The sequence below is a fragment of the Aeromicrobium sp. EU05-FHT14F07 genome (assembly GCF_058790455.1).
The window spans coordinates 1-52953 of record NZ_JBYTCR010000018.1; the positions used below are offsets into that span (position 1 = coordinate 1).

Genomic DNA, 52953 nt, shown 5'->3' on the forward strand with positions numbered 1-52953 from the left:
GCTCTTCAGGTGGCAGATCCACCGCCGGCACGCGCAAACGCAGAATCTTGCGTCCACCACGGGAGCCGCGGCCCGAGTACCCAGCCCAGCTCCTGCCCAGCCGCCCGGTCGAGGCCCTTTCGGAGACCACCCCCAGCGCCAGCCGAGCCAGCGCACCAGCACGACGAGACCCCCTACGGCAGCGCACCAGCAAGGACAGACCCCCTACGGCAGCGCACCAGCAAGGACAGACCCCCTACGGCAGCGCACCAGCAACCACAGACCCCCTACGGCAGCGCACCAGCAGGACGAGACCCCCTGCGGCAGCGCACCAGCAACCACAGACTCCCCGCGGCAGCGCACCAGCAACCCCACACCCCCAAAGCCAGCGCACCACCGAGCCCACGACTCCCGCAGCCAGCGGGCCGCTCCGTCGCACCCGCCCCCTAGGATCGGCCTCATGCAGCCGCGCTACACCGACTCGGGCGTCTTCGTCGCGCTGGAGGGCGGTGAGGGGGGCGGGAAGTCGACGCAGGCGCGGCTCCTGGCCGAGTGGTTGGGCGCGGCCGGTCACGAGGTGCTGCTCACGCGGGAGCCTGGCGGCACCGACGTCGGCGCGCGTCTGCGCAGCATCCTCCTCGACCCGGCCACCGGTGCACTGTCGCCGCGCACGGAGGCGCTGGTCTACGCCGCCGACAAGGCGGAGCACGTCGACGCCGTCGTGCTGCCGGCGCTCGCGCGCGGCGAGGTGGTCGTCACCGACCGCTACGTCGACTCCACGCTGGCCTACCAGGGCGCCGGACGCGCGCTCGACGCCGCCGAGCTGGAGCACGTGGCGCGGTGGGCGACCGCCGACCTGCGCCCGCACGTGACCGTCGTGCTCGATCTCGACCCCGTCGTCGGGCTGGCGCGGGCGGGTGAGCCCGACCGCATCGAGGCCGAGCCGCTCGACTTCCACCAGCGGGTCAGGGCGCACTTCCTGGCGCTGGCCGACGCCGACCCGGCGCACTACCTCGTCGTCGACGCCGACCAGCCGCCCGACGTCGTCCACGCGGCCGTCCGGGCGGCGGTCGAGCCGTGGCTGGGGCAGGCGCGGTGACCAGCGTCTGGGACGAGCTCGTCGGGCAGGCGCCCGTCGTCGACACGCTGTCGGCCGCGGTCCGCTCGGCCGGTGGCGACGGTCGCTCCATGACGCACGCGTGGCTGTTCACGGGTCCTCCCGGGTCCGGACGGTCCAACGCGGCGAAGGCGTTCGCCACGGCGCTGCAGTGTGAGCGCGGCGGCTGCGGGGAGTGTCGCTCCTGCACCACGGCGGCGGCCGGCAGCCACCCCGACATCACCGTGATCCGCACCGACGGGCTCTCGATCGGCACCGACGTCGCCCGCGAGTACGTCCGCAAGTCCGCGCTCAGCCCGGCCCTCGGCCGCTGGCAGGTGCTGGTCGTCGAGGACGCCGACCGGCTCACCGAGCAGGCCGCCAACGCGCTCCTCAAGGCGGTGGAGGAGCCGTCGCCGTTCACCGTCTGGATGCTGTGCGCCCCGGCCACCGAGGACGTCATCGTCACGATCCGCTCCCGGTGCCGGCCGGTGCTGCTGCGCACGCCGCCGGTCGACGCCATCGCGCGGCTGCTCGTCGAGCGCGACGGGGTGGAGCCCCAGCTGGCGCACGAGGTGGCGGCGGCTTCGCAGGGCCACATCGGACGCGCCCGCGGCCTCGCGCGCGACCCGCAGGCCCGCGAGCGGCGCCGGGAGATCCTGTCGCTGCCGACGTCGCTGCGCTCCCTCGGCGACTGCCTGGTGGCGGCGCAGCGGATCAACGACGAGGCCACCGCGCGCGCCTCCGCGGTCGCCGACGTCGCCGACGAGCGCGAGAGCGCCGACCTGAAGCAGTCGTGGGGAGTCGAGGACCGCGGCCGTCGCCCCGCCGGCTACGCCGGAGCGGTCTCGTCGCTGGAGAAGGACCAGAAGCGACGTCGCACCCGGCTGGCGCGCGACTCCATCGACGGCGTGCTGCTCGACCTGCTGTCGTTCTGCCGCGACGTGGTCGCCGTCCAGACCGCCCCGGGCGCGCCGCTCGTCAACGCCGACGTCGCCGACGCGGTGCGCGAGGCGGCCCGTCTGTGGACGCCTGAGTCGACGCTCAGCCGGATCGGTGCGATCGTCGAGGCGCGCGAGGCGCTCACCGCGAACGCAGCACCGCTGCTCACCCTCGAACGCATGATGATGGGATTCCGGACCCGATGAAACGACCTCTGATCGTCCTGATCGCCCTGGCCGCTGTGGCCGCCGTCGTCGCCGGCGTCCTCCTCGTGGTCCGCGACGACGACGGCGGGTCCGACGACTCGCCGGCCGCGCAGTCGATCCGGCCCACCGGCGAGCAGGCTCCCGACGGCCTGCAGCGCTTCTACGACCAGAAGCTGAGCTGGAAGGGCTGCGGCGGCGACTCCGAGTGCGCCACGATCACGGTCCCCATCGACTACGACGAGCCCGACGGAGCCACCACGAAGCTCAAGGCCGCGCGCTACCTGAGCACCGGCGACGGCACGCGCGTGCTGTTCGTCAACCCCGGCGGACCGGGCGGGTCGGCGATCGACTTCGCCGCGAGCCTCGCCGGCAGCATGGCGCCGACGGTGCGCGACGCCTTCACGATCGTCGGCATCGACCCCCGCGGCGTCGGCGAGAGCTCGCCCCTGAAGTGCCTGCCCGACGCCCAGTTCGACGCCTACGCGGCCAGCGACCCCGACCCGAGCACGTCGGCCGAGGTCCGCGAGCTGCGCGCGGGCGTGCGGCAGCTCGGCGAGGCCTGCGCGAAGAACTCCGGCGAGCTCGCCGGACACGTGTCCACGGAGGAGGCCGCCCGCGACATGGACGTCGCGCGCGCCGTCATGGGGCAGCAGAAGCTCGACTGGTTCGGCGCCTCCTACGGGACGCAGCTCGGGGCCACGTACGCGACCCTGTTCCCGCAGAAGGTGGGCGCGATGGTGCTCGACGGTGCCGTCGACCCCGCGCAGGACGTGTTCGGGTCCGCCTTCGGGCAGGCCACCGGCTTCCAGCGTGCGCTCGACGCCTACCTCGACGCGTGCGCGAAGCTCGAGTCGTGCCCGCTCGGCAACGACCCCAACGCCGCCAACCGGGCGCTGGCCACGTTCATGTCCCGGCTCGAGGACCGGCCGCTGCCCACCGGCACCGACCGCGAGCTGACGAAGGGGCGCGCGTTCTACGGCGTGGCCGTCACCCTCTACGACAAGGCGGCCTGGCCGGTCCTGTCCCAGGCGCTCACGGCGGCGGTGCGCGGCGACGGGTCGCTGCTGCTGCGCCTCAACGACCTCTACTTCTCCCGGCAGAGCGACGGCAGCTACGACGGGAACATCGGCTGGGCGAACATCGCGGTCAACTGCCTCGACAACCGCGAGCGGCCGAGCGTCGCCGAGGTGGAGGCCGAGCTGCCGCGCTTCGAGAAGGTGTCCCCGGTGTTCGGCGCCGCCCTGGGCTGGGGCACCCTCGGCTGCACCGACTGGCCAGAGCCCGCCGAGCGACCGCAGGTGGAGATCGACGCCGAGGGGGCGTCGCCGATCGTCGTCATCGGCACCACCCGCGACCCGGCGACGCCGTACGAGAACGCCAAGGCGCTGGCCGACCAGCTGGGCGACCGCGAGGGCGTGCTGCTCACCCGCGAGGGCGACGGCCACACGGCCTACGGGTCGGGCAACCGGTGCATCGTCCAGGCGGTCGACGCCTACCTCGTCGACGGCACCGTCCCGCGGGACGGCGCGACCTGTCCCGACGAGTCCTGACGTCGCACCGCGGGCGGTGCCGACGGCTCGGCCCGGGGCGGGTCAGGCCGAGCGGATCGCCTCGTGGTGGCGGATGACCTCGTCGATGATGAAGGTCAGGAACTTCTCCGCGAACGCGGGGTCGAGGTCGGACTCGACGGCCAGCGACCGGAGCCGCTCGATCTGGCGTGCCTCACGGTCCGGGTCGGACGCCGGCAGGTCGTGCGCGGCCTTCAGCCGGCCCACCCGCTGGGTGCACTTGAACCGCTCCGCGAGCAGGTGCACCAGGGCGGCGTCGATGTTGTCGATGCTGGAGCGCATGTCGTCCAGCTCGGCCCGCACGTCCTCTGTCCCGGTCACGGGTCGAGTGTAGGGGGGCCTGTGCGTCGTCCTGGAGGGGCAGGGGTAGGCTGTACGAGGTTCTGCGGGCGATCCTCGCGGGACCTTCGCCGCCTTAGCTCAGTCGGTAGAGCGTTTCACTCGTAATGAAAAGGTCGTCGGTTCGATTCCGACAGGCGGCTCCACCAGGCCCTCTCCTGACCCGGTCCCACCTCGTGGGCCGGGCCTCGTGCTGGATGCGCCTCTTCGTCAGCCCGCCGTGCGCTCGCGCCGGGCGAGCGTCGACGTGGCCGCCCCCACGGCGCACCAGACGCCGAGCACGGCCCACGGACGCCAGGGCGCGCCGGCCGCACCGCCGGTGAGCTGCTGCAGGATCTGGATGCCGGCCGCGTGCGGCAGCAGCGTCGTGACCTCGCGCCACACGACGGGCTGCATCCAGGTGCCCGTGCCGGCGAGGTCGGGGAGCGCCGTGAGCACGAGGAGCGTGACGGCGAGACCCCAGCCCCACGCGTCCATCAAGTGCTCGAGCGCCTGCGACACGAGCGCGCCGGTGAGCACCAGGAGGGAGAGCGCGGGCCACCACAGGAGCACCGGGCCCGACGAGAGCAGCGCGCCGACCACGCCGCCGGCGCCACCGACCAGCACCGCCACCGCGCCGATCACGCGCAGCCGGCGCAGGGCGCCCGGCCACGTGCGAGGCAGTCGGCCGGAGTGGACCGTGAGCACGCCCGACGTGAGGATGCCGGCGCCCACCGCCAGCACCGGGAGCCACGTGACGGCGGCGCGTCCGCCCGTCGACAGCGACGGGCCGACCAGCTCGACCTGCACGCCCCGTCCCAGCCGCGCCGACGTGACCCGGACGGCCGCCTCCACCGCCGCCCGCTGCTCCGGCGAGGCCCGTCGCGGCAGGAGCAGGACGTCGTCGGAGCGGGCGAGGTCGACGACCGCCGCGCCGACCAGCGTGCCGTCGTCGACGAGCTCACGAGCAGCCGTGGCCGACCGGGGTCGCACGACCGTGAACGGGCCGGCGGGATCGGCGGCAGCGCGGTCGGCGAGCGTCTGGCCGACGACGGCGGGCGCGACCACACCGAGCGGTGCCTCGTGCAGGTCGTCACCCGCGACCCAGGCGAAGACGGCGACCACACCGGCCAGCTGCACGGCGACGACGACCACCAGCGGCACCCAGACGCGACCCCTCACGCGCCGACTCTAGGTCACGCCGGGGGCTGCTCCGCCGTCGTGACATCGTGGGGTCGTGGGAGTGCAGCGCGTGCCGTGGCGGATCCGGGTGGCGGCCGTCACCGGGCCGGCGCTGCTGCTCATGCTGTCCCTCGTCGCCTTCTCGGGCCGGGCCGACCCGCCGTCGGCGCCGACGGTGCCCGAGGCGAGCGAGACCCGCTGCCTGCCGATCGAGCCGATCCGCTCCGTGCCCGACCTCAACCGGCTCGTCACGCAGGTCCGCGGCTCGGGGGCGTTCCAGGGTGCCGACGTCGGCGCCGACGTGACCCTCCAGGACGGCCGCCGACTCTGGCTCTTCGGTGACACGCTGCGGTCCGCGGACTTCGACGGCCAGCGCTTCGTGCGCAACTCGATGCTCGTCTTCGAGCCCGGCTGCGCCCAGGTCGTGCTGCCCGCCGACCACGGCGCGCTGATCCCCGACCGGCCGGACGGCGTCGGCTACTGGCCGATGTCGGTGGCGAAGATCGAACGACCGGGCTACGACCTGGTCGGCGTGTCGGCGCAGCGGGTCAAGGGCGCCGACGCCCCCGACGGGCCGCTCGCGTTCGACAACCTCGGACCCGCTGTGGCCCTGTTCGTCGTGGAGCGGGGGCGGACGCCGCAGCTGCTCGGGGTGACGGACGTCGGCCCGGACGACGACGACCCGCGACGTCCGACCTGGGGTGCCGCCACGGCCGTCTCGGACGGCTGGGTCTACCTCTACGGGACCGCGCGCCCGGGCCGCGGCCTGGTGTTCGGGTTCAGCCTGCACGTGGCGCGGGTGCGTCCCGACGACGTCCTGCGCCCCGACCGCTACCGCTACTGGAACGGTCGCGCGTGGACCCGCGACGCCTCCGACCTGGCCACCCTGATCCCCGCCGAGGGCGGGGTCTCGCAGACGCTCAGCGTCTTCGAGCGAGCCGGGCGCTGGTACGCGGTGAGCAAGCGCGACGAGTTCCTCGGCACGGACCTCGTCGTGTGGTCGGCGTCGCGGCCGACCGGGCCGTTCACGCCGAGCGCTCCGGTCGCCCAGATCCCCAGCGAGCCGGACGGACGGCTGCGGTACATGCCGCTCGCCCACCCGGACCTGCTGCCCGAGCGTGGGTCCGTCGTCGTCTCCTACAGCCAGAACGACACCGACCTCGCCGAGGTCGCACGCGACCCGTTCGTCTACCGCCCGAGGTTCCTGCGGATCCCGCTCCCGGACTGACGCGGCGCGCATGACGCCCGCCCGCAGGGGTACGTCGGACCCGTGCCGACGTCGGGTCGGCCCCCGCCGTCCTCAGGAGGATCCGTGCCGCTCACCGCCCTCGCGCTCAACTGCACGCTCAAGCCGGGCGACGCGCCGTCGAGCAGCGCCCTGATGGCGCAGCAGTACCTCGACGCGCTCGCCGAGCACGACGTCGTCGGCACCGCCGTGCGGGTCGTCGACCTCGACGTCAGGCCAGGGGTCGAGACCGACATGGGCGACGGTGACGAGTGGCCGGCGATCCGCCGGCAGGTGCTCGACGCCGACGTCCTCGTCGTGGTGACGCCGACGTGGGTGGGGCAGATGTCGAGCGTCGCGCACCGGGTGCTGGAGCGCCTGGACGCGGAGCTGTCCGAGACGCGCGAGGACGGGAACCCGATCCTCTACGGCAAGGTCGCGCTGGTCGGCGTCGTCGGCAACGAGGACGGCGCGCACAAGATCACCGCCGACCTGTACCAGGCGCTCGACGACTGCGGCCTGACCATCCCCGCGCAGGGCGGCACCTACTGGAACGGCGAGGCCATGCACACGGTCGACTACCACGACCTCGACCAAGCCCCCGAGGCCACGCTCAGCACGCTGCGCACCGCGGCCGCGAACGCCGTGCACCTCGCCCGGCTGCTCTCCCGCGAGCCCTACCCCGCCTGACTCCGGCGCCCCTCGGCGCCGGGTCAGCGCCGCGCGGTCGCGAGCCGGTCGATCCGCACGAGCGCCGCGGCCAGCACGGGGAGGTACGCCGGCGCCCACAGCGGGGCACCCATCGACAGCCGGCAGCCGTCGTGCTCCGGCCGGACGGCGTGGGTCGTCGCGGGCACCCCGGCCACGCTCCAGGCCCAGGCGCGCCCCGGCTCGAACGACGTGACCGTGAACGGGAGCGAGACCCCGACCGACGTGCGGACGCGGCCCGTGCTGCCGAGGCCGAGCGGGGCCTCGTCGTCGAGGGTCGCCTGCTGCACGGACGGACCCCAGCGCGGCCACGCGTCCAGGTCGACGAGCAGCGACCAGACGACGTCGGGCTCGGCGTCGACGTGGCGGTGCACGGTCAGCTGTCTCACGCGTCGCCCGCCTGGTCCTCGTCGAGCGGCTCGGCCAGGTGCGGGTCGCCGCGGGTCACGTCGCTGACGTGCACGTGGTGCGCGACCGCGTCGGCACCGGGCGCGGGTCCCGCGCCGAGCGTCTCGGCCAGGACGCGTCGGGTCACGACGTGCGCGGCCTCGGCGGACCGGGGGACCGACGTGCCGTAGCGCGCCACGAGCTCCACGTGCACGGCGTGCAGGCGGCCGCGGTCACGGACGTCGAGCCGGATCCGTCGCACCGCCGCATCGGCCACCTCCGCGGCGAGCGTCGAGCGCAGCAGGGCCACGAGCGCGACGGAGGAGACCTGCAGCAGCGGGTCGGACGTCTCGATCGTGGTCGCCCGCCGGGGCGCCGCGAGGGCCCTGGCGAGGACGCGGCCTGCCGCCTCTGCGGCGTGCGGGCTCTGCGGCTGGTCGCGGAGCTGGTCCCTCGCCAGCTCGAGGGCGCGCTCGCCCACCGACCGGTCCAGGTCGTCGGGCAGGTCGGGGTTCGTCATCGCCACTGCTCCATCCGGATCGCGAGGCTTCGTCGGGCGCGGTGCAGTTGCCCGCGCACCACGGTCGGCGTCGTGTCGAGCACCTGGGCGATCTCCGCGTAGGAGAAGCCCTCCAGCTCGCGCAGTGTCCAGGCCGCGCGCTGGGTCCACGGTAGCTCTCCGAGCGCCAGGTTCAGCGTGCGCCAGAGGTCGTCGAGCTCGGCCTCCTGCTCGGGGTCGACCCGACGCGCGGCGCCGAGCCGGTCGGCGTCGTCGCGGCCGAGGGGCTCGAGGATGCGGTCGTCCACGGCGAGGGGACGGGTCCGGCGCCGGCGCCGGTACACCTCCCGCTGCACGATGGTGAACAGCCACGTCTGCACCTTCGAGCGGCCCTCGAAGTCGGGCAGCGCGCGCCACGCCGTGATCCACGCGTCCTGCACCGCGTCCTCGGCGGAGCGCTCGTCGCCGTCGAGCAGCCGCGTCGCGTACCGCAGGGTCGCGGGGAACAGCCGCGCGAACAGGTCCTCGAACGCGGCCCGGTCGCCCAGGCCCGCCCGTCGGGCGAGCGCGTTGTCGGACGGACGAGCGGTCCCGTCGTCGGTGCCCGGCACCTGCTCGTCGTGCGTCCCCCTGGTCATCGCTCCGACCGTCCCACCCGGTGCGCCGGTGCGCACCTCGAGTGCGATCACACGGTGACGTCGGTCACACGACCGTGACGTTCGGCGTGCGGCCGGACTCTCACGGATGTTCGATCGATTCACCCCACCACACAGAACAGGACTGATGACGTGAGCGAGAAGGCCGTCGCCAAGACCACCACCTCCAGCGACCTGGACAGCACGCAGGGTCGCACCTCCATCGCCGACACCGTCGTGTCGAAGATCGCCGGCATCGCGACCCGCGAGGTCTCCGGCGTGTACGCGCTCGGCGGCAACACCGCCCGCGCCGTCGGCGCCCTCCGCGAGCGCATCCCGGGCTCCTCCACCAACCACTCGCAGGGCATCTCCGTCGAGGTGGGCGAGAAGGAGGCTGCCATCGACATCCAGCTCGTCGCGGAGTACGGCGTCTCCATCGCCGACCTCGCCCACGGCATCCGCACCAACGTCATCAACGCGGTGGAGCGCATGGTCGGCCTCAACGTCGTCGAGGTGAACATCGAGGTGCAGGACATCCACATCGAGTCCGACGAGGCCGCCGACGACACCGCCGGCGAGCCGCGCGTCCAGTGACCACCCCCGCCGACACGCCCGACGCCGCCGACCCCGGTTCGACGGTGGCCGAGCGGGTGGCTGCCGCGACCCTGGGCGTCCCCGGGGTCGCGGGGCTGCACGCCGGCTCGTTCGGCGAGGTGGCGACGTACCTGCCGGGCCGTCGCGTCACGGGAGTCCGGCTGCGCGACGACGACACCGAGGTGCACGTCGTCGCCGTGATGGGCACCCGCCTCCGTGACCTCGCCGACGCCGTCCGCTCGGCCGTGTCGCCGCTCGTGGACACGCCGGTCCGGGTCGTCGTCGAGGACGTCGTCCCGGACGGCACGGCACCGTCGTGAGCGTCGGCGCCGGGGCGCGACCGACCGGACACCCCTACCCGGGCCCGGCCGACGCGGCGCTGCGCGAGCAGTGGCGTCGCGAACGTCGCGCCCTGGTGCGTCGCCACCACCCCGACGCCGGCGGCGAGGCCGACCAGCTGCAGGCCCACCTGGCCGCCCTCGACCGGCGCTACTCGTCCATCGAGCGGTCGGGCGTCGGGCGGTCGGGGCGCAGGTCGCCGCCCGCGACCCTGCCCCGACGCCTCCATCCGCTCTGGGCGGCCCTGCGCCGCCCGGCGCGGCGGCTGCGCCGCCGTCGCTACATCGACCTCTGACCCACGCACGACCCCCATCCCGGCACCAAGGAGACACCCCATGACCACGTCCACCGTCGGCCTCATCGCCGGCCTCCTGCTCGCCATCGCCATCGCGACCGGCGGCTTCCTCGGCTTCCTGCTCGCCCTCGTCCTGGGCGGGGCGGGCTACCTCGTCGGCGGCCACGTCGACGGGGAGGTCGACCTCTCGGGCCTGCTCGGACGGCGCGACCGTGGCTGACACGGCGACCCTCCCACCCGTGGCGCAGGAGCGGGCTCCGCTGCCCGCCCCCGAGGACCGCGGCCGCACCACCATCGCGGACGGCGTCGTCAGCCGCGTCGCGTCGATCGCGGCGTCGGAGATCGAGGCCGTCGTCGACACCCGCAAGGGCTGGACGAAGCTCGTCCGCAAGGGGCTGCCGCACGCCGAGGCCACCGTCGCCGGCGAGACGTCGTCGATCACGGTCGAGGTCGCCGCGACGTGGCCGACGCCGCTCGCCCCGCTCGTCGAGCGGGTCCGCGCCCATGTCAGCGAGCGCGTCGACACGCTCGTCGGCGTCACCGTGAGCCGTGTCGACGTCACCGTCGCCGACGTCGTGCACCTCGACACGCCGCCCCGTCGCGTCGTCTGACCACCCCACCCGACCGAAGGACCCCCGCATGACCTCCGAGACCTCCTCCTCGACGAGCGGCACGCGCCCGCTCGCGGCGGCGAAGTCGCCCGCCGGCACGGGCGCCTCACCTCTCGTCGCGCAGCTGATCGCCCTCGCGCTCGTCGGCCTGGCCGTCGTCGCGGTGCAGCACCTCCTCGTGCAGCTCGGCTCGGTGTCGGGCAGCTCGTGGCTGCTGACGGTCGTCGATGCTGCCGACGGCATCGACGGACGTACGCCCGCCGTGCTCGCCGCCGCCGTCGTCGCGCTGGTCGTCGCGGTGCTGCTGCTCCCGGTGGCGCTCAAGCCCCGTCCGCGCCGCACCCTGGCGCTGCGCGCCAGCAGCGGCGTGCACCTGCGTCGCCAGGACCTGGTGCGGGTCGTCCGCGCCGCGATCGACGGCACCGACGGCGTCACCGACGCCGACGTGTCGGTCGGCCGCCGCCGCGTGAAGGTGGTGGCCCGCTCCGTCGCCACGAGCGAGCGCGAGAGCGAGCTCGAGGACGCCGTCCGTGCCCGCGCGGAGCGGGTCTGCTCCGCCGTCGACCCCACCCCGCGGGTCGACGTCACCATCCGACCCGAGAAGGGCTGAGCACCATGGTCAGTCGCACCACGCTCCTCGTCGACCGTCTCGCCACCCTCGTGCTCGTCGCGCTGCTGGCCGCCGCCGGTCTCGCCGGCCTGTGGTGGTGGTCCGGCCGCGAGGTCTCCGGCCGCACCCTCCCCGGGACGAGCCGCACCACGCGCGTCGCCGACGCGCTCGGGAACACCGGGCTGGCCTGGGGGATCGCTGCGGTCGCGGTCGTCGTCGCGCTGGTGGCGCTGCGGTGGATCCTCGCCCACCTGACGCGCCCGACGGTGTCGCGCCTGCGTCTGGAGGGCAGCGGCGACGCCGGGCGCAGCGAGGCCCTGGCCGGCAAGGTGCTCTCCGCGGCCGCCGACGCGTTCGCCGCGACGGAGGGAGTGCGTTCCGCGCGCGGCTCCGTCGTGCGCGACCGCGGGGAGCTCGTGGCGCGCATCGACGCCACGATCGAGCCGGAGGCCGACCTCACGCACGTGGCGCAGCGGGCCGACGAGGTGTCGGCGCAGCTGCACGACGTGCTCGGCCGCGACGACCTGCGCGCTGCCGTCCGGCTCCGCGTCGCGGCTCGCGGACGAGTACTCTCCCGCGTCCACTGACGGACCCGACCCGATCCGAACCGACCCGACCCCGGTGCTCGGCGGGGCACTCGGCCGGCCGCGCCGGGCGGCTCAGGTCGCGGCGAGCGGCGACGCCGAGCGTGCTCGGCGCAGGTCGTGCGCGACGCCGACCGGGGTGCGTCCCTCGGTCCGCGCCGAGGTGAGCACCGGCTCGGCGACGGTGCGGACGACGCGGCCCGTCGCGGCGTCCAGGCGTGTGACGAGGCCGAGGTCCTCGTGGGCCGGCACGGCCGCGAAGCCGCCCACCTGCAGGTAGAGGCTGCCGCGCACCGCCAGGTTGGCGCCGTGCACGTGTCCGTGCGGCACCCGTTGCAGCCCGCCGCGGTAGTGCTGCCACCACGCCGCGTGACGGTCGGTCTCGTGGTCGGCCAGCCGGATCGTGCCGACCACCGCGTCCGCGCCCGCCGCTGCCAGGTCCAGCTGGTGGGCCAGCCAGCCCGGCGGCACGACCGAGTCGGCGTCGGTGGTCGCCAGCCAGGTGCGGGCCGCGGCACGCCCGCGCAGCAGCCGTGCGGCGCCGGCCGCGCGGGCGGCGCCCACGCCCGGGAGCGCGAGCTCGACGACGGTCGCCCCGCCGGCCCGCGCGACCTCGGCGCTGCGGTCGCGCGTCGCGTTCACGGCCACCACCACGTCCACCGGGACCCCGACGGCGCGAGCCGCGCGGCCCAGCGCGGCCAGGCACCCGGCCAGCGACCCCTCCTCGTCCCGGGCGGGGACGACGACGCCGATGCGGTCGATCCTGGCATCAGGCACGTTCGAGCACCTCGAGCCGGACGTCGTCGTCGAGGTAGCCCGACACCGGGCGCAGGTCCGCGGTATGAAGGTCCACGTGCGCCTCGTCGGGCGTCGACGCGGCCTCGGCGAAGGAGTGGCGCCAGTGGACGGCCACGACGTGGCCCCCGGGACGCAGGGCCGCGACCGTGAGGTCCGCGCAGCGGGCGCGCTGCTCCGGGGTGAGGAAGTACAGCACCTCCGAGAGCACCACGAGGTCGAAGGTCCCCTCCGGCCAGTCGTCCGGCACCGTGCCACGTCGCACGCTCACCCCCGGGAGAGCGCGCTCGCGCACCCGCTCCAGGGCGGCCTCGACGGGGTCGAGCGCCACCACCTCGTCGCACCGCTCGGCGAGCAGTGCGGTGATCCGGCCACGGGCGCACGCCGGTTCGAAGGCGCGGGCGTAGCGGGGGCGAGGCAGGCTCCCGAGCGTCAGGGCACGCTTGCGCTCCTCGTAGGGGGCCGTGTCGAGCCGCCAGGGGTCCGGGTCGGTCCGGTAGAGGTCCTCGAAGTAGGCGGGGTCGGTCACGTCAGCACCACCTCCGGGGCCGTGAGTGCGTGCTCGAGCAGCGCCGGGGTGACGACGACCTGGTCGGCGGGATGGTCCGACCACGGCTCGAGCTGCGACCGGAAGGCGCGCAGGGCGGCGGCCTTCCGGCGCGCCCCGTCGGCGGGCCGGGGCAGCAGCGCGGCGCCCCGCAGCCACTCCGCACCGGTGTCGGGCGTGCTGCGCGTCCACCGCCAGACCGGGTAGCGCCAGAACGTCGTCCGCTCGGGAAGGACCTCGCGGGCCACCGCTCCCAGCACGTCGTGGTCGCCGTGGCCGTCGTGCTCGTACGGTGCGAGCACGACCGTCGCGTCCTGCAGCAGGGGCCCGAGGAGACGGGCGAGCGGCTCGCGGTCGTCGGGCAGGGCGGCGTCGCGCAGCCCGAGGTGGGTCGTGCGCGCCTGCGGGTGCCCGAGGATCGAGAGCGCCTCGGCCAGCTCCCGCCGGCGCACGGTCCGCAGCTGGTCCGGCGTGACGGTCGGGCTGCCGGGGTGCGACTGCTCGCCGTCGGTCGCGACGACCAGGTGCAGGGGGCGGCCGACCTGTCCGGCGAGCCACGCCCCGACGCCGAGGACCTCGTCGTCCGGGTGCGCCGAGAGGACGACGACGGTCCCGCCCGGGTCGTCGACCGTCGGCAGTCCCGCCGCGCGCAGGGCGGCGTCCCACCGCGGCGGCGACGCGGGGGCGCTCATCGTGCGCCGAGGGAGCCGAGCCGGGCGAGGTCGCGCTCGGCGTGGTGCTGGCGCACGAAGACCTGCAGGTCCGCCACGTGCTGGGCGTGCGCCGCGTCGAAGGCGAGGGGGCCCGGTCCGGTCGCGCGCCCGACGTGCGCGACGACGTCGTCGGCCGCCCGCGCCGCCGCGGCGCGCACCACCAGGGCGCGACGCTCGTCGCGACGTCCGGGCTGGGCGTCGAACGCCGACGCCGCCTCGCGCAGGAGGGCGTCGACGCTGGCGAGCGCCACCCGGGCGTGGCCCCGGTGGGCCAGCCCGTGGTCGTCGAGCCGGGCCGAGTGTTCCAGCGTGCTGGCGACCCGGTCGGCTCCACCGGCCCAGACCGCGGCGACCCCGACGGCCCCGTGCCAGAAGCCCGGGCGGTCGACGTAGGCCCCCGGCCCCCCGACCGGCTCGGCCTCGACGTCGTCGAGCCGCAGCGTCACAGTGCGGGCTGCCGCCATGCCCGGACCCACCCAGGCGGGGCCGTCCGGGTCGGGGGAGAGGCCCGGCTGGTCGAGAGCCACGGCGAACAGCCTCTGACTCCCGTCGTCGTCCGCGGTCACGAGCGCGTGCGTCACGAGGTCGGCGCCGGAGCAGAAGGCCTTGCGACCCTGCAGCCGCCAGCGCCCGCCGCTCGCGACGGCTCGCACCTGCGCGAACGGTGGTTCGGCGGCCCAGACCGCCCACACGCCGTCGGGGTCCGCGGCGTGGCCGAGCTCCGCGGTGATCGCGAGCGCGTCGTGGTGCGGCTCGACGACCTTGGCCAGCGCGAGGTCCTCGCAGCCCAGCTCCCGGAGGGCGCGGAAGCGCTCCTGCGTCCGGCCGGACCCGGGCAGCGGCAGGGCCGGTCGGGTCCGCTCGCGCAGCACGTCGGCCGTGAGGTGCATCGCCGTCCTCGGGTCGGGCGTCGCGACCAGGCGGTCGCGAGTCCTCCGTACCCCGATGGGAGCCGGTCAAACGTGCGCCCGTGCGGGGTGGACGTCGGGTCGCGTCAGGTTCCGGGGACGACGCGTCCGCGCACCTCGCCGAGCGGCACCCGACGGCCGTCCGGGCCGGGGGCCGTCGCGCTGACCGTCACCTCGTCGCCGTCGTGCAGGAACGCCCGCGTGGAGCCGTCGCGCAGCACGACGGGCTCGGCGCCGTTCCAGGTGAGCTCGATGAGGGCACCGCTCTGCTCGCGTGCGGGACCGCTCACCGTGCCCGAGGCGAACAGGTCACCCGGGCGCACCGACGCCCCGTTGACGCAGAGGTGCGCGAGCATCTGCGCCGGCGTCCAGTACATCTCCCGGTAGGGCGGGCGCGACACGACCTCGTCGCCGATCCGCACCTCCAGCGCGAGGTCGAGCGCGCCCGCCGGCGCCGACGCGTCGTCGAGGTAGGGCAGCAGCGGGACGTCGCGCGGTGGCGGTGCGGTCCGGGCGTGGCGCAGCGCCTCCATCGGGACGACCCAGGCCGAGACCGAGGTCGCGAACGACTTGCCGAGGAACGGGCCGAGCGGCACGTACTCCCAGGCCTGCAGGTCGCGCGCCGACCAGTCGTTCACCAGCACCACCCCGAACAGCCGGTCCTCCGCCTCGGCCAGCGTGAGCGGGCCCCGGCAGGGCGGACCACCGACGACGAACCCGACCTCGGCCTCCAGGTCGAGCCGCGTCGAGGGGCCGAAGACGACCTCGCCGTCGGGCTCGCGCCGCTGGCCGCTCGGTCGGCGGACCTCGGTGCCCGAGACGACGACCGTGCCCGCACGGCCGTGGTACCCGATCGGCAGGTGCTTCCAGGCCGACGGCAGCGGGTCGGTGCCGGGACGGAAGAGGCGACCGACCGTGGCGGCGTGGTGCTCCGAGGCGTAGAAGTCGACGTAGTCGCGCACCGTCCAGGGCAGGTGCAGGGTCACGTCGTCCGCCGGCACGAGGGGCAGGTCGTCGGTCCGCGAGCCCACCAGGTCGGTGACCGCCCGACGGACCTCCGCGCGGCGGTCCGGGCCGTGCGTCAGCAGCGCGTCGAGCGTCCCGTCGGCCACCTCGTCGGCGAGCCGGGGCAGCGCCGCGCCGACGTCGAGCACCGAGCGGCCCACGCCGACGCCGACACGGCGAGGACCGTCGGCGACGCTGAACGAGCACCAGGGCAGCGTCGTCGTGCCCCAGTCCGGCGCTGACGACGTCATCGCGACCAGGAGCGGTGGTAGACGCCGTCGTCGACCGCGCGCCCGCCCTCGCCCAGCTCGAGCGGACGGAAGGTGTCGACCATGACGGCGAGCTCGTCGAAGGACTCCGCGCCGAGGCTCGCCTCGATCGCCGCAGGGACCGGCCCGTGCGAGTGCCCGCCGGGATGGACGCTGACCGAGCCCCTGCCGATGCCCGAGCCCTTGCGCGCCTCGTAGTCGCCGTCCACGTAGAACATGATCTCGTCGCTGTCGACGTTCGCGTGGTAGTACGGCACGGGGATCGCGAGCGGGTGGTAGTCGACCTTGCGGGGCACGAAGTTGCAGACGACGAAGCCGTTCCCCTCGAAGACCTGGTGCACCGGCGGCGGCTGGTGGATGCGTCCCGTGATCGGCTCGAAGTCGTGCACGCTGAGCGCGTAGGGGTAGAGGCAGCCGTCCCAGCCGACGACGTCGAAGGGGTGCTCGGGCACCACGTGCACGGTGCCGGCCAGTCCGCCGGGCCCGCTGCCGCGGTGCTTGACGAGCACCTCGACCTCCGTCTCCTCCCGGACCTCGGGCTCGCCGGGACCGCGCAGGTCGCGCTCGCAGTAGGGCGCGTGCTCGAGCAGCTGGCCGTAGCGCGACAGGTACCGCCTGGGCGGCGCGACGTGGCCGTTCGCCTCGATGCAGTAGGCGCGGGTCGTGGTCTGCACCCTGTACCGGTGCGTCGTCGCGCGGGGCACGACCAGGTAGTCGCCCGGTCCGTACGGCAGGTGGCCGAAGACGGTCTCGAGCACGCCCGTGCCGGCCTCGACGAACACGATCTCGTCGCCCGTGGTGTTGCGGTACAGCGGCGACGACGCCTCGGCGACGACGTAGGAGATCCGGACGTCGCCGTTGGCGAGCACCAGGCGTCGGTGCTCGACCGGGTTGGAGTCCTTCGAGGCCGCGTCGGTGAACAGGTCGTGCAGCTTCAGGTGGCGGGGGAGCAGCGGCTCGTTGGGCGTCGTCGACTGGTCGGGCAGCTCCCACCGGCGCGCCTCGAGCACCGCCGACGGCACGCCCACGTGGTAGAGCAGCGAGGAGTCGGAGCTGAAGCCCTCCTCGCCCATCAGCTCCTCGCGGTAGAGCCGGCCGTCGGGGGAGCGGTGCTGGGTGTGCCGCTTCGCAGGCACCGACCCGGCGCGCCGGTAGTGGGCCATCAGAAGTTCCCGCGCTTGGCCTGCTCGCGCTCGATGGCCTCGAACAGCGCCTGGAAGTTGCCCTTGCCGAAGCCGAGCGATCCGTGCCGCTCGATCAGCTCGAAGAACACGGTCGGGCGGTCGCCCACGGGCTTGGTGAAGATCTGCAGCAGGTAGCCGTCCTCGTCGCGGTCGACGAGGATGCCGCGGCGCTGCAGCTCCTCGATCGGCACCCGCACCTCGCCGATGCGGGCCCGCAGCTCCGGGTCGGTGTAGTAGCTGTCGGGCGTCACCAGGAACTCCACGCCGCGCTCACGGAGGGCGTCGACGGCGCTCAGGATGTCGGCCGTGGCCAGGGCGAGGTGCTGCGCGCCGGGCCCGCGGTAGAACTCGAGGTACTCGTCGATCTGCGACTTCTTCTTCGCGATCGCCGGCTCGTTGAGCGGGAACTTCACCCGGTGGTTGCCGCTGGCCACGACCTTGCTCATGAGCGCCGAGTAGTCGGTGGCGATGTCGTCGCCGATGAACTCGGCCATGTTCGTGAAGCCCATGACGCGGTGGTAGAAGTCGACCCACTCGTCCATGTGGCCCAGCTCGACGTTGCCGACGACGTGGTCGAGCGCCTGGAACACGGCACCCTGCCGGACGGCGGTGGTGCGGCGCTCGACGAAGCCGGGCAGGTAGGGACCGGTGTACCGGCTGCGGTCGACGAGCGTGTGCCGGGTGTCGCCGTACGTGGCGATCGCCGCGCGACGGACGGTGCCGTGCTCGTCGGACACGTCGTGCGGCTCCTCGAGCACGGTGGCGCCCTGGGACCGCGCGTGCTCGACGCAGCGGTCGACGTCGGGGACCTCGAGGGCGATGTCGACGACGCCGTCGCCGTGCGCGCGGTGGTGGTCGGCGACCGCCGAGTCGGGGTCGACGGCACCGCACAGCACGAACCGGACGGCTCCGCCCTGCAGGACGTAGGCGTGGTGGTCGCGGTTGCCGGTCTCGGGGCCGGAGTAGGCGACGACCTCCATGCCGTAGACGTTCTCGTAGTAGGCGGCGGCCTGCGTGGCGTTGCCGACCGCCCACACGACGGCGTCCCAGCCGGTGACGGGGAACGGGTCGTGCGAGGCGTCGTACTCGACGAGGCCGACGAGCTGGCGGAGCTGCTCGAGGTCGAGCTCGGCGAGCCGCTCGCTGCCGGTGAGCGCGGTGGTCTGGTCGGTCGTCGGGGCGTGCGTCGGCGTGGTCGTCATGTGCCCCAGGTCACCGTGCCACGTCGCTCCTGGCAACCTGCCCGTCTCGCGGTGGTCAGACTGGGCAGGTCTGCCGAGTATCCTGCTGTCCTGCTAGACAATGTGCTGAGGAGTCGTCATGGATGCTCTCGACCTCGCCCTCGTCGAGGCGCTGCGCGACCATCCGCGCGCGGGGGACCTCGAGCTGTCCCGGGTGGTCGGCGTCGCCCGCGCCACGGTGCAGTCGCGGCTGGCGAAGATGGAGGCGGCCGGCGTCATCACGGGCTACGGTCCCGACGTCGACCTCGCCGCCGCGGGCCACACCGTCCTCGCCTTCGCCACGCTGGAGATCGCGCAGGGCCGGCTCGACGACGTGCGCGCCGAGCTCGAGTCGCTGCCGAACGTGCTGGAGGCCTACGTCACGAGCGGCACCGCCGACGTGGTCTGCAAGATCGCGGCGTCGTCGCACGCCGACCTGCAGGACGTGCTGCTCCACATGAGCACCTCGGGCTCGATCGTCCGCTCCACGAGCATCGTCGTGCTGAGCGAGCTCGTCGCCCCCCGCGTCCTCCCCGTCCTCGCCCGCGACGTGCAGGCCGGCGGCCGCGCCCCCCGCTACCGCTGACCGCCCGACACGGTTTACCACGGTCCCGTGGTAAACCGTCAGACCCGCAACGCCCCCAGCCGACGCACGGCCTCGTCGATCACCTCGGGACGCTTGCAGAAGGCCCACCGCACGAACGGTCGGCCGGGGTTGTCCTCGAGCGGGGTGTCGGGGTCGTGGAACACCTGGTGGGGCACGGCGACGACACCGGCCAGCTCCGGCAGGCGCAGGCAGAAGTCGAGGCCGTCCTCGAAGCCGAGGGGACGGATGTCGGTGGAGGCGAAGTACGTGCCGTCGGGCACCACCACGCCGAGGCCGACGTCGGCCAGCCCCGCGCAGAGCCGGTCGCGACGCTCGCGCATCCCCGCGCGGAAGCCCTCGAAGTAGTCGGCGTCGAGCCGCAGGGCCTCGGCGACGGCGGGCTGCAGCGGGGAGCCGGAGGTGAAGGTCAGGAACTGCTTGGCGCCGAGCACCGACGCGACCAGGTCCGCCGGGCCGGTCGCCCACCCGACCTTCCAGCCGGTGAAGGAGAACGTCTTGCCGCCGCTGGAGATCGTCAGCGTCCGCTCCCACATGCCCGGGAGCGTCGCGATCGGCACGTGGGGGACGTCGAACGTCAGGTGCTCGTACACCTCGTCGCTGATGACGACGAGGTCGTGCTCGCGCGCCACCTGCGCGACGGCCGCGAGCTCGTCGGCGGTGAGCACGGTGCCCGTCGGGTTGTGCGGCGTGTTCAGCAGGATCGCCGTCGTCCGCGGCGTCACCGCGGCGCGCAGCTCCTCGAGCGGGAGCCGGAAGTCGGGGGCGCGCAGCGTCACCGGACGACGGACCGCGCCGGCCATCTGGAGGACCGCGACGTAGGAGTCGTAGTAGGGCTCGAGCACGACCACCTCGTCGCCCGGCTCGACGATGCCCAGCACGGCGGCGGCGATCGCCTCGGTCGCGCCGGTCGTCACGACGACCTCGGCGTCGGGGTCGACGTCGAGCCCGTACCAGCGTCGCTGGTGGTCGGCGACCGCCTCGCGGAGGGCCGGCACCCCGACGCCCGGCGCGTACTGGTTCGCACCACCGCGCAGCGCCTCGACCGCCGCCTCGCGGACCACGTCGGGGCCGTCGGTGTCGGGGAACCCCTGCCCGAGGTTCACGGCGCCCGTCGCGGCGGCGAGCGCGCTCATGCGCGCGAAGATCGTGGTGCCCAGGCCGTCGATCCGGCTGCTCTGCGTCCTCATCCCTCGCGACCCTACGCGTCCACCCGACGGCAGGGCGGGCAGCAGTTGACGCGTTTCCCTGACGGCCCGGGACTTTCGTCCCATGATGGTGCCTGGGTCGAGGGAGCGACCCGCGGACCGGGGGGAGCCGGTCCGGGCCGGACGTCCTCGACGTCCGCGGGAGAGGGGGACCATGGGCACGCGCATCTCCGCGTCGGTGCGGCCGTACACGCTGAGCGAGCGCGACCGCCACCTCGTGAGCCGCTTCTCCTTCGGCGTCGACGAGCAGCTCACCACCGCCGTGCGGACGGCCGGGGGCGCCGAGCGCTGGTTCGCCGCGCAGCTGCTCCCGACGTCCGTCGCCGACCCGTCGTCGACGGTGCACACCTGGTGGCCACGGCTCGGTCACACGCCCGCCAAGGCGTGGGCCGAGGTCAAGTCCGGACGCTCCGGCGCCTGGCAGTACGGCTTCGACCTCGCGCAGTACTCGATGGTGCAGAAGATCCTCACGCGTCGTCAGCTGCAGGAGGTGCTGCACGACGTGTGGTCGAACCTGCTCTACGTGCCGGTCGGCCACGACCGCAGCTTCCCGTGGCGCTTCCACTACGACCAGACCCTGCGCGGGCTCGCCCTGACGAGCTACCGGCAGCTCCTGCGCGCGGCGGTCGTGCACCCGGCCATGTCGGGCTGGCTCAACAACGACCTCAACACCAAGCGCGGCATCAACGAGAACCTCGGCCGCGAGCTCCTCGAGCTGTACACGGTCGGGCGAGCGTCGGGCTACACCGAGGACGACGTCAAGGACTCCGCCCGTCTGCTCACCGGCCACAAGGTCAAGGTGTTCGACACCTTCGCCGCGTCGTACGCGCCCGAGGACCACTGGACGGGTCGGGTGCGGGTGCTCGGCTTCACCCACGCGAACGCCGCCGCCGACGGTCGACCCGCCCTCGCCGCCTACCTCGACCACCTGGCGCTGCACCCCGCCACCGCCGAACGGGTGGCGCGCCGGCTGTGCGTGCGGCTCGTCGGCGACGACCCGTCGCCGTCGCTCGTGCGCAGCGTGACCGCCGCCTACCGCTCCTCGCGCAGCGACGTCCGCGCCACGCTCAAGGCGCTGCGGACCCACCCGGAGTTTCTCGCCGCCCGGCGGCGCACGCTGCGAGCGCCCGTCGAGGACGTCGTGGCCACCGTGCGGGCGCTCGGCATCCGCCCGGTCCGCTTCCGGGGCACGGACGCCTTCCCGGCGAACCTGGTGTGGGCCGCGGGTCGCCTCGGCCAGGAGCCGTACGGCTGGCCCCGCCCCGACGGCTACCCCGAGGGGTCCACGACGTGGGCCTCGCCGTCGCGCATGCTGGGCGCCTGGAACCAGCACTACAGCCTGGCCGGGCGCTGGAACTCCGCCGACGGCCAGGCCTACCCGGCGCCCGCCACGGTGCTCCCGACCGCCTTCCCGCGCACGCTCGCCGAGATCGTCGACCACCAGTCGCTGCTGCTGGTGGGCCGTCCCGCGGACGCCACCACGCAGGCCGCCGTCGCGACGATGCTCAACCGCTCCTCGGGGACGGTCTACAGGACCGTGGCCGACGTGTCGGCCTGGCACCTGACCCTCATCCGCGGCACCGTGCTCAACACCCCGGAGGGGATGCTGCGATGACCGGCACCGACGACTGCGGGTGCGCCGACTACGGCCTCACCCGACGCTCGCTGCTCGCCTCCGGCGCGGCCCTCGGACTCGGCGGGGTCGTGACGTCGATGGTGGGCGACGTCCTGACGTCGGCGGTCTACGGCGCCACCGGCGCCACGGGCGGCAACGTCCTCGTCGTGCTGTCGCTGCGTGGCGGGGCGGACGGGCTGTCGATGGTGGTGCCGCACGCGGAGGCGGCCTACCACGCCGCCCGCCCGACCACGGCGCTCAAGGCCACCGAGCTGCTGCACGCCGACGCCACGTTCGGCCTGCACCCCAAGTTCGCGCCGCTGTCGCGCTGGTGGCAGGCCGGCAGCCTCGGCGCGGTCCACGCTGTGGGGCTCCCCGCCCCGAACCGCAGCCACTTCGAGGCGATGGAGGAGCTCGAGGACGCCGACCCCGGCAGCAGCGCGCGCGTGGGCTGGATCAACCGGATGATCACCGGTCTCGCCGCGCAGCCGGACGTGCTCGACGCGATGCAGCTCGGCAGCACCACCATGCCGACGTCGCTGCTCGGTCCCGCGCCGGCCGTCGCCACCGAAACCCTCGACGACCTCGGCCTGCCGTTCGCCGACGACGCACGGTTGAGCGGCGCGCTGCGCAGCTTCCTGCAGACCACCTACGGACGCCGCGGTGGCGTCGTCGGGTCCGCCGGCCTCGACGCGTACGCCCTGTCCCGACGCACCCGCAGCATCGCCGACGCCGCCCGGAGGTCGCCGGCCAACGGCGCGCGCTACGCCTCCGGCGACACGGGCCGCGCCATGGCGCACGCCGCGGGGCTCGTCACGTCGGGCCTCGGCGTGCGCGCCATCGCGATCGACGCCGGCGGGTGGGACCATCACATCGGGCTGCGCTGGAACGTGGCGGCCCGGATCGAGGAGCTCGCCACGAACCTCGCCGCGTTCTTCACCGACCTCGGGCCGGCTGCCGAGCGCGTCACGCTCGTGACGATGAGCGAGTTCGGACGTCGCCTGCGCGAGAACGGCGCCAACGGCGTCGACCACGGGTACGGCAGCTGCGTGCTGCTCATGGGCGCGGGCGTCAAGGGCGGTCGCGTGCACGCCCGATGGCCGGGGCTGGGCACGGAGCAGCAGGTCGACGGCGACCTGGCCGTCACGACCGACTACCGCGACGTCGTGGCGGAGGTGCTGCGCTCGCGCTTCCCGGAGGTCGACGTCTCCGCCGTGTTCCCGGGGCTGGTGCAGCGCCCGCTCGGCGTCATGGCCTGAGGCGGGAGGCTGCGGGCATGAAGCTGCCCCGCCGTTCTCGGGGGGTGAAACGGCGGGGCAGCGACTTCACTATAGGCACGCGTCCCGCGCGGCTCCACCCGAACGACGAGAAATCTCCGGCGAGCTGCTGAGATGTGGGTCACATCGACGATCGGGCGGGACCTCAGGACGGGGATGACACAATCTCCGACATGAGCACCGTGGCCCCTCCTCGCCCCGCCCCCGGTGGTGGACGTCGGGGTCCGCGGCGCCGGTTCTCGGTCGTCGGGGCCATCGGCCTCGTCCTCGTGCTGGCCGGGCTGAGCGTGCTCGGCTACGTCGCCTGGCAGTACTGGGGGACCAACATCGTCTCCAAGCAGCAGCAGGCGCAGGTGCGCGAGGCCATCTCCGAGGACTGGAGGAACGGCACCGACGGCAAGAACATCGGGCTGCTGCGCGTGCCCCGCTTCGGCAAGGACTACGAGGTCCCGATCGTCAAGGGCTTCGACCCCGGCTCCCTCGCCAAGGGCGTCGGCTTCTACCCCAAGGGCGACCTGCCGGGCGAGCTCGGCAACTTCGCGATCGCCGGCCACCGGGTCACGCACGGCGAGCCGTTCCGCGACTTCCTCAAGCTGCGCAAGGGCGACAAGGTGTACGTCGAGACGCGCACGGCCGTCTTCACCTACCGCCTGCGCAACGCTGGCGACTCGATCACCGTCGACTTCACCGAGGGCTGGCCGCTGCAGCAGGTGCCCGACCCGGCGCTGCGCGGCGAGCCGCCGACGAAGAACGTGCTCACCATGCTGACCTGCTCCGAGCTGTTCCACACCGACAAACGCAACGTCGTGATCGGCGACCTCGTCCGGATCGTCGACAAGGCGGACCCGGAACGCAAGATCCCGCTTCCCGGCGCCTAGGAGTCCCCGCCCCGATGCACGACTACCAGCGCGCGTTCGTCGAGTTCGCGATCGGCCACGACGTCCTGCGCTTCGGCTCCTTCACGCTGAAGTCCGGCCGCACGTCGCCCTACTTCTTCAACGCCGGCGGCTTCGACACCGGTGCCCGGCTCGCCGGTCTCGGCCGCTTCTACGCCGCCGCGATCACCGAGCGCGCGCCGGCCTTCGACGTGCTGCTCGGGCCCGCCTACAAGGGCATCCCGATCGCGGCGGCCACCGCCGTGCAGCTCGCCGAGGCGCACGACCGCGACGTGCCGTGGAGCTTCAACCGCAAGGAGGCGAAGGACCACGGCGAGGGCGGGGTCGTGGTCGGCGCCCCGCTGCGCGGTCGGGTGCTCCTCGTCGACGACGTCATCACCTCCGGCAAGGCGATCCGCGAGGTCGTGCCGATCGTGGAGGCGGCCGGTGCCGAGCTGGCCGGGATCGTCGTGGCCGTCGACCGCCAGGAGCGCGGCACGGGCGAGCTGTCGGCGGTCGACGAGGTGCGCCGCGACCTCGGCGTCCCGGTCGAGGCGATCGTGACCTTCGACCACGTCATCGAGTACCTCGAGGAGTCCGGCCGGCACGCCGAGCACCTGCGGGCCGCCCGGGCGTACCGCGACCAGTACGGCGCGTGAGCGGGCCGCGCGAGCGCGACGAGGAGGTAGGCGTCGGCCCCTGGGTCGGTCCCGTCCCCGACGACCCCCGCCTCGACCCTGCGCTGCTCGCCGACGGCGACCGACGCAACGTCGTCGACCGCTACCGCTACTGGACGGTCGACGCGATCGTCGCCGACCTCGACACCCGTCGTCACCCGCTGCACGTCGCCGTCGAGAACTGGCAGCACGACTTCAACATCGGCTCCGTCGTGCGGACGGCCAACGCCTTCAACGTCGCGGCCGTCCACGTCGTCGGCCGGCGGCGGTGGAACCGTCGGGGCGCGATGGTCACCGACCGCTACCTCCACGTCGAGCACCACGCCGACGCCGCCGCCCTCGCCGCGTGGGCGGCGGCGCGGGACCTGCCGCTGCTCGGGGTCGACAACCTGCCCGGAGCGGTGCCGCTGGAGACGACCTCGCTGCCGCGCGCCTGCGTCCTGCTCTTCGGCCAGGAGGGGCCGGGCCTGAGCGACGCCGCCCGCGAGGTCTGCGCCACCACCCTCTCCATCGCCCAGTTCGGCTCGACCCGGTCGATCAATGCCGGAGCGGCCGCCGCCATCGCCATGCACGCCTGGATCCGAGAGCACGCCGAGGAGTCGCCGTGACCGCCCCCACCGTCCCGTCCGTCCGCCTCGACGTCGTCGACCCCGACGACCCGCGGGCCCACGCCGCGCTGACGTCGTACCTGGGGAGGTCGACGCCACCCTCGCGGACGGCTACGCGCCGGGGCCCGACGACCTCGACCCCTACCGTCCGCCGTCGGGCGTCTTCCTGCTCGCCACGGCCCGGGGCGGCGAGCTCGACGGGGAGGTGCTCGGCTGCGGTGCGCTGCGCGACCTCGGCGACGGGTCGGCCGAGGTCAAGCGGATGTGGGTCGACGGGCGGGCCCGCGGCACCGGGCTGGGACGTCGGCTGCTGTCCGCGCTGGAGGAGCACGCCCGCGACCTGGGTTACCAGCGGGTGCGGCTCGACACCAACGACCAGCTCGTCGCCGCGCTCGCCCTCTACCGCTCCGCCGGCTACGCGGAGGTCGAGCGCTACAACGACAACCCCCACGCCCGGCACTGGTTCGAGAAGGTCGTCGACCCTGCGGACCCCGGCGAGCGACCCTAGGCTCGTCCCATGAGTCGCGTCGTCGTCGTCGGGGGTGACGCGGCCGGGATGACCAGCGCGTCGGCCGTCCACCGCCTCCTGCCCGATGTGGAGGTCGTGGTCCTCGAGCGCGGCCACCACACCTCCTACTCCGCGTGCGGCGTGCCCTACTGGGTCGCCGGCGAGATCGACGGCCCGGACGGCCTCGTGGCCCGCTCGCCCGAGGAGCACCGCGAGCGCGGCATCGACGTGCGCCTCGGCAGCGAGGTGGTCGCGGTCGACGTCGACGCCCACGAGGTGCGCTACCGCGACCTCGCGGGGGAGCACACGCTCGCCTACGACCGCCTGGTCGTCGCGACGGGCGCCGGCTCGATCCGGCCGGACCTGCCCGGGGTCCACGCGCCCGGCGTCATGAGCGTCAAGGACCTCGTCGACGGCCAGCAGGTCATCGACCGCATCCAGGCGGGCGCCCGGCGGGCCGTCGTCGTCGGCAGCGGCTACATCGGCATCGAGATGGCCGAGGCATGCCTCGCCCGCGGGCTCGAGGTGGCGGTCGTCGAGCGGGAGTCGACGCCCCTGCCCATCGTCGAGGACGAGATCGGCCGGGTCATCGCCGACGCGATGCGCGAGAAGGGGGCCCGCATGGTCACCGAGGCCGCGGTCACCGGCTTCGACGTCGGCGACGACGGTGCCGTGACGGCCGTACGGACCGACGAGGACACCTTCTCGGCCGACCTCGTGGTCGCGGCCTTCGGCGTCGTCCCCCGCAGCGGGCTGCTCGCCGACGTCGCCGACCTCGGCGTGAAGGACGGCATCGTCACCGACGACCAGCAGCGCGTGCTCGCGCCCGACGGCTCGCTCGTCGCCGACGTGTGGTCGGCGGGTGACTGCGTCGTCACCCACGACCGCATGACGTCGACCCGGATCCACCTGCCGCTCGGCACGCACGCGAACAAGCAGGGCATGGTCGCCGGCGAGTCGGTCGCGGCGTCGCTCGGCGCCGACTGGTCGGGCCGGGTCTTCCCGGGTGTCGTGCAGACCGCGATCACGAAGTTCTGCGACCTTGAGATCGCCCGCGCCGGCCTTGGTCGAGCGCAGGCCGACGACGCGGGCCTGGAGACCGTGAGCGCCGACGTCGAGACCACGACGGTCGCCGGCTACTACCCGGGCGCGGAGCCGATGACCCTCTGGGGCCTCGCCGAGCGCGGCACCCGTCGGCTGCTCGGCGTGCAGCTCGTCGGTCGTGGGGGAGCGGTCCGCATCGACACGGCCGCGATGGCCCTGTGGTCGGGCATGACCGTCGACGAGCTGGTGATGACCGACCTCTCGTACGCGCCGCCGTTCTCGTCGGTGTGGAGCCAGGTGCAGGTCCTCGCCCGTGCGCTCGTGAAGCAGCTCGACCAGTAGGCTGGGCGCACCGCCGTCCGGCCGCCCTGCAAGGAGACTCCATGCCCGTCGCCACCCCCGAGACCTACGCCGCGATGCTCGACAAGGCCAAGAGCGAGTCGTTCGCCTTCCCGGCCATCAACGTGTCGTCGTCGCAGACGCTCAACGCCGCCCTCGCCGGCTTCGCCGAGGCCGAGTCCGACGGCATCATCCAGGTCTCCACCGGCGGCGCCGAGTACTTCTCGGGCCCCACCGTCAAGAACATGGTGTCCGGCTCGCTCGCGTTCGCCGCGTTCGCGCAGGAGGTCGCCAAGAAGTACCCGGTCAACGTCGCCCTGCACACCGACCACTGCCCGAAGGACAAGCTCGACGGCTTCGTCCGCCCGCTCATCGAGGCCTCCACCGAGCGCGTCAAGGGAGGCGGCCTGCCGTACTTCCAGTCGCACATGTGGGACGGCTCGGCCGTGCCGCTCGACGAGAACCTCGTCATCGCGCAGGAGCTGCTCGAGAAGGCCGCCGCCGCGCACATCATCCTCGAGGTCGAGATCGGCGTGGTCGGCGGCGAGGAGGACGGTGTCGAGGGCGGCATGGGCGAGCACCTGTACACGACCCCCGAGGACGCGCTGGCCACGGTCGAGGCGCTCGGCCTCGGCGAGAAGGGCCGCTACCTGACGGCCCTCACGTTCGGCAACGTGCACGGCGTGTACAAGCCCGGCAACGTCAAGCTGCGCCCCGAGGTGCTGAAGGCCGCCCAGGAGGCCGTCGCCGCGAAGTACGGCAAGGACGACGCGTTCGACTTCGTCTTCCACGGCGGCTCCGGCTCCCTCCCCGAGGAGATCTCCGCGGCCGTCGACTACGGCGTCGTCAAGATGAACGTCGACACCGACACCCAGTACGCGTTCACCCGCCCCGTCGTCGGCCACATGTTCACCAACTACGACGGCGTGCTCAAGGTCGACGGCGAGGTCGGCAACAAGAAGGCCTACGACCCCCGCGCCTGGGGCAAGGCCGCCGAGGCCGGCATGGCCGCCCGCGTCGTCGAGGCCTGCCAGAACCTCCGCTCCGCCGGCACCGCCCTCTGACCCACCCGCACCCCCGCCGCAGCCCCGCCCTCGCACGAGGGTGGGGCTGTGGTGCGTCGGCGCGGCTTCTCGGTCGGGTGGGGGTGCGCTGGTGCGGCTTCTCTCTCGGGTGGGGCTGCGCTGGCGCGGCTTTGACTCGTCCTGCGCTCCGAAAGGGCCTCGACCGGGCGGCTGGGCGGGGGTCGGCTTCGGGTCTCGGGCTCTGGCCCGCGTGGGACGCAAGAATCTGCGTTCGTGCGCTGGGATTCGAAGGATGCTGCGTTTGCTACGGGATCCCGTCGTGAACGCAGAAGCGTTCGACCTGGTTCGCGTGAATGCAGAATCTTGGGTGCCCTTTGCGTTGGGGAGACGAAGGATTCTTCCTTCTCGTGGACCGGTCCACGAGAAGGAAGAATCCTTCACACCCCTCGCCCCTCGTCGGTGGCTCTGCCACCTGAAGAGCGCTCAGAAGGTGGCAGATCCACCGCCGGACCGCGCAAACGCAGAATCTTGCGTCCCAACGCGGGAGCCACAGCCCGAGAACCCCGACCAGCTCGCGCCCAACCTCCCGGTCGAGGCCCTTTCGGAGACCACCTCCACGAGAGCCGCGCCAGCGCAGCCCCACCCGACCACCGACCTGCGCCAGCGCAGCCCCACCCGACCGCGAACCCGCACCGACGCAGCCGCAGGTCGACGACCAGCCACCCGCCGCAGCCGCAGGTCGACGACCAGCCACCCGCCGCAGCCGCAGGTCGACGAGAGGCCACGGCGACGCAGCCGCAGGACGAGACCCGCGCACCGGCACGGCAGGCCTGATCGCGCACCCCGGAATTTGCCCGGGGTGGTGCCGGGAGGTACTGTTGAGTGCTGTGCCTGGATTGTCCGGGCCGCTGCGCGCATCCCGCCACCTCGTTCCAGTCCGGCGGCGAGTGCAGCACGACTCAGAGTCCTTCTCGCCTGAAGAAAGAAGTCCGTAGTGCCCACGATCAACCAGTTGGTCCGCAAGGGTCGCCAGAGCAAGGTGACCAAGACCAGCACGCCGGCCCTCAAGGGCTCGCCGCAGCGCCGCGGTGTGTGCACCCGCGTGTACACCACCACCCCGAAGAAGCCGAACTCCGCGCTGCGCAAGGTTGCTCGCGTGCGCCTGTCCTCGGGTACCGAGGTCACGGCCTACATCCCCGGTGAGGGCCACAACCTCCAGGAGCACTCGATCGTGCTCGTGCGTGGCGGTCGTGTGAAGGACCTCCCGGGTGTGCGCTACAAGATCGTCCGCGGCTCCCTCGACACCCAGGGTGTCAAGGGCCGCAAGCAGGCTCGCAGCCGCTACGGCGCGAAGAAGGAGAAGAGCTAATGCCTCGCAAGGGCCCCGCGCCGAAGCGCGTCCCCGAGACCGACCCGGTCTACAACAACCAGCTCGTCACGATGCTGATCAACAAGATCCTCGTCGACGGCAAGAAGCAGACCGCGCAGCGCATCGTGTACTCGGCGCTGGAGGGCACCCGCGAGAAGTCGGGCACCGACCCGGTCGTCACCCTCAAGCGCGCGCTCGACAACGTCAAGCCGGCCCTCGAGGTCAAGTCCCGCCGCGTCGGCGGTGCGACCTACCAGGTCCCGATCGAGGTCCGCCCCGCCCGTCAGACCACCCTCGCCCTGCGCTGGCTGGTCAAGTACTCGAGCGAGCGTCGCGAGAAGACCATGGCCGAGCGCCTCATGAACGAGCTCCTCGACGCCAGCAACGGCCTCGGCGGCAGCGTCAAGAAGCGCGAGGACACGCACAAGATGGCCGAGGCCAACCGCGCCTTCGCCCACTACCGCTGGTGACCCCAGCAGCATCCATCTTCGACGTAAGGAACTGGTAGCTCACCGTGGCAACCGACATCACGACGGACCTCACCCGCGTCCGCAACATCGGCATCATGGCGCACATCGATGCCGGCAAGACCACCACCACCGAGCGGATCCTCTTCTACACCGGGATCACGTACAAGATCGGTGAGGTCCACGACGGTGGCGCCACCATGGACTGGATGGAGCAGGAGCAGGAGCGCGGCATCACGATCACGTCCGCCGCCACCACCTGCTGGTGGAAGGACCACCAGATCAACATCATCGACACCCCCGGGCACGTCGACTTCACGGTCGAGGTAGAGCGCTCGCTGCGCGTCCTCGACGGTGCCGTCGCCGTCTTCGACGGTGTCGCCGGTGTCGAGCCGCAGTCGGAGACCGTGTGGCGTCAGGCCGACAAGTACGGCGTGCCGCGCATGTGCTTCGTCAACAAGCTCGACCGCACGGGCGCCTCGTTCGACTTCTGCGTCAAGACCATCCGCGAGCGCCTCGGCGCCACGCCGCTGGTCCTGCAGCTCCCGATCGGCGCCGAGAGCGACTTCCTCGGTGTCGTCGACCTCGTCGGCATGCGCGCGCTCACCTGGCGCGGCGAGACCACGATCGGTGAGGACTACACGGTCGAGGACATCCCGGCCGACCTGGCCGACGCCGCCGCCGAGGGTCGCGAGGCCCTGCTGGAGACGCTGTCCGACGTCGACGACGAGATCGCCGAGAAGTACCTCGAGGGCGAGGACATCTCCGTCGAGGAGCTGAAGGCGGCCATCCGTCGCGCGACGCTCGCGGCGCAGCTCAACCCGGTCCTGTGCGGCACGGCGTTCAAGAACAAGGGCGTGCAGCCACTGCTCGACGCCGTCGTCGACTTCCTGCCGTCGCCGATCGATGTCGGCGACGTCAAGGGTCACGACGCGAAGGACGAGTCGGTCGAGGCCACCCGCCCGCCGTCGGAGGACGCCCCGTTCGCCGGTCTGGCGTTCAAGATCGCGACCGACCCGCACCTGGGCAAGCTGACCTTCGTGCGCGTCTACTCCGGCCGTCTGGAGGCGGGCACCCAGGTGCTCAACGTCACCAAGGGCCGCAAGGAGCGGATCGGCAAGGTCTACCAGATGCACGCGAACAAGCGTGAGGAGATCGCGTCGGTCGGCGCCGGCCAGATCGTGGCCGTCATGGGCCTCAAGGACACCACCACGGGCGAGACCCTCGCGGACTCGGCGAACCCGATCGTCCTGGAGTCGATGACGTTCCCCGACCCGGTCATCCAGGTCGCCATCGAGCCGAAGACCAAGAGCGACCAGGAGAAGCTCGGCGTCGCCATCCAGAAGCTCGCCGAGGAGGACCCGACGTTCCAGGTCCACACCGACGAGGAGACCGGTCAGACGATCATCGCCGGCATGGGCGAGCTGCACCTCGACATCCTGGTCGACCGCATGAAGCGCGAGTTCAAGGTCGAGGCCAACGTCGGCAAGCCGCAGGTCGCGTACCGCGAGACCATCAAGCGCGCCGTCACCGGCCACAGCTACACGCACAAGAAGCAGACCGGTGGTTCGGGCCAGTTCGCCAAGGTCGTCATCGGCGTGGCCCCCAACGGCCCCGACGCGGGCGGCGAGGGCGGCTACGAGTTCGTCAACGAGGTCACCGGTGGCCGCGTGCCGAAGGAGTACATCCCCTCGGTCGACGCCGGTGGACAGGCGGCCATGGAGTTCGGCGTCCTCGCCGGCTACCCGATGGTCGACGTCAAGTTCACCCTCGAGGACGGCGCCTACCACGACGTCGACTCCAGCGAGCTGGCGTTCAAGCTGGCCGGCAACATGGCCTTCAAGGAGGCCGCGCGCAAGGCCGACCCGGCCCTGCTCGAGCCGATGTTCGCCGTCGAGGTCACGACGCCCGAGGACTACATGGGCGACGTGATCGGCGACCTCAACTCCCGCCGCGGACAGGTCCAGGCGATGGAGGAGGGCTACGGCGGAGCCAAGGTCATCAAGGCCCTGGTCCCGCTCTCGGAGATGTTCGGCTACGTGGGTGACCTGAGGTCCAAGACCTCGGGCCGTGCCTCGTACTCGATGCAGTTCGACTCCTACGCCGAGGTTCCCAAGGCCGTCGCGGAGGAGATCATCAAGAAGGCCCGCGGCGAGTAACCAACGGCGTCATCGGTAAGGTGGCCTAGGTCTCCCAGCGGGACCCGACGGCTTTCAGACCCAGCACCACATCAGACAGCGCAACACTCAACCCAGGAGGAGCCCCAGTGGCTAAGGCGAAGTTCGAGCGGACCAAGCCGCACATGAACATCGGCACCATCGGTCACATCGACCACGGTAAGACGACGCTGACCGCGGCGATCACCAAGGTGCTGCACGACAAGTACCCCGACCTGAACGAGGCCTCGGCCTTCGACCAGATCGACAAGGCTCCTGAGGAGCGTCAGCGCGGCATCACGATCTCGATCGCGCACGTGGAGTACCAGACGGAGAACCGTCACTACGCCCACGTCGACTGCCCCGGCCACGCCGACTACGTGAAGAACATGATCACGGGCGCGGCGCAGATGGACGGCGCGATCCTCGTGGTCGCCGCCACCGACGGCCCGATGCCGCAGACGCGCGAGCACGTCCTCCTGGCGCGCCAGGTCGGCGTCCCGGCCATGGTCGTCGCGCTCAACAAGTGCGACATGGTCGACGACGAGGAGATCCTGGAGCTCGTCGAGCTCGAGGTCCGCGAGCTGCTCAGCGAGCAGGAGTTCGACGGCGACAACGTCCCCGTCGTCAAGGTCGCGGCCCACCCGGCGCTGCAGGGTGACGCCAAGTGGGGCGAGTCGATCCTCGAGCTCATGAACGCGGTCGACGAGTACATCCCGATGCCCCCGCGTGAGACGGACAAGCCGTTCCTCATGCCGGTCGAGGACGTCTTCACGATCACCGGTCGTGGCACCGTCATCACGGGTCGTATCGAGCGTGGCGTCGTCAAGGTCAACGAGACGGTCGACATCGTCGGCATCCGTGAGACCAAGCAGACCACCACGGTCACCGGCATCGAGATGTTCCGCAAGCTGCTCGACGAGGGCCAGGCCGGCGAGAACGTCGGCCTCCTGCTCCGTGGCACGAAGCGCGAGGACGTCGAGCGCGGCATGGTCATCATCGCCCCCGGCTCGACCACCCCGCACACGGAGTTCGAGGGCCAGGTCTACATCCTGTCCAAGGAGGAGGGTGGCCGTCACACGCCGTTCTTCAACAACTACCGTCCGCAGTTCTACTTCCGGACCACGGACGTCACCGGCGTCGTCACGCTGCCCGAGGGCACCGAGATGGTCATGCCCGGCGACAACACCGAGATGAGCGTCCAGCTCATCCAGCCGATCGCCATGGAGGAGGGCCTGCGCTTCGCCATCCGCGAGGGCGGCCGTACCGTCGGCGCCGGCCGTGTCACCAAGATCAACAAGTGATCTGACGACACACCAGCTCTGCTGCAGCGAAGCCCCTCGGACCTTCGGGTCCGGGGGGCTTCGTCGTGCTCGGGCGGCAGCGCGACCGACCCACCCGACGTCGGAGGGACCGTCTGCGGACGTCAGCCGAGGGAGTCGCCGTGGCCGAGCAGCAGCGTGCGCAGGAGCGTGGCCAGCTGGCGTCGCTGGTCGACGTCCAGGGGGGCGAGGAGGGAGTCCTCGTTCTCGACGTGCGCGGGGAGCGCGGCGTCGACGAGGTCCCGTCCCGCCTCGGTGAGCTGGACGTTGACGCTGCGTCGGTTGGTCGGCTCGGTCGACCGCTCGACGAGGCCGCGGTCCTCGAGCCGGTTGAGCCGGTGCGAGACCGCGCCGGACGTGACCATCGTGTGGGAGGTCAGACGACCGACGGGCAGCCGGTAGGGGGCGCCCGAGCGGAGCAGGGTGGCCAGGACGTCGAACTCTCCGGGCTGGAGGTCGAAGGACGCCAGCCGCTTGGCGATGCGCCGGTCCAGGAGGGCCGCCGCGCGGCTCACCCTGCCGACCACCTCCATGGGACTGACGTCGATCTCCGGCCGCTCGACACCCCACTGCTCCACCACGTCGTCCACGAGATCTCCCACGTCACGAGACTATCACTCAGTGTTCACCTCAATAGTTGAGCATTAAAAGGATAAACGCTAAGGTATCGGTCGGGGGTGAGACCCATGACCCGAACCACGCTCACGACACCACGCACCGCACCGGCGGTCCCGCGATCCGCCCACCGGTCCGCGCCGAGGATCCCGATCCGTCTCGGGGAGGAGGTGCGGGCGGCGCTGGACGACGGACGACCAGTCGTCGCGCTGGAGACGAACGTGACCGCCAACGGCCTCCCGGCGCCGCGCCGCGTCGCCGCCGGCCTGGAGTGCGAGCGTCGCGTCCGCGCCTGCGGCGTCGTGCCGGCCAGCCTGGCCGTCCTCGACGGGACGGTCGTGGTCGGGCTGGTCCAGCAGGAGCACGAACGGCTCGCGGAGGGGGCGCGCAAGATCGGGAGCCGTGAGCTCGCCTCCGCGGTGGCGAGCGGGACGTCCGGCGCCACCACGATCTCCGCGGCCATGGTGGTCGCGGAGCTGACAGGCATCGACGTCGTCGCCTCCGCCGGACTCGGCGGGGTGCACCGGGACTACGTCGAGACGATGGACGTGTCCGCCGACCTGCACCAGCTCGTGCGCTCGCGCGTCGTGGTCGTCTCGGCCGGGGTGAAGTCGGTCCTCGACATCCCCCGGACCCTGGAGTTCCTCGAGACGAGAGGCGTGCCCGTCATCGGGTACCGGTGCGACGACTTTCCCGCGTTCCTGTGCCGGTCCAGTGGCCTGCCGAACCCCGAGCGCATCGACGACCTCGGCGTGCTGGCCGACGCGATCGGGCTGCACCGCAGCCTGCCGGGCACGGGCTCGGTCCTCGTGACCCACCCCATCGCGGCGGAGGACGCGCTCGACGAGCAGGAGGTCGGTGCCGCCATCGACCGTGCTCTCGCCCGCGCCGCCGCCGAGGGCGTCCGGGGTGCCGCGGTGACGAACTTCCTCACCCGGGAGGTCGCCGCCGCGACCGCCGGTCGGTCCTCCGCCGCGAACGAGGCCGTCGTGCTGCAGGTCGCCGCCGTCGGCGCCGAGGTCGCCGCGGCTCTCGCCCCGGCCCTGGCAGAGCAGGCGCGATGAGGACGCCGTCGTCCACCTCCCTGACCACGTCGGGCCAGGTGCGGTGCGTGCTCTTCGACCTCGACGGCACGCTGGTCGACACGCCTCATGCCATCGCACGCGAGCTGGCGGCAGCGGTGGGCGCGACCACGGGCACCGCACCTCGTGACGAGGCGGCACGTCGCCTCATCGGCCTGCCGCTGGACGTGATGGTCGCTCGGCTCGCCCCTGGCGCGACGCCACCGGAGCGTGCCGAGGCGGTCGCGGACTACCGGCGTCGGTTCCGCGAGCGGATCGTGCCCGAGGCCGCCGCACTGCTCTACCCCGGCGTCGTCGACGGCCTCGCGAGGATGCACGACGCAGGCCTCGCGCTCGCCGTCGTGACCAGCAAGTACCACGACAGCGCCGTCGCGATCCTCGCCTCCGCCGGGATCGCGGACGCCTTCCCCGTCGTGGTCGGGGCGGACGACGTGCAGCACCCCAAGCCTCACGCCGAGCACGCCCTCCACGCCCTTCGTGCCCTCGGACGGGGTGCCGACGTCAGCGTCGTGGTGGGCGACACCGCGCACGACGTCCAGATGGCCCGAGCTGCGGGGATGCACTGCATAGGCCTCGACCACGGCGTCGAAGCGGCCGAGACGTTGCGGTCGGCGGGGGCCCACGACGTGCTCTCGCACCTCGACGCGCTGACCCTTCTCCTGCTCGACCACGCCCCGACGAGGACCTGACATGACCGTCGACCACTTGGTCGCCACGCCGACCGCCCAGCCGCCCGCCGGTCTCGCCGGGACCCTCGTCGGGTCAGCGGCGGTGCCCGACGCCGTGGCAGCGCTGCCACTGCGGCTCACCTGCCTGCCGCGCACGGCCGGCCTGGTGCACCTCCACGCGTCGGCCCGCGACCACACGGCCGACCAGGCCGTGTTCGTGCGTGCCGCTCGACGCATCATCCGCCTCGTGCTGGAGGAGGCCCTCGCGGTCCGACGGCACGAGCCGCACCCCGTCCGCACGCCGCTCGGTGCGACGTTCGCCGGGGTCGCTCCCCGTGCACCGCGGCTCACCGCGGTCTCGGTGCCCCGCGCCGGCGACGCGATGGAGCACGAGCTGCGCGAGATGCTCCCGGACACCAGGTTCGGCAAGATCCTGATCCAGCGCGACCCGGTGACCACGCAGCCGCAGCTGTTCTACGCCAAGCTCCCGCGGCTGGCCCGCGGGTCCGACGTGATCCTGCTGGACCCGATGATGGCCACGTCCGGCACGGTGCAGCTCGCGCTCAGCACCCTCGTGGACGCCGGTCTGCTGCTCGAGGACGTCATCCTCGCCAACGTCCTCACCTGTCCGTCGGCGCTGGAACGCCTGGCGCAGGTGGCCCCGGGTCTGCGCGTGGTCACCAGCTTCGTGGACGAACGGCTCACCGAACAGGCGTTCATGCACCCCGGCATCGGCGACTTCGGTGACCGCTTCTACGGGACGACCGCATGAGCGGGCTGGAGGTGCGTCCCGCGCCGTCGCCGCCTGCGCAGGCCTCGCTCGTCGGCCTGACCCTGCTGGCGGCGATCGCGCCGCTCGTGTGGGGCACCACCTACGTCGTCACGACGGAGATGCTGCCACCCGACCGACCTCTGACGGCGGGCTTCCTGCGCGCCGCGGTGGCGGGGCTGCTGCTGCTCGCGATCGCGCCGGGCCTGCCGCCGGTGGGGTGGCGCCTGCGCACGGTGGTGCTGGGGGTGCTGAACATCGGAGCGTTCTTCCCGCTGCTGTTCATCAGCGCGTACCGGCTCCCCGGCGGACTGGCCGCCGTCGTCGGCTCGCTGCAACCGCTCATCATCGCCGCGCTCACCGCGATGCTCGGCTGGCGCCAGCCGCCCCGGCGGCAGGTGGCGCTCGCCGTGGTCGCGGCCGGCGGGGTGGCGCTCATGACCGTCACCTCGCGCACGAGCGTCGACGCGTGGGGGATCGCGGCGGCGATCGCGGGCACGGCGAGCATGGCGGTCGGGATCCTGCTCTCGAGCCGCTGGCGCCTCCCTGCTGACTACCGCCCGCTGACGTGCACGGCCTGGCAGCTCGTCGTCGGCGGCATCGTGATCGCGCCGCTCGTCCCGTTCACCGACACCGGCGCCCTCGAGCTCGACGCGACGGCCGTCCTCGGCTACCTGTGGCTCGCTCTCGTCGGTGGTGCCCTCGGGTACGGCGTCTGGCTGCACGGTGCCCGGCAGCTGCCGCCGGCGAGCACCGCGCTGCTCGGCATGCTCAGCCCGCTGATGGCCGCAGTGCTCGGCTGGGTCGTGCTCGGTCAGTCCCTCGGTCCGCTGCAGTGCCTGGGCTTCGCGCTGGCGCTCGGCGGGGCCGCGGCGGGCCAGCTCGTCGGCCTGCGCGCAGCGCGCCGGGACCGCTGAGCCCCGCTCCTCCCTCCCCCGTCCTCCGCTCCGCCACGTCCTCACCCCCCGTCCCGACACCGTCGCCTCATCCGACCTGCAGGAGCAGCATCATGTCGAGTCCCCCCATGTCCGCGGTCGCGGTGGTCCCCCGCGACGGCACCCCCGCCTCCCGCCCGACGATCGTCGCGATGCTCGCCGCCGCGGTGCGCGAGCGACCCGACGCGCCCGCCGTGGTCGACGACGAGGGGGTCCTGACCTTCGAGGACCTCTGGCGCGACGCCGGCATCCTCGCGCGCCGCCTCCTCCACGCCGGCGTCGCCCGCGGCGACTGCGTCGGTCTGTTCCTGGAGCCGGGTCGGTCCCTGGTCGTGAGCGTGTGGGCGGTGCTGCGCGCCGGTGCGGTGTACGTCCCTCTCGCGGTCGACTACCCGACGCCTCGCCTCCAGCTCATGGCCCGTGACTCGGGGCTCCGTCTCGTCGTGACGGCGCCCGGGCTGCGGGCGCGCGCGGAGTCGACGCTCCCCGCGTGCGTCGGGATCCTCACGGCCGGGGGAGGGAACGGCGCTGACGTCCTCACGGCCGCGACCGAGACCGGCGGTGGGGCCGAGCCCGAGATCGGGCCGGACGACCGTGCCTACGTCATCTACACGTCGGGAACCACCGGTCGGCCCAAGGGCGTCGCGATCCGGCACGGTGGGCTGGTCGCGCAGCTCGACTGGCTCGGCCGCGACCACGACCTGGGGCCCGGGGCTCGCATCCTGCTCAAGACGCCGACGAGCTTCGACGCCGCACAGTGGGAGCTGCTGGCCGGCGCGACCGGCGCGACGGTCGTCGTCGCACCGCAGGGTGCCCATCGTGACCTCGGCGCGCTGTGCACCCTCGTGCGCCGGCACCAGGTCACCCACCTGCAGTGCGTCCCCACGGTCTGGTCGGCCCTGGTCGCCACGCCGGACCTCGCCACGTGCACGTCCCTGACCGCCCTGTTCAGCGGGGGAGAGGCGCTCACCGCGTCGCTCGCTCGCGAGCTCGTGCGGCTGCAGCCGTCGGCTCGACTCGTGAACCTCTACGGCCCGACGGAGACCACGATCAACGTGACCGCGCACGTCGTCACGGCCACCGATCTCGACGCCGCGGGGATCGTGTCGATCGGTCGCCCGGTCCCGGGGTCGTGGGCCGTGGTCCTCGGCGAGGACGGCACACCGTGCCCGCCCGGTGAGCTGGGTGAGCTGTGCATCGGAGGGGTGCAGCTCGCTGCCGGGTACGTCGGTCTCGACGAGCTGACCGCGGAACGCTTCCCGTCCATCGTCCTCGAGGGCCGGTCGCGGCGCGTCTACCGCACGGGTGACCTGGTGCGTCGTGACGCGACGGGGCTCCTCGAGTTCCACGGCCGGTCCGACGACCAGGTCAAGGTCAACGGGCACCGCATCGAGACCCTCGAGGTCAAGACCGCCATCGAGGCCCACCACTGGGTGGCCGACGCGGAGGTGCTGCCCTGGGTCGACCCGCGCACCGGCGCGTGCAGCCTGGCGGCGTTCGTGGCCCTCGACAGCGACGAGGCGCCGTTGATGGACCAGGGGGCGACCGGACAGCACCACCTGTCCAAGGACGACCACACGCAGGTCCACGCCCAGCTCGCCGATCCCGGTGTCCGTCACGACCTGGACGCGGCGTCCGGGATCGCGCTGCCCGGGCCGGACGGGCGGCCCGAGCAGCGGGAGCTGGCCTTCCGCCGCACGTCGTACCGCACGTTCGAGGGCGGGGTGGTGACGCTGGACCACGTGCTCCGGCTCGTGCAGGGCGAGCGGCGGGCGCTGACCGGACCGCGCGCGCTCGCCGATCTGGTCGACCTCGCCGACCTGCTGCGCTGGTTCGGGGCGTTCGACAGCGAGGAGCGGCTGCTCCCGAAGTACGCCTACGCCTCGCCCGGTGCGTTGTACGCCACCCAGGTGTACGTCGAGGTGTCCGGGGTGCGCGGTCTCGACGACGGCGTCCACTACTACCACCCACGACGTCACACGCTGCACCGAGTCGGCGACGGCTCGCTGCCGTCGAGGGCCCACCGGGTCGACCCGGCCGCGCGGGTGCGTCTGCACCTGCGGGGAGTCCGTGACGCGATCCGGTCGGTCTACGCCATCAACGTCGACGAGGTGCTGGCCTTCGAGGTCGGTCACCTCCTCGGACTGCTCGACGACGTCGCCGCCGCACACGGCCGGACGGTCGCGGTCGTGGACGACGCCGTGCCGCCGGCGGTCGGGGTCGTGGGCGACGTCTGCTGGACCACCGTCGACCTCGTGGTCTCCACGGGCGCGATGGCCGCCGTGGAGCGTCCCGACCCTGGCGTCGGCCCCGAGGGCCTCGACGTGCTCGTCCAGGTGCACGGTCAGGTCGTGGGACTGCGGCCCGGCCTCTACCGGGTCCGGCTGGGCGGCACGGGCGCGGAGCCGGACCCTGGCCCCTGGCTCGAGCCCCTCGGGGACGAGGTCGTCGAGCGTCGTCACGTCGTCGCCATCAACCAGCGCAGCTACGCCGCGTCGGCGTTCGCCGTGGCGCTGCGGTGCCCCCGCTCGGCAGGGCTGCCCGGGCTGCGAGAGCTCGGTCGGGCGCTGCACCGGCTGCAGGACAACGCCGTCGGCATCGGCCTGCTCTCCTCGGGGTACTCCTCGTTGTCGGGCCGGGAGCTCCCCGCGGCGGCACGACTCACGGAGCTGCTGCCGGAGGACGGCGACCAGCTGTCCTACGTCGCGCTCGCCGGCCGGGTCAGCGAGGACCAGCAGCGGGCTGAGGACATGCGCGAGGACGTCGTGCACATGAGCGGTCCGCAGGAGATCCTGCGCGACGACCTTGCCGCGGCGCTGCCGCGCTACATGGTGCCGAGCAGGGTCGTGGTGGTGCCCCGCATGCCGATCAGCGCGACCGGCAAGGTCGACCGGGCGGCACTGCTCGCGGTGCTGCAGGACGAGGCGACCGCCTCGCGCGGTGAGGACCGGCCGCCGGTCGGCCCGGTCGAGCAGCGCATCGCCGCCTGCTGGACGCAGGTCCTGGGCCAGGACGTCCTCGACGTCGAGCTCGACTTCTTCGCGGCCGGCGGGAACAGCCTCGCCGCGGTGCGCCTCGTGCACCTGGTCAACGACCGCCTGGGTGCCGCGCTTCCGGTGCACGTGCTCTTCACGCACGGCACGGTGCGCCAGCTCGCGGCGCGGGTCGTCGAGGCCGAGGGGGACCTGGCTCCCACGACCCCCAGCCGGCTCGTCCGGCTCGTCGACGGCGACGGTCCGGCGGTCGTGCTGTGGCCGGGCCTCGGCGGCTATCCCGCGAGCCTCGCACCGCTGGCCCGGCTCGTCGCGCGTGGCCGCCCGGTGGTCGCCGTCCAGACGCGGGGCCTCAACGAGGGCGAGCGTCCGGTGGACGACATCGACGAGCTTGTGGCGTCGGACCTGGCGGAGATCGAGCCTCTGCTCCCGGCCGGTGCGCCCACCTTCGTCGGCTACTCCTTCGGGGCGCGGGTCGCCACCGACGTCGCGTGGACGCTGGCGCAGCGGGGCGTCGACGTCGAGCTGGTGCTGCTCGCGCCAGGGTCGCCGCTGGTGCCCGACGCGCCCGACCCCGCAGGCGAGGCCGACTTCGCCGACCCCTACTTCCGGGCGATCCTCTGGTCCGTGTTCCTGGGCCGGCTGCCCGACCCGCGCCTGGTCGCCGCGACCCGTGATCGACCAGGCTTCGAGCGGCTCCTGCGCGAGCAGCGCCCCGAGCTCGAGCCGGGGCTCGCCGCCCGCATCGTCGACGTGGTGCTGGCGACCTTTGGCCTGCGAGGCGCCGAGGCGGGACACCTGCGCGCCGTGGTCGAGAGGGCCCGTGTGATCGACGCCGAGGGTGACGGGTGGTCCTTCCTCGACCGTCTGGACCTCGATCTCGCGCCGCAGCGGGTCAGCATCCCGATCGACCACTACGACGTGCTTCGTGGACCCGGGGTCCAGGTCGTGGCCGACCTGCTCGGCGAGCCCGCGCTCACGTGACGGACTCGCTCGACGTCGGCGACCGGCGCGAGGGGCCCCGAGCGTGAGCGGGTGCCCGCGCGTGCGCCCGCAGGGCGCGACGAGCCGAGGGATCGGGCGTCCCCGGGCAGGTCCGCGGCGGCGAGCCACGTCCGAGCGGGACGTCCTGGTCGACCGCGGGCGAGGGCGATTTGTGCTGGGGCGGGGGAGTCTGTCAGACTAGTGCGGTTGCTCCGGCCGGATCGCTGGGGCGTGCCCGCCCGGAACTCACGCCGGGATCGACGAGCGCGCCGCATCGTGTTGTTGAAAGACAGCACCGCGACCGGCCTGACTGCTGGAAGCGCAGCGACGCGGACTCCCCGGAGGCCGCGGCCCGCGACCGGAAGTCCAACCACCCAACTCCAGAAGGTTCGCGGACGCTCGTGGTCACCACTGCGACACGCCCGACCTCGGGGGGCGGAGGGGAGCGATCCCCTCCAGGGAGAACAAGCCCCAGGGGCACACCAAGCTGACGAAGAGTAAGGACGACCAGAGCATGGCGGGACAGAAGATCCGTATCCGGCTCAAGGCCTATGACCACGAGGTGATCGACACCTCGGCGCGCAAGATCGTCGACACGGTCACGCGCACCGGAGCCTCCGTGGCCGGCCCCGTGCCCCTGCCGACCGAGAAGAACGTGTTCTGCGTGATCCGGTCGCCGCACAAGTACAAGGACAGCCGCGAGCACTTCGAGATGCGTACGCACAAGCGGCTCATCGACATCATCGACCCCACGCCGAAGACCGTCGACTCGCTCATGCGTCTCGACCTGCCGGCCGGTGTCGACATCGAGATCAAGCTCTGAGGGAGGACGAGAACACCATGAGCACCTCCTCCACCGTCAACGCGCGCGGCCTCCTCGGCCGCAAGCTCGGCATGACGCAGGTCTGGGACGACGAGGGCAAGATCGTCCCCGTCACCGTCCTCGCCGCCGAGACGAACGTGGTCACCCAGATCCGCACCGCCGAGACCGACGGCTACACCGCCGTCCAGATCGGCTTCGGCGAGATCGACGGCCGCAAGATCACCAAGCCGCAGGCTGGTCACTTCGCGAAGGCCGGCGTCACGCCGCGCCGTCACGTCGTCGAGATCCGCACCGAGGCCATCGGCGACTACACGCTCGGCCAGGAGATCTCGCCGGAGATCTTCGCCGCAGGTGACGAGATCGACGTGACCGCCACCAGCAAGGGCAAGGGATTCGCCGGCGTCATGAAGCGTCACGGCTTCGCCGGTGTCTCCGCCTCGCACGGTGCGCACCGCAACCACCGCAAGCCCGGCTCGATCGGCGCGTGCGCCACCCCGGGTCGCGTCTTCAAGGGTCTGCGCATGGCCGGCCACATGGGTGCCGAGACCGTCACGACCCAGAACCTGACCGTCCACGCCGTGGATGCCGCCAAGGGCGTCATCCTCGTCAAGGGTGCGGTCCCCGGCCCGAGGGGTGGACTCGTCGTGGTCCGCTCCGCGGCCAAGTCCGCCTCCAGCGCGAAGGGAGCCTGACCCATGGCTGTCAAGACCATCGATGCAGCGCTGCCCGTCGACATCTTCGGCGTGCAGACGAACATCCCCCTCATTCACCAGGTCGTCACCGCCCAGCTCGCGGCCGCCCGTCAGGGCACGCACGACGTCAAGTCACGGGGCGAGGTCTCGGGCGGCGGCAAGAAGCCGTGGCGTCAGAAGGGCACGGGCCGCGCGCGCGCTGGCTCGATCCGCGCTCCGCACTTCACCGGCGGTGGAATCGTGCACGGCCCGACGCCGCGCAGCTACGACCAGCGCACGCCCAAGAAGATGAAGGCCGCCGCCCTGCGCGGTGCCCTCTCGGACCGGGCCCGCTCCGGTCGCCTGCACGTCGTCGAGTCGCTCGTCACGGGTGAGGCGCCCTCCACCAAGGCCGCCGTCGCCGCGATCGCCGAGCTCACCACGCGTCGTCGGGTACTCGTCGTCGTGCGTCGCGAGGACGCCGTCACGGCCCTCAGCCTGCGCAACGTCACGGACCTCGTCGTGCTGACCTTCGACCAGCTGAACACCTACGACGTCGTGCTCAGCGACGACGTGATCTTCACGCAGGACGCCTTCGAGGCGTTCGTCGAGGCCCGCTCCGCCGAGGGTGCCGAGACCATCGCGCTCAGCGCGGCGGTCGTCGAGGCCGATGCGAAGCCGGCCGCCAAGCAGGCCAAGAAGGCTCCGGCCAAGAAGACTCCGGCGAAGAAGGCCGCGGCTCAGGCCGAGGTCGCCGCCCCGGCCGCCGACGCCGGGACGGAGGGTGCGACCAAGACGCAGCCCTACGGCCCCGGCTCCAAGGCCCCGCTCAAGAGCGGCAACGCGCCCAAGGGCCACGAGATCAAGGGCGACGTCGACGCGATGACGTTCCACACGCCGGACAGCCCCTCCTACGACCAGGCGGTCGCCGGGGTCTGGTTCGACACCGAGGAGACCGCGCAGGACGCCGGTTTCGAGAAGGCTGGTGAGTGACCGCATGAGCACCCTGCACAAGGACCACCGCGACGTCCTGATCGCGCCCGTCGTCTCCGAGAAGACGTACGCGCTCATCGACGACAACAAGTACACGTTCCTGGTTCACCCCGACGCGAACAAGACGGAGATCAAGATCGCCGTCGAGAACGTGTTCGGCGTCAAGGTGACGGCCGTGAACACGCTGAACCGCAAGGGCAAGACGCGCCGCACCCGCAACGGGCTCGGCAAGCGCAAGGACACCAAGCGGGCCATCGTGAGCGTCGCCGCCGGCCAGAGCATCGACATCTTCTCGAGCCCGAGCTGAGGACTGATCAGACATGGCTATCCGTAAGTACAAGCCGACCACGCCGGGCCGTCGCGGCTCCAGCGTCGCCGACTTCGCCGAGATCACCCGGACCACGCCGGAGAAGTCCCTCGTCGAGCCGCTGCCCAAGAAGGGCGGTCGCAACAACCAGGGTCGGATCACCACGCGTCACCAGGGTGGCGGTCACAAACGCGCCTACCGCGTGATCGACTTCAAGCGCTACGACAAGGACGGCGTGCCGGCCAAGGTCGCTCACATCGAGTACGACCCCAACCGCACCGCGCGCATCGCGCTCCTGCACTACGCCGACGGCGAGAAGCGCTACATCATCGCGCCCGACGGCATCCGCCAGGGCCAGGCCATCGAGGCCGGCCCGACCGCGGACATTAAGGTCGGCAACAACCTGCCGCTGCGCAACATCCCCGTCGGCACCCAGATCCACGCCGTGGAGCTGCGTCCGGGCGGTGGCGCCAAGATGGGCCGCTCCGCCGGTGTGCGCGTGCAGCTCGTCGCCAAGGAGGGCTCGCGCGCCCAGCTGCGTCTGCCCTCCGGCGAGATGCGCTACGTCGACGTCCGCTGCCGCGCCACGATCGGCGAGGTCGGCAACGCCGAGCAGTCCAACATCAACTGGGGCAAGGCCGGCCGCAACCGCTGGAAGGGCAAGCGCCCGACCGTCCGTGGTGTGGCCATGAACCCGATCGACCACCCGCACGGTGGCGGTGAGGGCAAGACCTCGGGTGGTCGCCACCCGGTCTCGCCCTGGGGCAAGCCCGAGGGCCGGACGCGCAAGCGCAAGGCCAGTGACCAGATGATCGTCCGCCGCCGCAAGTCCGGCCGCTGAGCCTCGACGAGCTCAGGAATCCAGGAGTAGAGAATGCCCCGTAGTTTGAAGAAGGGTCCCTTCGTCGACGGCCACCTCGAGAAGAAGGTGGACGCTCAGAACGATGCCGGAACCCACACCGTGATCAAGACCTGGTCGCGTCGCTCGATGATCCTGCCGTCCTTCATCGGACACACGATCGCCGTGCACGACGGCCGCAAGCACGTCCCGGTGTTCATCACCGACGCGATGGTCGGGCACAAGCTGGGCGAGTTCGCCCCCACCCGCACCTTCCGCGGTCACGAGAAGGACGACCGAAAGGCGAAGAGGCGATGAGTGCAGCCACCCGAGAGAACGTCAGCGAGCGCCGTGCGCGTCTGCTGGGCGAGGCCGCCGGCTCCTTCGCCGTGGCCCGCTTCGTGCGCGTCACCCCGCAGAAGGCGCGCCGTGTGGGCGACCTGATCCGCGGCATGGACACGCAGGAGGCCCTGGCCATCCTGCAGTTCGCCCCGCAGGCCGTCGCGTCCAACTTCTACAAGCTGGTCGAGTCCGCCGTCGCGAACGCGGTGAGCACCGAGGGTCTGGACGCGTCCGACCTGGTGATCTCCACGCTGCTCGTCGAGGAGGGCCCGACGATGAAGCGGTGGCGTCCGCGCGCGAAGGGTGCGGCGAGCCGCATCCTCAAGCGCACCAGCCACCTCACCGTCGTCGTGCAGCCGTCCGCCGACGTGCCGCAGTCGCGCAAGAACACGAAGAAGGGCGGTCGCTGACCATGGGCCAGAAGATCAACCCGCACGGCTTCCGCCTGGGCATCTCCACCGACCACAAGAGCCGCTGGTACGCCGACAAGCTGTACAGCAGCTACGTCGGCGAGGACGTCAAGATCCGCAAGCTGCTGACCAAGGGCATGGACCGCGCCGGCATCAGCCGCGTGGAGATCGAGCGCACGCGTGACCGCGTCCGCGTCGACATCCACACCGCGCGCCCGGGCATCGTCATCGGTCGCCGCGGCGCCGAGGCCGACCGCATCCGCGGCGAGCTGGAGAAGCTCACCGGCAAGCAGGTGCAGCTCAACATCCTCGAGGTCAAGCAGCCCGAGCTCGACGCCCAGCTCGTCGCGCAGGGCGTGGCCGAGCAGCTGAGCGGTCGCGTGCAGTTCCGTCGCGCGATGCGCAAGGCGATGCAGACGACCATGCGCTCCGGCGCCAAGGGCATCCGCATCCAGTGCTCGGGCCGTCTCGGCGGCGCCGAGATGAGCCGCTCGGAGTTCTACCGCGAGGGCCGCGTGCCCCTGCACACGCTCCGCGCCGACGTCGACTACGGCTTCTACGAGGCCAAGACCACCTTCGGTCGCATCGGCGTGAAGGTGTGGATCTACAAGGGCGAGGTCGCGGGCACGCGCGCCGAGCGCGAGGCCGAGGCCGCGCGTCGCGCCGCCGCCCCCGGCAGCCGTCGCCCCCAGCGCGGGCGCCGTCCCGCTCGTGACGACCAGGCCGGCCAGGGTGCACCCCAGGCCGAGCAGGCCGCTCCCGCCGCCGAGGCTCCTGCCACGGCCGGCGCCGGCGCTGCCACCGAAGGAGGGCAGTCCTGATGTTGATGCCTCGTAGGGTCAAGTACCGCAAGCAGCACCACCCCAAGCGCCGCGGCATGGCGAAGGGCGGCACGGAGCTGGCGTTCGGCGACTTCGGCATCCAGGCGGTCGAGGGTCACTACGTGACGAACCGTCAGATCGAGTCCGCGCGTATCGCCATGACGCGTCACATCAAGCGTGGCGGCAAGGTGTGGATCAACATCTACCCGGACCGCCCCCTGACCAAGAAGCCGGCCGAGACCCGCATGGGCTCCGGCAAGGGCTCGCCCGAGTGGTGGGTCGCGAACGTCAAGCCCGGACGCGTCATGTTCGAGCTCTCGGGTGTCACCGAGGACGTCGCGCGCGAGGCGATGCGTCGCGCCATCCACAAGCTGCCCATGAAGGCGCGCTTCATCACCCGCGACACCGAGGGAGGGTTCTGAGCATGGCTGCGAAGACCACTGCCGCAGAGCTGCGCGGCCTCGATGCCGAGGCTCTGGAGACCAAGCTGCGCGAGGCCAAGGAAGAGCTGTTCAACCTGCGCTTCCAGAACGCCACGGGACAGCTCGACAACACGGCTCGTCTGAAGACGGTCCGCCGCGAGATCGCCCGCATCTACACGGTGCTGACCGAGCGCGAGCTGGGCATCATCGAGGCGGTCGAGGCATGAGCACCAGCGAGAAGGACACCGTGACCACGAACACCGACACCACCCGCAACTACCGCAAGGTGCGCGAGGGCCTCGTGACGAGCGACAAGATGGACAAGACCGTCGTCGTCATCGTCGAGGACCGCGTGAAGCACCCGCTGTACGGCAAGGTGCTGCGACGCAACGTGAAGCTCAAGGCGCACGACGAGGCCAACGCGGCCGGTGTCGGCGACCGTGTGCTCATCCAGGAGACCCGCCCGCTGTCGGCCACCAAGCGCTGGCGCGTCGTGGAGATCCTCGAGAAGGCGAAGTGAGAGACAGATGATTCAGCAGGAGTCGCGACTCAAGGTCGCCGACAACACCGGTGCGAAGGAGATCCTCTGCATCCGCGTGCTCGGCGGCTCGGGTCGACGCTACGCCGGTATCGGCGACACCATCGTCGCCACCGTCAAGGACGCCATCCCCGGCGGCAACGTCAAGAAGGGCGACGTCGTCAAGGCCGTGGTCGTGCGCACCGTCAAGGAGCGCCGCCGTCCGGACGGCTCGTACATCAAGTTCGACGAGAACGCCGCCGTCATCCTCAAGGCTGACGGCGACCCGCGTGGAACGCGCATCTTCGGCCCCGTGGGCCGCGAGCTGCGCGACAAGAAGTTCATGCGGATCATCTCGCTCGCCCCGGAGGTGCTCTGACATGACCAGCAACAAGCGAACGCTGTCCATCCGCAAGGGTGACCAGGTCAAGGTCATCGCGGGTGCCGACAAGGGCGTCGAGGGCAAGGTCATCGAGGTCCTCGCCGAGCGCGAGCGCGTGATCGTCGAGGGTGTGAACCGCATCAAGCGCCACACCCGCGCCGGTGCCGACGGCACCCAGGGCGGCATCATCACGCGTGAGGCCCCCATCCACGTCTCGAACGTGATGCTCGTCGTCGACGTCGACGGCGACAAGACCACGACGCGCGTCTCGCACCGCCGCGACGACGTCACCAAGAACCGGCCCGACGGTTCCAGCTACGAGGCCAAGCGTTCCGTGCGCGTGTCCTCCAAGACCGGAAAGGAGATCTGAGCATGGCTACCGAGACCACCACCGCTCCGCGGCTGAAGGCCAAGTACCGCGAGGAGATCCTCCCGGCGCTCCGCGAGCAGTTCGACCACGCGAACGTCATGCAGGTGCCCGGACTGACGAAGATCGTCGTCAACATGGGTGTCGGCGAGGCTGCTCGTGACGGCAAGCTCATCGAGGGCGCCATCCGCGACCTCACGGCGATCACCGGCCAGAAGCCGCAGGTCACGAAGGCCCGCAAGTCCATCGCACAGTTCAAGCTGCGCGAGGGCATGCCGATCGGTGCGCACGTCACGCTGCGCGGCGACCGCATGTGGGAGTTCCTCGACCGCCTGCTGACGCTGGCGCTGCCCCGTATCCGCGACTTCCGCGGTCTCAACGGCAAGCAGTTCGACGGTCGCGGCAACTACACGTTCGGTCTGACCGAGCAGGTCATGTTCCACGAGATCGACCAGGACAAGATCGACCGGTCGCGGGGGATGGACATCACCATCGTCACCACCGCCACCAACGACGACGAGGGTCGCGCGCTGCTCAAGCAGCTGGGCTTCCCCTTCAAGGAGAACTGACATGGCGAAGACCGGCCTGAAGATCAAGGCGGCCCGCAAGCCGAAGTTCGCGGTCCGTGGCTACACGCGTTGCCAGCGCTGCGGTCGTCCGAAGTCCGTGTACCGCAAGTTCGGCCTGTGCCGGATCTGCCTGCGCGAGATGGCCCACCGCGGCGAGCTGCCCGGAGTGACCAAGTCCTCCTGGTGACCTCGTCGGCCTCGTGCCGCTGACCACCACCCCTTCCACCACGACCGTCGCAGGTCCTCCCTCACCCGTCCGGGACCCCGGGCCCGGGGACGGGATGCGAAACCACGGCAGGAACGGAAACACCACATGACCATGACCGACCCGATCGCGGACCTGCTCACGCGGATCCGCAACGGCAACCAGGCGTACCACGACGACGTGTCGGCGCCGTACTCCAAGCTGAAGGAGGGCGTCCTCGCCCTGCTGAAGCAGGAGGGGTACATCACCGACTTCAAGGTCGTCGAGCCCGCCGAGGGCGAGGTGGGCAAGACCCTCCACGTGACCCTCAAGTACGGCCCCCAGCGCGAGCGCTCGATCGCAGGCATCCGCCGCATCAGCAAGCCGGGCCTGCGGGTGTACGCCAAGTCCACGAACCTCCCGAAGGTGCTCGGTGGACTGGGCGTCGCCATCATCTCGACCAGCCAGGGCCTGCTGACCGATCGTCAGGCCACGACCAAGGGTGTAGGCGGAGAAGTCCTCGCCTACGTCTGGTGAGGGAGGAGCACACACATGTCGCGCATCGGCAAGCTTCCCGTCGCCGTCCCGAACGGCGTCGAGGTCACCATCGAGGGTCAGGACGTCCGCGTCAAGGGCCCCAAGGGCGAGCTCTCGCACCGCGTCGCCGAGCCCATCACGGTCAACCGTGGTGAGGACGGCAGCCTCGAGGTCCAGCGTCCCGACGACGAGCGACGCAGCAAGGCCCTCCACGGCCTGAGCCGCACGCTCATCAGCAACATGGTCGTCGGTGTCACCGACGGCTACGAGAAGAAGCTCGAGATCGTGGGCGTCGGCTACCGCGTCCTGTCCAAGGGCCCGACGGAGCTCGAGTTCGCACTCGGCTTCAGCCACCCCGTGATCGTGAAGGCCCCCGAGGGCATCACCTTCAACGTGGAGGCCCCCACCAAGTTCTCGGTCATCGGCATCGACAAGCAGTCGGTCGGCGAGGTCGCCGCGAACATCCGCAAGATCCGCAAGCCCGAGCCCTACAAGGGCAAGGGTGTCCGTTACGCCGGCGAGCGCGTGCTGCGCAAGGCTGGAAAGGCTGGTAAGTGATGGCCGTCTCCATCAAGCAGTCCAAGGGTCGCTCGGCCCGCGCCACGTCGCGCGCGCGTCGCCAGATCCGCGGTCGCAAGAAGCTGCACGGCTCGCCCGAGCGTCCTCGTCTCGTCGTGACCCGCTCCAGCAAGCACATCGTGGCCCAGGTCGTCAACGACCTCGAGGGACACACGCTGGCCTCGGCCTCGACTCTCGAGGCCGACCTGCGCGCCTTCGACGGCGACAAGACCGCCAAGGCGAAGAAGGTCGGCGAGCTCGTCGCCGACCGAGCGAAGGCCGCCGGCATCGAGGCCGTCGTCTTCGACCGCGCGGGCAACCGTTACGCGGGTCGCGTGGCCGCCCTGGCCGACGGCGCGCGCGAGGGTGGGCTGGAGTTCTGATGTCCACCAAGACGAACAACTACGACATGGGGAGTGCCGCATGAGCGCCCAGCAGAGTGGTAACCGCCGCGGAGGCGGAGACCGTCGCGGTGGTCGAGGCGACCGCGGCGGCGACAAGTCCAACTACATCGAGAAGGTCGTCACGATCAACCGTGTCGCCAAGGTCGTGAAGGGCGGTCGTCGCTTCAGCTTCACTGCCCTCGTGATCGTCGGCGACGGTGACGGCCAGGTCGGCGTCGGCTACGGCAAGGCCAAGGAGGTCCCCACGGCGATCTCCAAGGGTGTCGAGGAGGCGAAGAAGAACTTCTTCCGCGTCCCGCGCATCCAGGGCACGATCCCGCACCCGGTGCAGGGCGAGAAGGCGGCCGGTGTCGTCTTCCTGCGTCCCGCGTCGCCCGGTACCGGCGTCATCGCCGGTGGCCCGGTGCGTGCAGTGCTGGAGGCCGCCGGTGTCCACGACGTCCTGAGCAAGTCGCTCGGCTCGTCGAACTCCATCAACATCGTCCACGCGACGGTGGAGGCCCTCAAGGGCCTGGAGTCGCCCGAGGCGGTCGCGCAGCGTCGTGGCCTCGCGGTCGAGGACGTCGCCCCGTCGGCCCTGCTCAAGGCTCAGGCCGAGGGCATCAAGGAGGCGCAGAACGCGCCGGCCGAGGTCGGTGTCTGATGGCGCGCCTCGAGATCACCCAGGTTCGTTCGGCGATCGGTCGCCCGCAGAACCAGCACCACACGCTGCGGTCGCTGGGTCTGAAGCGCATCGGCGACGTCGTCGTCAAGGAGGACCGCCCCGAGATCCGCGGCATGGCGAACACCATCCCGCACCTCGTGGCCGTCAAGGAGGTTGACTGACATGGCGCTGAAGCTCCACCACCTGCGCCCCGCCCCGGGCGCCAAGACCGCCAAGACCCGTGTGGGTCGCGGTGAGGGCTCCAAGGGCAAGACCGCCGGTCGCGGCACCAAGGGCACCAAGGCCCGCTACCAGGTGTCCGCCGGCTTCGAGGGTGGACAGATCCCGCTCCACATGCGTCTGCCGAAGCTGAAGGGGTTCAAGAACCCCTTCCGCGAGGAGTACCAGGTCGTCAACGTCGAGCGCATCGGCACCCTCTTCCCGGAGGGTGGCGCCATCGACGTCGACGCGCTGGTCGCGAAGGGTGCGGTCCGCAAGGGCCAGCTGGTCAAGGTGCTCGGCGAGGGTGACCTCTCCGTGGCCGTCCAGGTGACCGCCCACAAGTTCTCCGGCTCGGCCCGTAGCAAGATCGAGGCCGCCGGTGGCAGCGTGACCGAGCTCTGAATGACGCTCTGACGAGACGACGGCGAGGTTCGTGGCCCTAGCGGCCACCGGACCTCGCCGTCGTTCGTCGTCCGGCCCTCGCAGGCCGCGGCCCGTCCCGGGCGACCGCCCCACGCACGTGGTGCAACGACCGGGCAACGGCTGATCTGCGAGAACTGACTGTTAGAGTCGCCGAGGTCCCGCCAGGGGCCCACGATCGAGGAGGACACCCGGTGCTCAGCGCCTTCGTCAACGCGTTCAAGACGCCTGACCTTCGACGCAAGCTGCTGTTCGTGCTCGCCGTGATCGTGCTGTTCCGGTTCGGCTCGACGCTGCCGGCCCCCGGCATCAACGTGAGCAACGTGCAGCGCTGCGTCGACCTCGCCTCGCAGGGCGAGAACAGCAGCCTCTTCGCGCTCATCAACGTCTTCTCCGGCGGTGCGCTCCTGCAGCTGACCGTGTTCGCGCTGGGCATCATGCCCTACATCACCGCGAGCATCATCCTGCAGCTGCTCGTCGTCGTCATCCCGCGGCTGGAGGCCCTCAAGAAGGAGGGCCAGTCCGGCCAGGCCAAGATCACGCAGTACACCCGCTACCTGACGCTCGGCCTCGCCGTCCTGCAGGCGACGGGCATCGTGGCCCTCGCACGCAGCGGCCAGCTGTTCGGCGGCGTCGACTGCGGTGAGCTGCTCTACCGTCCCGACAGCATCCCGGCCTTCCTGCTGATCGTCCTCACGATGGTCGCGGGCACCGCCGTCATCATGTGGCTCGGCGAGCTCGTGACCGACCGTGGCGTCGGCAACGGCATGTCGATCCTGATCTTCACGCAGGTCGTCGCCACGTTCCCGGGCGCCATGTGGCTGATCAAGGAGCAGAAGGGCTGGGCGACGTTCTCCGTCGTGGTCCTCGTCGGTCTCGTCATCGTCGCCGCCGTCATCCTGATCGAGCAGGCGCAGCGCCGGATCCCGGTCCAGTACGCCAAGCGCATGGTCGGGCGGCGGAT

General features: G+C 72.1%; 66 protein-coding genes and 1 tRNA gene (1 of these 67 only partly in view). 53 read left to right on the top strand and 14 right to left on the bottom strand.

The genetic code is table 11. From position 1 onward, the window contains the following. The first annotated feature begins 439 nt into the window (after nt 1–439). The 3 genes from tmk to AC3WRM_RS14810 are packed head-to-tail and all read left to right on the top strand — an operon-like array spanning nt 440 to nt 3773. On the top strand, nt 440–1078 hold the full coding sequence (gene tmk / locus AC3WRM_RS14800) for a dTMP kinase (protein WP_492249285.1): 639 nt from the start codon (nt 440–442) through the stop codon (nt 1076–1078). Then, nucleotides 1075–2223: a DNA polymerase III subunit delta' gene (locus tag AC3WRM_RS14805; RefSeq protein WP_492249286.1), complete on the top strand. Its 1149-nt coding sequence runs from the start codon at nt 1075–1077 to the stop codon at nt 2221–2223. Before tmk ends, AC3WRM_RS14805 begins: the two co-directional genes overlap by 4 nt. Continuing rightward, on the top strand, nt 2220–3773 hold the full coding sequence (locus AC3WRM_RS14810) for an alpha/beta hydrolase (RefSeq protein WP_492249287.1): 1554 nt from the start codon (nt 2220–2222) through the stop codon (nt 3771–3773). Before AC3WRM_RS14805 ends, AC3WRM_RS14810 begins: the two co-directional genes overlap by 4 nt. Before the next feature lie 42 nt (nt 3774–3815). Here AC3WRM_RS14810 and AC3WRM_RS14815 read toward each other — a convergent pair whose 3' ends face one another. Beyond that, entirely contained in the window at nt 3816–4112 is a 297-nt protein-coding gene (locus tag AC3WRM_RS14815) for a chorismate mutase (RefSeq protein ID WP_492249288.1), read from the bottom strand. Between the two features lie 88 nt (nt 4113–4200). Between AC3WRM_RS14815 and AC3WRM_RS14820 the strand changes: the two genes are divergently transcribed. Then, nucleotides 4201–4276, top strand: a tRNA-Thr gene (locus AC3WRM_RS14820). A 64-nt stretch (nt 4277–4340) separates the two neighbouring features. On the opposite strand, the gene AC3WRM_RS14825 is transcribed toward AC3WRM_RS14820, so the two are convergent. Further along, nucleotides 4341–5291 carry a hypothetical protein gene (locus AC3WRM_RS14825; RefSeq protein WP_492249289.1) on the bottom strand — a complete coding sequence of 317 codons (951 nt, stop codon included), beginning with the start codon at nt 5289–5291 and terminating at the stop codon, nt 4341–4343. 55 nt (nt 5292–5346) lie between these two features. On the opposite strand from AC3WRM_RS14825, the gene AC3WRM_RS14830 reads away from it, so the two are divergent. Next, on the top strand, nt 5347–6519 hold the full coding sequence (locus tag AC3WRM_RS14830; RefSeq protein WP_492249290.1) for a DUF5005 domain-containing protein: 1173 nt from the start codon (nt 5347–5349) through the stop codon (nt 6517–6519). A gap of 84 nt (nt 6520–6603) precedes the next feature. After that, on the top strand, nt 6604–7206 hold the full coding sequence (locus AC3WRM_RS14835; RefSeq protein WP_492249291.1) for a flavodoxin family protein: 603 nt from the start codon (nt 6604–6606) through the stop codon (nt 7204–7206). A gap of 23 nt (nt 7207–7229) precedes the next feature. Here AC3WRM_RS14835 and AC3WRM_RS14840 read toward each other — a convergent pair whose 3' ends face one another. Genes AC3WRM_RS14840 through AC3WRM_RS14850 form a run of 3 tightly spaced genes read right to left on the bottom strand, consistent with a single transcriptional unit; the run spans nt 7230 to nt 8748 of the window. Next, the gene (locus AC3WRM_RS14840) at nt 7230–7613 is read right to left on the bottom strand and encodes an SRPBCC family protein (protein ID WP_492249292.1); all 384 of its coding nucleotides are present in this window, start codon (nt 7611–7613) and stop codon (nt 7230–7232) included. Further along, nucleotides 7610–8131: a hypothetical protein gene (locus AC3WRM_RS14845; protein ID WP_492249293.1), complete on the bottom strand. Its 522-nt coding sequence runs from the start codon at nt 8129–8131 to the stop codon at nt 7610–7612. Before AC3WRM_RS14845 ends, AC3WRM_RS14840 begins: the two co-directional genes overlap by 4 nt. Further along, on the bottom strand, nt 8128–8748 hold the full coding sequence (locus AC3WRM_RS14850) for an RNA polymerase sigma factor (RefSeq protein WP_492249294.1): 621 nt from the start codon (nt 8746–8748) through the stop codon (nt 8128–8130). The genes AC3WRM_RS14845 and AC3WRM_RS14850 overlap by 4 nt, the downstream gene beginning before the upstream one ends. A 150-nt stretch (nt 8749–8898) precedes the next feature. On the opposite strand from AC3WRM_RS14850, the gene AC3WRM_RS14855 reads away from it, so the two are divergent. From AC3WRM_RS14855 to AC3WRM_RS14885, 7 genes are read left to right on the top strand one after another with little or no spacing between them, the layout of a single operon-like run. Further along, nucleotides 8899–9339 carry an Asp23/Gls24 family envelope stress response protein gene (locus AC3WRM_RS14855; protein WP_492249295.1) on the top strand — a complete coding sequence of 147 codons (441 nt, stop codon included), beginning with the start codon at nt 8899–8901 and terminating at the stop codon, nt 9337–9339. Beyond that, nucleotides 9336–9659: an Asp23/Gls24 family envelope stress response protein gene (locus tag AC3WRM_RS14860; RefSeq protein ID WP_492249296.1), complete on the top strand. Its 324-nt coding sequence runs from the start codon at nt 9336–9338 to the stop codon at nt 9657–9659. Before AC3WRM_RS14855 ends, AC3WRM_RS14860 begins: the two co-directional genes overlap by 4 nt. Then, entirely contained in the window at nt 9656–9973 is a 318-nt protein-coding gene (locus AC3WRM_RS14865) for a hypothetical protein (RefSeq protein ID WP_492249297.1), read from the top strand. The genes AC3WRM_RS14860 and AC3WRM_RS14865 overlap by 4 nt, the downstream gene beginning before the upstream one ends. 40 nt (nt 9974–10013) lie before the next feature. After that, nucleotides 10014–10193 (top strand): DUF2273 domain-containing protein, encoded by a 180-nt coding sequence (locus AC3WRM_RS14870; RefSeq protein WP_067859894.1) that lies wholly within the window; start codon nt 10014–10016, stop codon nt 10191–10193. Further along, nucleotides 10186–10584 carry an Asp23/Gls24 family envelope stress response protein gene (locus AC3WRM_RS14875; RefSeq protein ID WP_492249298.1) on the top strand — a complete coding sequence of 133 codons (399 nt, stop codon included), beginning with the start codon at nt 10186–10188 and terminating at the stop codon, nt 10582–10584. The genes AC3WRM_RS14870 and AC3WRM_RS14875 overlap by 8 nt, the downstream gene beginning before the upstream one ends. A gap of 28 nt (nt 10585–10612) precedes the next feature. Then, on the top strand, nt 10613–11194 hold the full coding sequence (locus AC3WRM_RS14880; protein WP_492249299.1) for a DUF6286 domain-containing protein: 582 nt from the start codon (nt 10613–10615) through the stop codon (nt 11192–11194). A 5-nt stretch (nt 11195–11199) separates the two neighbouring features. Further along, a complete protein-coding gene (locus tag AC3WRM_RS14885; protein WP_492249300.1) occupies nt 11200–11781 on the top strand; it encodes a hypothetical protein in 582 nt (193 codons plus the stop codon). Between the two features lie 72 nt (nt 11782–11853). Here AC3WRM_RS14885 and AC3WRM_RS14890 read toward each other — a convergent pair whose 3' ends face one another. The 7 genes from AC3WRM_RS14890 to hppD form a co-directional block, all read right to left on the bottom strand. Continuing rightward, complete coding sequence (locus tag AC3WRM_RS14890) at nt 11854–12555, bottom strand: glycosyltransferase (protein ID WP_492249301.1); 702 nt, start codon at nt 12553–12555, stop codon at nt 11854–11856. Next, nucleotides 12548–13102 carry a class I SAM-dependent methyltransferase gene (locus AC3WRM_RS14895; RefSeq protein WP_492249302.1) on the bottom strand — a complete coding sequence of 185 codons (555 nt, stop codon included), beginning with the start codon at nt 13100–13102 and terminating at the stop codon, nt 12548–12550. The genes AC3WRM_RS14890 and AC3WRM_RS14895 overlap by 8 nt, the downstream gene beginning before the upstream one ends. Then, the gene (locus tag AC3WRM_RS14900; protein WP_492249303.1) at nt 13099–13812 is read right to left on the bottom strand and encodes a PIG-L deacetylase family protein; all 714 of its coding nucleotides are present in this window, start codon (nt 13810–13812) and stop codon (nt 13099–13101) included. Before AC3WRM_RS14900 ends, AC3WRM_RS14895 begins: the two co-directional genes overlap by 4 nt. After that, on the bottom strand, nt 13809–14723 hold the full coding sequence (locus AC3WRM_RS14905; RefSeq protein WP_492249304.1) for an acyl-CoA dehydrogenase family protein: 915 nt from the start codon (nt 14721–14723) through the stop codon (nt 13809–13811). Before AC3WRM_RS14905 ends, AC3WRM_RS14900 begins: the two co-directional genes overlap by 4 nt. A 104-nt stretch (nt 14724–14827) precedes the next feature. Further along, nucleotides 14828–15997, bottom strand: a complete 1170-nt coding sequence (locus AC3WRM_RS14910; RefSeq protein WP_492249305.1) for a fumarylacetoacetate hydrolase family protein — start codon at nt 15995–15997, stop codon at nt 14828–14830. Next, on the bottom strand, nt 15994–17178 hold the full coding sequence (locus AC3WRM_RS14915; RefSeq protein ID WP_492249306.1) for a homogentisate 1,2-dioxygenase: 1185 nt from the start codon (nt 17176–17178) through the stop codon (nt 15994–15996). The genes AC3WRM_RS14910 and AC3WRM_RS14915 overlap by 4 nt, the downstream gene beginning before the upstream one ends. Continuing rightward, nucleotides 17178–18401, bottom strand: coding sequence for a 4-hydroxyphenylpyruvate dioxygenase (gene hppD, locus AC3WRM_RS14920; protein WP_492249307.1), 1224 nt, complete (start codon nt 18399–18401; stop codon nt 17178–17180). Before hppD ends, AC3WRM_RS14915 begins: the two co-directional genes overlap by 1 nt. A 118-nt stretch (nt 18402–18519) precedes the next feature. Here hppD and AC3WRM_RS14925 point away from each other — a divergent pair, with 118 nt between their 5' ends. Then, nucleotides 18520–19005, top strand: coding sequence for an Lrp/AsnC family transcriptional regulator (locus tag AC3WRM_RS14925; RefSeq protein ID WP_492249308.1), 486 nt, complete (start codon nt 18520–18522; stop codon nt 19003–19005). A gap of 38 nt (nt 19006–19043) precedes the next feature. Here the strand turns inward: AC3WRM_RS14925 and AC3WRM_RS14930 are convergent, their stop codons facing one another. Beyond that, nucleotides 19044–20213: a pyridoxal phosphate-dependent aminotransferase gene (locus AC3WRM_RS14930; protein WP_492249309.1), complete on the bottom strand. Its 1170-nt coding sequence runs from the start codon at nt 20211–20213 to the stop codon at nt 19044–19046. Nucleotides 20214–20385: 172 nt separating this feature from the next. Between AC3WRM_RS14930 and AC3WRM_RS14935 the strand changes: the two genes are divergently transcribed. The 12 genes from AC3WRM_RS14935 to tuf all read left to right on the top strand — a co-directional run bounded on the left by AC3WRM_RS14935 (nt 20386) and on the right by tuf (nt 33495). Continuing rightward, nucleotides 20386–21846, top strand: a complete 1461-nt coding sequence (locus AC3WRM_RS14935) for a DUF1800 domain-containing protein (protein WP_492249310.1) — start codon at nt 20386–20388, stop codon at nt 21844–21846. Next, complete coding sequence (locus tag AC3WRM_RS14940) at nt 21843–23105, top strand: DUF1501 domain-containing protein (protein ID WP_492249311.1); 1263 nt, start codon at nt 21843–21845, stop codon at nt 23103–23105. The genes AC3WRM_RS14935 and AC3WRM_RS14940 overlap by 4 nt, the downstream gene beginning before the upstream one ends. A gap of 191 nt (nt 23106–23296) precedes the next feature. After that, nucleotides 23297–24001, top strand: coding sequence for a class E sortase (locus AC3WRM_RS14945; protein ID WP_492249312.1), 705 nt, complete (start codon nt 23297–23299; stop codon nt 23999–24001). A gap of 14 nt (nt 24002–24015) precedes the next feature. Beyond that, a complete protein-coding gene (gene pyrE, locus AC3WRM_RS14950) occupies nt 24016–24657 on the top strand; it encodes an orotate phosphoribosyltransferase (protein WP_492249313.1) in 642 nt (213 codons plus the stop codon). Further along, nucleotides 24654–25283 carry a TrmH family RNA methyltransferase gene (locus AC3WRM_RS14955; RefSeq protein ID WP_492249314.1) on the top strand — a complete coding sequence of 210 codons (630 nt, stop codon included), beginning with the start codon at nt 24654–24656 and terminating at the stop codon, nt 25281–25283. The genes pyrE and AC3WRM_RS14955 overlap by 4 nt, the downstream gene beginning before the upstream one ends. Further along, the gene (locus tag AC3WRM_RS14960; protein ID WP_492249315.1) at nt 25216–25791 is read left to right on the top strand and encodes a GNAT family N-acetyltransferase; all 576 of its coding nucleotides are present in this window, start codon (nt 25216–25218) and stop codon (nt 25789–25791) included. Before AC3WRM_RS14955 ends, AC3WRM_RS14960 begins: the two co-directional genes overlap by 68 nt. Before the next feature lie 9 nt (nt 25792–25800). After that, entirely contained in the window at nt 25801–27177 is a 1377-nt protein-coding gene (locus tag AC3WRM_RS14965; protein WP_492249316.1) for an FAD-dependent oxidoreductase, read from the top strand. A 41-nt stretch (nt 27178–27218) separates the two neighbouring features. Next, entirely contained in the window at nt 27219–28238 is a 1020-nt protein-coding gene (gene fbaA / locus AC3WRM_RS14970; protein ID WP_492249317.1) for a class II fructose-bisphosphate aldolase, read from the top strand. 955 nt (nt 28239–29193) lie between these two features. Then, the gene (rpsL, locus tag AC3WRM_RS14975; protein WP_067859838.1) at nt 29194–29568 is read left to right on the top strand and encodes a 30S ribosomal protein S12; all 375 of its coding nucleotides are present in this window, start codon (nt 29194–29196) and stop codon (nt 29566–29568) included. Next, on the top strand, nt 29568–30038 hold the full coding sequence (gene rpsG / locus AC3WRM_RS14980) for a 30S ribosomal protein S7 (RefSeq protein WP_492249318.1): 471 nt from the start codon (nt 29568–29570) through the stop codon (nt 30036–30038). Before rpsL ends, rpsG begins: the two co-directional genes overlap by 1 nt. Before the next feature lie 44 nt (nt 30039–30082). After that, the gene (fusA, locus tag AC3WRM_RS14985) at nt 30083–32194 is read left to right on the top strand and encodes an elongation factor G (protein WP_492249319.1); all 2112 of its coding nucleotides are present in this window, start codon (nt 30083–30085) and stop codon (nt 32192–32194) included. Nucleotides 32195–32301: 107 nt separating this feature from the next. Beyond that, on the top strand, nt 32302–33495 hold the full coding sequence (gene tuf, locus AC3WRM_RS14990) for an elongation factor Tu (protein WP_492249320.1): 1194 nt from the start codon (nt 32302–32304) through the stop codon (nt 33493–33495). A 122-nt stretch (nt 33496–33617) separates the two neighbouring features. Here the strand turns inward: tuf and AC3WRM_RS14995 are convergent, their stop codons facing one another. Next, nucleotides 33618–34115 carry a MarR family winged helix-turn-helix transcriptional regulator gene (locus tag AC3WRM_RS14995; protein WP_492249321.1) on the bottom strand — a complete coding sequence of 166 codons (498 nt, stop codon included), beginning with the start codon at nt 34113–34115 and terminating at the stop codon, nt 33618–33620. An 84-nt stretch (nt 34116–34199) separates the two neighbouring features. On the opposite strand from AC3WRM_RS14995, the gene AC3WRM_RS15000 reads away from it, so the two are divergent. From AC3WRM_RS15000 to secY, 27 genes are all read left to right on the top strand, one after another. Further along, nucleotides 34200–35192: a pseudouridine-5'-phosphate glycosidase gene (locus AC3WRM_RS15000; protein ID WP_492249322.1), complete on the top strand. Its 993-nt coding sequence runs from the start codon at nt 34200–34202 to the stop codon at nt 35190–35192. Further along, nucleotides 35189–35899: an HAD family hydrolase gene (locus AC3WRM_RS15005; RefSeq protein ID WP_492249323.1), complete on the top strand. Its 711-nt coding sequence runs from the start codon at nt 35189–35191 to the stop codon at nt 35897–35899. Before AC3WRM_RS15000 ends, AC3WRM_RS15005 begins: the two co-directional genes overlap by 4 nt. A 1-nt stretch (nt 35900) precedes the next feature. Further along, nucleotides 35901–36650 carry a uracil phosphoribosyltransferase gene (upp, locus tag AC3WRM_RS15010; RefSeq protein WP_492249324.1) on the top strand — a complete coding sequence of 250 codons (750 nt, stop codon included), beginning with the start codon at nt 35901–35903 and terminating at the stop codon, nt 36648–36650. After that, nucleotides 36647–37564 carry an EamA family transporter gene (locus tag AC3WRM_RS15015; protein WP_492249325.1) on the top strand — a complete coding sequence of 306 codons (918 nt, stop codon included), beginning with the start codon at nt 36647–36649 and terminating at the stop codon, nt 37562–37564. The genes upp and AC3WRM_RS15015 overlap by 4 nt, the downstream gene beginning before the upstream one ends. 92 nt (nt 37565–37656) lie before the next feature. Then, entirely contained in the window at nt 37657–41559 is a 3903-nt protein-coding gene (locus tag AC3WRM_RS15020) for a non-ribosomal peptide synthetase (RefSeq protein ID WP_492249326.1), read from the top strand. A 514-nt stretch (nt 41560–42073) separates the two neighbouring features. Beyond that, on the top strand, nt 42074–42382 hold the full coding sequence (rpsJ, locus tag AC3WRM_RS15025) for a 30S ribosomal protein S10 (protein WP_067859819.1): 309 nt from the start codon (nt 42074–42076) through the stop codon (nt 42380–42382). A gap of 17 nt (nt 42383–42399) precedes the next feature. Beyond that, nucleotides 42400–43074: a 50S ribosomal protein L3 gene (gene rplC, locus AC3WRM_RS15030; RefSeq protein WP_492249327.1), complete on the top strand. Its 675-nt coding sequence runs from the start codon at nt 42400–42402 to the stop codon at nt 43072–43074. 3 nt (nt 43075–43077) lie between these two features. Further along, on the top strand, nt 43078–44046 hold the full coding sequence (gene rplD, locus AC3WRM_RS15035) for a 50S ribosomal protein L4, sunset domain variant (protein ID WP_492249328.1): 969 nt from the start codon (nt 43078–43080) through the stop codon (nt 44044–44046). A gap of 4 nt (nt 44047–44050) precedes the next feature. After that, complete coding sequence (gene rplW, locus AC3WRM_RS15040; RefSeq protein WP_067859810.1) at nt 44051–44353, top strand: 50S ribosomal protein L23; 303 nt, start codon at nt 44051–44053, stop codon at nt 44351–44353. Nucleotides 44354–44366: 13 nt separating this feature from the next. Further along, entirely contained in the window at nt 44367–45194 is an 828-nt protein-coding gene (gene rplB, locus AC3WRM_RS15045; protein ID WP_067859807.1) for a 50S ribosomal protein L2, read from the top strand. Nucleotides 45195–45227: 33 nt separating this feature from the next. Then, nucleotides 45228–45509, top strand: coding sequence for a 30S ribosomal protein S19 (gene rpsS, locus AC3WRM_RS15050; RefSeq protein WP_067859804.1), 282 nt, complete (start codon nt 45228–45230; stop codon nt 45507–45509). Next, complete coding sequence (rplV, locus tag AC3WRM_RS15055) at nt 45506–45943, top strand: 50S ribosomal protein L22 (RefSeq protein ID WP_492249329.1); 438 nt, start codon at nt 45506–45508, stop codon at nt 45941–45943. Before rpsS ends, rplV begins: the two co-directional genes overlap by 4 nt. 2 nt (nt 45944–45945) lie before the next feature. After that, complete coding sequence (rpsC, locus tag AC3WRM_RS15060) at nt 45946–46764, top strand: 30S ribosomal protein S3 (RefSeq protein WP_067859801.1); 819 nt, start codon at nt 45946–45948, stop codon at nt 46762–46764. Further along, nucleotides 46764–47186, top strand: a complete 423-nt coding sequence (gene rplP, locus AC3WRM_RS15065; protein ID WP_492249330.1) for a 50S ribosomal protein L16 — start codon at nt 46764–46766, stop codon at nt 47184–47186. The genes rpsC and rplP overlap by 1 nt, the downstream gene beginning before the upstream one ends. A gap of 2 nt (nt 47187–47188) precedes the next feature. After that, on the top strand, nt 47189–47413 hold the full coding sequence (gene rpmC, locus AC3WRM_RS15070; protein WP_067859792.1) for a 50S ribosomal protein L29: 225 nt from the start codon (nt 47189–47191) through the stop codon (nt 47411–47413). Further along, nucleotides 47410–47706, top strand: a complete 297-nt coding sequence (gene rpsQ, locus AC3WRM_RS15075) for a 30S ribosomal protein S17 (protein ID WP_370190420.1) — start codon at nt 47410–47412, stop codon at nt 47704–47706. The genes rpmC and rpsQ overlap by 4 nt, the downstream gene beginning before the upstream one ends. Nucleotides 47707–47713: 7 nt before the next feature. Next, nucleotides 47714–48082 carry a 50S ribosomal protein L14 gene (gene rplN, locus AC3WRM_RS15080; protein ID WP_056209423.1) on the top strand — a complete coding sequence of 123 codons (369 nt, stop codon included), beginning with the start codon at nt 47714–47716 and terminating at the stop codon, nt 48080–48082. Nucleotide 48083: 1 nt separating this feature from the next. Further along, the gene (rplX, locus tag AC3WRM_RS15085; RefSeq protein ID WP_492249331.1) at nt 48084–48455 is read left to right on the top strand and encodes a 50S ribosomal protein L24; all 372 of its coding nucleotides are present in this window, start codon (nt 48084–48086) and stop codon (nt 48453–48455) included. 2 nt (nt 48456–48457) lie between these two features. Continuing rightward, nucleotides 48458–49021, top strand: a complete 564-nt coding sequence (rplE, locus tag AC3WRM_RS15090) for a 50S ribosomal protein L5 (protein WP_492249332.1) — start codon at nt 48458–48460, stop codon at nt 49019–49021. 1 nt (nt 49022) lies between these two features. Further along, the gene (locus AC3WRM_RS15095; RefSeq protein ID WP_067859778.1) at nt 49023–49208 is read left to right on the top strand and encodes a type Z 30S ribosomal protein S14; all 186 of its coding nucleotides are present in this window, start codon (nt 49023–49025) and stop codon (nt 49206–49208) included. Nucleotides 49209–49334: 126 nt separating this feature from the next. After that, a complete protein-coding gene (gene rpsH, locus AC3WRM_RS15100) occupies nt 49335–49742 on the top strand; it encodes a 30S ribosomal protein S8 (protein ID WP_492249333.1) in 408 nt (135 codons plus the stop codon). Between the two features lie 15 nt (nt 49743–49757). Beyond that, nucleotides 49758–50300 (top strand): 50S ribosomal protein L6, encoded by a 543-nt coding sequence (rplF, locus tag AC3WRM_RS15105; RefSeq protein ID WP_067859773.1) that lies wholly within the window; start codon nt 49758–49760, stop codon nt 50298–50300. After that, on the top strand, nt 50300–50683 hold the full coding sequence (gene rplR / locus AC3WRM_RS15110) for a 50S ribosomal protein L18 (protein ID WP_253022580.1): 384 nt from the start codon (nt 50300–50302) through the stop codon (nt 50681–50683). Before rplF ends, rplR begins: the two co-directional genes overlap by 1 nt. A gap of 40 nt (nt 50684–50723) precedes the next feature. Then, entirely contained in the window at nt 50724–51347 is a 624-nt protein-coding gene (gene rpsE / locus AC3WRM_RS15115; RefSeq protein WP_492249334.1) for a 30S ribosomal protein S5, read from the top strand. Then, nucleotides 51347–51529 (top strand): 50S ribosomal protein L30, encoded by a 183-nt coding sequence (gene rpmD, locus AC3WRM_RS15120; protein WP_067859767.1) that lies wholly within the window; start codon nt 51347–51349, stop codon nt 51527–51529. Before rpsE ends, rpmD begins: the two co-directional genes overlap by 1 nt. A gap of 1 nt (nt 51530) precedes the next feature. Beyond that, the gene (rplO, locus tag AC3WRM_RS15125) at nt 51531–51971 is read left to right on the top strand and encodes a 50S ribosomal protein L15 (RefSeq protein WP_253022584.1); all 441 of its coding nucleotides are present in this window, start codon (nt 51531–51533) and stop codon (nt 51969–51971) included. Between the two features lie 212 nt (nt 51972–52183). Continuing rightward, nucleotides 52184–52953 carry the 5' portion of a preprotein translocase subunit SecY gene (gene secY, locus AC3WRM_RS15130; protein WP_492249335.1) on the top strand. It continues 535 nt past the right edge of the window, so the window shows 770 of its 1305 coding nt (coding positions 1–770); it begins with the start codon at nt 52184–52186; its stop codon lies off the right edge, out of view.

Excerpts from the sequence above, each read along its gene's own strand:
- rpmC (WP_067859792.1), top strand. The coding sequence starts at position 47,189 with ATGGCTGCGAAGACCACTGCCGCAGAGCTGCGCGGCCTCGATGCCGAG.
- rplN (WP_056209423.1), top strand. The coding sequence starts at position 47,714 with ATGATTCAGCAGGAGTCGCGACTCAAGGTCGCCGACAACACCGGTGCG.
- tmk (WP_492249285.1), top strand. The coding sequence starts at position 440 with ATGCAGCCGCGCTACACCGACTCGGGCGTCTTCGTCGCGCTGGAGGGC.
- rplF (WP_067859773.1), top strand. The coding sequence starts at position 49,758 with ATGTCGCGCATCGGCAAGCTTCCCGTCGCCGTCCCGAACGGCGTCGAG.
- rpsQ (WP_370190420.1), top strand. The coding sequence starts at position 47,410 with ATGAGCACCAGCGAGAAGGACACCGTGACCACGAACACCGACACCACC.
- rplR (WP_253022580.1), top strand. The coding sequence starts at position 50,300 with ATGGCCGTCTCCATCAAGCAGTCCAAGGGTCGCTCGGCCCGCGCCACG.
- AC3WRM_RS14905 (WP_492249304.1), bottom strand. The coding sequence starts at position 14,723 with ATGCACCTCACGGCCGACGTGCTGCGCGAGCGGACCCGACCGGCCCTG.
- AC3WRM_RS15000 (WP_492249322.1), top strand. The coding sequence starts at position 34,200 with ATGACCCGAACCACGCTCACGACACCACGCACCGCACCGGCGGTCCCG.
- rpsC (WP_067859801.1), top strand. The coding sequence starts at position 45,946 with ATGGGCCAGAAGATCAACCCGCACGGCTTCCGCCTGGGCATCTCCACC.
- rpsG (WP_492249318.1), top strand. The coding sequence starts at position 29,568 with ATGCCTCGCAAGGGCCCCGCGCCGAAGCGCGTCCCCGAGACCGACCCG.
- rplV (WP_492249329.1), top strand. The coding sequence starts at position 45,506 with ATGAGTGCAGCCACCCGAGAGAACGTCAGCGAGCGCCGTGCGCGTCTG.
- rplP (WP_492249330.1), top strand. The coding sequence starts at position 46,764 with ATGTTGATGCCTCGTAGGGTCAAGTACCGCAAGCAGCACCACCCCAAG.
- AC3WRM_RS14900 (WP_492249303.1), bottom strand. The coding sequence starts at position 13,812 with ATGAGCGCCCCCGCGTCGCCGCCGCGGTGGGACGCCGCCCTGCGCGCG.
- rpsS (WP_067859804.1), top strand. The coding sequence starts at position 45,228 with ATGCCCCGTAGTTTGAAGAAGGGTCCCTTCGTCGACGGCCACCTCGAG.
- upp (WP_492249324.1), top strand. The coding sequence starts at position 35,901 with ATGACCGTCGACCACTTGGTCGCCACGCCGACCGCCCAGCCGCCCGCC.
- fbaA (WP_492249317.1), top strand. The coding sequence starts at position 27,219 with ATGCCCGTCGCCACCCCCGAGACCTACGCCGCGATGCTCGACAAGGCC.
- AC3WRM_RS14945 (WP_492249312.1), top strand. The coding sequence starts at position 23,297 with ATGAGCACCGTGGCCCCTCCTCGCCCCGCCCCCGGTGGTGGACGTCGG.
- rplD (WP_492249328.1), top strand. The coding sequence starts at position 43,078 with ATGGCTGTCAAGACCATCGATGCAGCGCTGCCCGTCGACATCTTCGGC.
- AC3WRM_RS15095 (WP_067859778.1), top strand. The coding sequence starts at position 49,023 with ATGGCGAAGACCGGCCTGAAGATCAAGGCGGCCCGCAAGCCGAAGTTC.
- AC3WRM_RS14850 (WP_492249294.1), bottom strand. The coding sequence starts at position 8,748 with ATGACCAGGGGGACGCACGACGAGCAGGTGCCGGGCACCGACGACGGG.
- rplO (WP_253022584.1), top strand. The coding sequence starts at position 51,531 with ATGGCGCTGAAGCTCCACCACCTGCGCCCCGCCCCGGGCGCCAAGACC.
- AC3WRM_RS14965 (WP_492249316.1), top strand. The coding sequence starts at position 25,801 with ATGAGTCGCGTCGTCGTCGTCGGGGGTGACGCGGCCGGGATGACCAGC.
- AC3WRM_RS15005 (WP_492249323.1), top strand. The coding sequence starts at position 35,189 with ATGAGGACGCCGTCGTCCACCTCCCTGACCACGTCGGGCCAGGTGCGG.
- rplW (WP_067859810.1), top strand. The coding sequence starts at position 44,051 with ATGAGCACCCTGCACAAGGACCACCGCGACGTCCTGATCGCGCCCGTC.
- AC3WRM_RS14935 (WP_492249310.1), top strand. The coding sequence starts at position 20,386 with ATGGGCACGCGCATCTCCGCGTCGGTGCGGCCGTACACGCTGAGCGAG.
- hppD (WP_492249307.1), bottom strand. The coding sequence starts at position 18,401 with ATGACGACCACGCCGACGCACGCCCCGACGACCGACCAGACCACCGCG.
- rplE (WP_492249332.1), top strand. The coding sequence starts at position 48,458 with ATGGCTACCGAGACCACCACCGCTCCGCGGCTGAAGGCCAAGTACCGC.
- rpsH (WP_492249333.1), top strand. The coding sequence starts at position 49,335 with ATGACCATGACCGACCCGATCGCGGACCTGCTCACGCGGATCCGCAAC.
- rpmD (WP_067859767.1), top strand. The coding sequence starts at position 51,347 with ATGGCGCGCCTCGAGATCACCCAGGTTCGTTCGGCGATCGGTCGCCCG.
- rplB (WP_067859807.1), top strand. The coding sequence starts at position 44,367 with ATGGCTATCCGTAAGTACAAGCCGACCACGCCGGGCCGTCGCGGCTCC.
- rplC (WP_492249327.1), top strand. The coding sequence starts at position 42,400 with ATGAGCACCTCCTCCACCGTCAACGCGCGCGGCCTCCTCGGCCGCAAG.
- AC3WRM_RS14870 (WP_067859894.1), top strand. The coding sequence starts at position 10,014 with ATGACCACGTCCACCGTCGGCCTCATCGCCGGCCTCCTGCTCGCCATC.
- AC3WRM_RS14885 (WP_492249300.1), top strand. The coding sequence starts at position 11,200 with ATGGTCAGTCGCACCACGCTCCTCGTCGACCGTCTCGCCACCCTCGTG.
- AC3WRM_RS15015 (WP_492249325.1), top strand. The coding sequence starts at position 36,647 with ATGAGCGGGCTGGAGGTGCGTCCCGCGCCGTCGCCGCCTGCGCAGGCC.
- AC3WRM_RS14880 (WP_492249299.1), top strand. The coding sequence starts at position 10,613 with ATGACCTCCGAGACCTCCTCCTCGACGAGCGGCACGCGCCCGCTCGCG.
- AC3WRM_RS14845 (WP_492249293.1), bottom strand. The coding sequence starts at position 8,131 with ATGACGAACCCCGACCTGCCCGACGACCTGGACCGGTCGGTGGGCGAG.
- rplX (WP_492249331.1), top strand. The coding sequence starts at position 48,084 with ATGACCAGCAACAAGCGAACGCTGTCCATCCGCAAGGGTGACCAGGTC.
- AC3WRM_RS14910 (WP_492249305.1), bottom strand. The coding sequence starts at position 15,997 with ATGACGTCGTCAGCGCCGGACTGGGGCACGACGACGCTGCCCTGGTGC.
- AC3WRM_RS14810 (WP_492249287.1), top strand. The coding sequence starts at position 2,220 with ATGAAACGACCTCTGATCGTCCTGATCGCCCTGGCCGCTGTGGCCGCC.
- rpsE (WP_492249334.1), top strand. The coding sequence starts at position 50,724 with ATGAGCGCCCAGCAGAGTGGTAACCGCCGCGGAGGCGGAGACCGTCGC.
- AC3WRM_RS14925 (WP_492249308.1), top strand. The coding sequence starts at position 18,520 with ATGGATGCTCTCGACCTCGCCCTCGTCGAGGCGCTGCGCGACCATCCG.
- AC3WRM_RS14915 (WP_492249306.1), bottom strand. The coding sequence starts at position 17,178 with ATGGCCCACTACCGGCGCGCCGGGTCGGTGCCTGCGAAGCGGCACACC.
- rpsJ (WP_067859819.1), top strand. The coding sequence starts at position 42,074 with ATGGCGGGACAGAAGATCCGTATCCGGCTCAAGGCCTATGACCACGAG.
- AC3WRM_RS15020 (WP_492249326.1), top strand. The coding sequence starts at position 37,657 with ATGTCGAGTCCCCCCATGTCCGCGGTCGCGGTGGTCCCCCGCGACGGC.
- AC3WRM_RS14940 (WP_492249311.1), top strand. The coding sequence starts at position 21,843 with ATGACCGGCACCGACGACTGCGGGTGCGCCGACTACGGCCTCACCCGA.
- pyrE (WP_492249313.1), top strand. The coding sequence starts at position 24,016 with ATGCACGACTACCAGCGCGCGTTCGTCGAGTTCGCGATCGGCCACGAC.
- AC3WRM_RS14930 (WP_492249309.1), bottom strand. The coding sequence starts at position 20,213 with ATGAGGACGCAGAGCAGCCGGATCGACGGCCTGGGCACCACGATCTTC.
- AC3WRM_RS14960 (WP_492249315.1), top strand. The coding sequence starts at position 25,216 with ATGCCGGAGCGGCCGCCGCCATCGCCATGCACGCCTGGATCCGAGAGC.